We start from the raw sequence: 49,850 nt of genomic DNA, 5'->3' as shown, positions 1-49,850 counted from the left end.
CGACCGCGGCGCACGAGGCGGCCAGGGACAGCGCGCCGGCCAGCGCCGCCACGGCGAACGGCGCCACCGACGGCCCCAGTTCGGTGGCCAGCCGCCAGGAGCCGAGGAACGGTGCGGGTGACCGCGGGGGCGCGAGGTCCGAACCCACGGTGGGCACGACCCCGCCGCTCCACCCGTTGGCGATCGCCATCAGCGCGGTGCTGCCGAGGAACCAGCACACCGCGAGCGGCAGTCGCGGCGCGAACGCGAGCCCGAGATGACAGACGCCGAAGACCACCAGGGCCGGCAGGGCCACCGCGAGCCTTCCCCAGCGGTCGGTCACCACTCCGCCCGCGTAGAACAGGGAGAAGTCGAGCCCGGCGGCCAGCCCGACCACGACGGTGACGGTGACCTCGCCCAGACCGACGGCGGTCCCGACCAGCGGCACGAGGATGCGCCGGGTGGTGCGCATCGTGCTGACCACGGAGAGGGTCAGACCGAGGGTGAGCAGCACCCGGCGGCGTTCCCAGACCGTACGCAGCACGCGCGGCGCCGCCTCGTCGCCCGCGCCGTCGCCGCCCGCTTCCTGGAAGGGGGCCGACACGATGAGCACCGCCAGCGGGACGCAGGCGACGACGACGACCAGGAACCCGCCCCGGACCCCGCCGCTGAGCCGCATGGCGGCGGCGGCCAGCAGTGGCCCGGCGAACAGACCGAGCCGGGTGGCCCCGGCGAGCGCGGACAGCGAACGGCCGCGCACCGGAGCCGGCACGGCGACGGTGACCCAGGTATGGCGGGCCATGGTGAAGACGGCCGCGCCGCTGCCGATCACCAGCGCGCCCACCGCGAGCAGCCACAACGAGCGCGCCAGGTACGCCGCCGTACCGCCCACCGCCGTCACCGCTGTCGCCAGCAGCATGACGCGCCGCTCCCCGTACCGGCCGACCAGCCAGCCGGCCGGCAGGGCCAGCAGCAGCTGTCCCACGGTCAGCAGGGCCGCGACCGTCGCGGCGGTGGCCGAGGAACCGGTCAGCGACTTCGCGGTCAGCAGTGTCACGGGCATCGCGGCGCCCTGGCCGCAGCCGTGCAGCACGTTCGGGACAAGGGCGGTCGGCAGCAACTGCCGCCAGGGAACGGCCGGCTCTGACACGCGCATCGGTCTCCTTGGCTGTCGCGGGTGAGGCACGGACCGGTCCGACGGACGCGTTCGGTGACGTCAGCACCGTTCCGCACGCGCGGTGTGACGTGTACTGTCCCTGACGTCATCGCCGCTGCCGACGATATTGTCGACGATTCGCCGTAACCGACCAGTGCGCAAGAGGGCCGCCCGTGATGTGCTCCGTCCCGGCGATAAGACCAGGCTTATCGGTGGAGTAGAAACCCGACGCTTACCGGCCATGACGCACGGCCCTACTGTTTCCGAGAAGTTACGGACTTTTGCGTCTCCCCCCGAGAACAAGGAAGTTGGAGGCTGGGGCAGCATGAGAATCCGAAAGGTACTCGTCGGAATAGCGGCCGTGAGTTCGCTGTTGCTGGCTGGGTGCGGCGGTTCCGGGAGCGGCACTTCCGAGAATTTGCCGAAGAACGTCGCCGACGCGGGGGGCATGGACTCGCTGGTCAAAAAAGCCAAGGAAGAGGGCGAGGTCAGCCTGTACGCCGCCACCACGGAGAAGTCGACCACCGCCTGGATAGAGAATTTCGAGAAGAAGTACGGCATCCAGGTCAAGCTCTACCGTGACGGCAGCACCACGCTCTTCCAGAAGTGGGCGCAGGAGGTCGGCGGCGGTGTCGACAACGCGGACGTCGTCATCCAGAACGTCTACCAACTCTGGCAGGACGCCGAGGACGAGGGCTGGATCACCGACTACCGCACCCAGAACTACGACGCCTACGACTACGACAAGGTCCTGCCCGGCACCGGACTCGCCGGGAAGATCTACCCCCTGCACCAGAGCATCGGTGCCATCGCGTGGAACACCGAGGTGACCACGCCCGGGCAGCAGGAACTGCTGCGCAAGGACCCGGTGGCCGCCCTGGCCGATCCCGCGTTCAAAGGCAAGATCGCCCTGGGCGACACCGGCGGCGCCACCACGGCGGGCAACTACGCCAACGTGATCCTGCACCAGTCCGACACGTACGGCTGGGACTGGCTGGACGGGGTGGCCGACAACGACCCGGCGCTCTTCGAGAGCCAGATCCCCATCGCGGAACAGCTGGTGAAGGGCGAGTACGCCGTCACCTTCGGTACCGACACGCTCTACAACGACTACATCGACAACGGCGCCCCCATCGAGTACGCCTATCCGACGCCCACCAACGCCGCCCTGTGGATGATGGGGCTGCCGACGGCGACCCCTCATCCGTACGCCGCCCGCCTCTTCCTGGAGTGGGCCAGCTCCGACGAGGGCCACGACCTCATGGCCACCTACGGCACCGGAGCCGGCAGCCGGACCGGATGGGTGGACAAGCGGGCCATCGCCAAGGAACCGTGGTACTCCAAGCCGGAGATCTGGTACGGCATGGCCACCCAGCCCGAGCTGCAGGGCGACGGCTTCGCCGACTTCGTCAGCAAGGTCAACTCCACCCTGAAGGGGTGAGCGGCCGCCCCTGACGCCTCCCGCCCCTCCCGGGGAGGGCCTGGTACCCCAGGTCCGCCCCGGGCTCACGCCTGCCCGCCCTGCCCGCCCTGCCCGACAGGAGGAACAATGACGTTCGAGACCGGCGCCTGGCGTCACACCAGCCGCCAACGGCTGATCGCGGGGCTGACGTTCGACCAGATGTACACCTTCCAGACCCTCGTCCGCGCCGGCTCCTTCCGTGCCGCCGCCGCCGAGCTGGCCCTCACCCAGCCCGCCGTCTCCCAGCGCATCCGGCACCTCGAACGCCTGCTGGGCTGCACCCTGCTGGAACGCCGGCAGGGAGCCCGGTCCGAACTGACGGCCGCCGGCCGGGAACTGCTCGGTTTCGCCGAGGAGGTGCTGACCCGCACCGACCGGTTCCACCAGCAGTTGGAGCGGATGAAGGAGCTGCCGGAGAGCTCGACGGTGACCGTCGTCAGCGACTCCGACCACATCAAGCACCTGCTGGTCGGCGCGGTCATGGTCATGAAGGAGACGGCACCGTCCGTCCGGGTCGTCATCAAGCACGAGCCCTCCCGGCAGGCGTGCACGCGGGCCCTGGCGGAAGGCCGGGCCGACTTCGGCATCTGCCGCTACCCGGCGCCCAGCGAGTTCCCCACCCTCGGTGCGATCGAGGAACAGATGTACCTCTACGCGCGCCCCGACGACAAGATCCACACTCTGCCCGAGGCCGACCGCGTCCCCTACCTCGCGCAGGCCGACTTCGCGACGTTCGCGGACGGCATGCGCAGCCGTCAGCTGGTGGAGTGCTGGGCCGAGAAGGTCGGCGTCTCACTGCGGGTGGTACTGGAGTCCCGCGGCCTGGAGGCGATGCGCACCTACGTCACCCGGGGACTGGCTCTGGCCGTCCTCCCGGAGTTCTGCGTGCGCGAGGACCAGCGGGCCGGACTCCTACGCCGCGCCGTGGCCCCGGGACTGCCCCTGACCCGGGGCGCCGTCATCCTCGCGCCGCCCGACCGGGAGGTCTCCCGGGCCGCCCGGACCTTCCTCGGCATGCTGCCGGCCAAGATCGAGTCCTCGCTCAGCCCGGCCCAGCGCACGGCTGCGCCGGTGCCCGCGTGAGGGGCACCGGCGCGGCGCGGTGACGTCAGTTGCCGAGCACCTCGGTGCGCGCACCGACGGGCAGCTCCTCGTCCTCGTCCACGGTCGGCGCCGCGTCCGCTCCGCCGACCTCAGCAGGGAACCAGGTCACGTTGTCCGGGGTCAGCAGCAGCGTCTGGTCGGCGCCGATCTGCGGTGGCCGGGAGGTCGGGCCGGTGACGGCCTGGACGCGCAGCCGGTGCTCCCCCGCCTCGTAGGTACGCTCGAAGTGGTCGCCGAGGAACTCGCTGGCCACCAGCCGGGCCTGGAACTCGTTGGCATCCAGCCGGTCCGGCAGGGGCCCGGTCTCCCGGCCCACCCGCACCCACTCGGGGCGGAACACCACCGAGATCCGGTCGCCCCGGGAGGGGCTGACAGCGGCGGTGGCGTGGGCGATGTCGAGCACGGTGTCCGGGCCGAGCGTGGGTACCTTGACGGTGAAGGTGCGCACGCCCACGTCGACGACGACCGCGGGCACCACGTTGGCCTCGCCCACGAAGGTCGCCACGAAGCCGTTGGCGGGCCGGTGGTAGAGCGTCCAGGGGTCACCGACCTGCTGAATGACTCCCTTGTTCATCACCACCACCCGGTCGGACATCGACAGCGCCTCGGACTGGTCGTGCGTCACGTAGAGCACCGTGATGCCGGTACGGCGCTGGATCTGCCGGATCTCGTCGCGCATCCGCGCCCGCAACTGGGCGTCGAGGTTGCTCAGCGGCTCGTCCATGAGCACCAGGCTGGGCTCGGTGGCCAGCGCGCGGGCCAGCGCGACGCGCTGCTGCTGCCCGCCGCTCAGGTCGGTGGCGTTGCGGTGGGTGAACTCGCCGAGGCCGACCAGCTCCAGCATCTGCTCGGCCTGGGAGCGGGCCTTGGCCTTCGGTATCTTCTTCGCCTTCAGGCCGTACATGACGTTCTCCACGGTCGTCATGTGCGGCCACACCGCGTAGGACTGGAACACCATGTTGATGTCCCGCTTGTGCGGCGGGATGTTCGCGTGGGACGCGTACAGCGGCCGTCCGCCCAGGGTGATCTCGCCCGCGGAGGGGGTGTGCAGGCCGGCCACGCAGCGCAGCGTGGTCGTCTTCCCGCACCCGCTGGGTCCGAGCAGGGTCACGAACTCCGACCGTCCGATCTCCAGACTGAGGTCGGAGACCGCCGTCGTGCCGCCGTAGTCGGCGAAGAGTCCTTCCACCACCAGGCCGTGGTCCACTGGGTCGCGGTGCGGCTCGTCCATCGATCTGTTCACCTCGTTCACGTTTCGGGCGGCTTGGTCCGTGCGCGTCAGGCGCGCTGGTGCAGTTTTCCGGGCCGGAGCAGCAGCCGCATGACGACGATCCACGCGATCATCAGGGCGGTCTCCAGGAGACCGACGACGGCGGCGGCCGGCAGTGACGCCTGCTGGGCGTAGTTGAAGGAGAGGATGGACAGCAGCATGGTGTCCGGGGTGTAGAGCAGGATCGCGGTGTTGATCTCCCGCACCGTGAACAGGAACACCATGATGACGCCCGCGGCGATCGACGGCCGCATCAGCGGCAGCAGGATGGTCCACAGCATGCGGCCCTGGCCCGCCCCGCACATGCGGGACGCCTCCTCCAGGGACTTGTCGATCTGGGCGAAGCCGTTGCCGGTGACGCGGGTGGCGTGCGGCAGGTAGGAGGCCACGTAGGCGACCACCATGATGGCGAGCGAGCCGTACAGCGGGGTGCCGAGGTAGAGGGCGAACACCCCGGTGGCGAAGACGATGCCCGGGACGGCCAGCGGGGACATGGCGATGGCGTTGAGCAGGCCGGAGCCCCGGTGCCGGACCCGTTCGGTGACGTAGGAGGTCAGGATGCCGACGGCGACCGCGCACAGGGCCGTGGTCACGGCCACGATCACCGTGTTGCCGAGCGCGTTCTTCAGCTCGGGCGCCCGCCAGACCTGCCGGACGACGTCGAAGGTGAGGTCGATCTCGTCGAGGTTGGTGGACTTGCTGAACGCCCGCAGGCCGAGGGCCGCGTAGGGCAGCACGGTGGTGATCAGGGCGTAGAGGACCAGCAGCAGGACAAAGACGTACTTGATGCCGCCCAGGTGGATGCGCTTGCGGTTGCGGGACTTGCCGGTGACGGTGACGAACTTGGAGGACTGCCGCAGCCCGCGCTGGTACAGCCACAGTCCGATCACACTGAGCAGCACCAGCATGGTGCCGAGGGCGGCGGCGAGGGCGTAGTCGCTCGGATAGCCGTTGGTGGCCCGGTAGACCGTCACGGCCAGCGGCTGGAAGTCCATCTTGGCGCCCAGCAGCGCCGGCACGGAGAACATGCCGGTGGCACTGATGGTGACGAACATGACCGACGACAAGGTGGCGTGCCGGACGGCCGGCAGGGAGATCCGCAGCGCCGTCTGCAGGGTCCCCCGTCCGTTCATGTGGGACGCCTCCTCCAGGCTGGCGTCCATGTTCTGCAGGCTGCCGGAGACCAGCAGGTAGCCGTACGGCACGTAGTGCAGCGCCAGGATGATGATCAGCCACTGGAAGGTCATGACGTTGATCGACACCCAGCCGGGCGCTCCGATGTCCCGGGCGAGTTGGTTGAGCAGGCCGGTGCGCGGCGCTCCCAGTTCCAGGAACGCCAGCGCACCGATGAAGGGGGACAGGAACAGCGGGGCGATCACGACCAGTTCGAAGAACCGCCGCAGCGGCACGTCGGTACGGGCCAGCACCCAGGCGAGCGCGCCGCCGATGGCGGTGGCGATGACACCGCAGGCCAGCGACATGGCCATGGTCTCACCCAGTACCCGCCAGATCTCCCACGAGCCGTAGGAGTCCTTCAGGGCGTCCAGGGTGAAGGTGGACAGGGCGTCGCGCGGGTCTTCCGAGACGGCACGGACGAACACCAGCGCGGTGGGCAGGAAGACGAGGACGGCGAGGAGCAGGACGACGAGGACCATGAGGACCCCGGGGCCCCGTCGTCGGGTCCGCGCCCGCTTCCCGTCCGCCCGCGGCGGGGAGGTCGGCTGTCGGGTCAGCGTAGCCATGCGTCTCGGTACCTCCTGTTCGTGATCGTGCGGGGATCAGTCGCCGAGCCGCAGCCGGGCCACGCGTCCGTCGGTCTCCAGGGTCGTGCCGTACTCGGCGGACAACTGCCGGTAGCGCTCCAGCACCTCGGCGCCGTTGACCTGGTCCGCGACGAGGGGGCGGCCCTCGGTGACGGGGTGCTGCGCCGACTTGCCGGTACCGCGGGTGATCTTCGCCTCCTTCGACACCTCCCGGCCCAGCTCGACGGGGTGCAGGGTGATGCCGGTGAGTCGGCCGTCGGTGAGGTGCACCTCGATCACGGCTGAACTCCACCAGGTCGGGGTGGGCGTGTCCAGACCCGGGTGCAGGGGATGTGCGTCCGGGGTGAGTGTTGCCAGGGCGTCGACGTCGTGACCCCAGGTCTCGTAGCTGTCGTAGGGGACGCGTTCGAGCAGTTCGGACTGGGCGAAGAAGTTGCCGAGTCCGTAGAAGATGGGCTTGCCCTGGTAGATCTCGATGCCGAGGGTCTTGTGCCAGCCGTGGCCGACGAAGATGTCGGCGCCCTCCTCGATGGCACGGTGGGCGAACTCCCGGACGAACCGCGGCGGCCGGTCGCCGCGCGGGCCCTCGGCGATGTTGAAGTGGTGGGCGACCATGACCAGGTCGGCCATGTGGGCCGCCGACCGGATCGCGCGCAGGTTGCCTTCCAGGTCACCGGCGTGGCACTCGGTGAGGATCTGGTAGTCGTCGCCCTCGCGGAAGACCATCTCACCGGCGGCCGACTGTCCGCCGGGCAGGTTGTACTGGAACTCGTCGTCGCGCAGGACGCGGCCGGTCTTGCCCGGCTTCCAGTCCTTGCCGGTGCGCAGGATGTTCAGCCCCTCGGCGGCGGCCTTGAGGTGCTGGGCGGGTCCCTGGGGCACGACGTAGGTCGTCATGACCCGCAGCGGGTTGATGCCGGGGCGTCCCAGCATGGTCTCCTTGGGGCGGCCGGCCCACTCGTGCGGCCGGTTGCCGGAGGTGGTCGAGATCAGCGCCATCCGGCCGCGGGGCGTCTCGACGTAGGTGGGCATCCGGGCGTCGTCCAGGTCCCGGCCGGTGCCGGCGCCGGCCACTCCGGCGTCCTTGAGGGCCTGGACGGTCGAGAACAGTCCCTTGGAGCCGAAGTCCAGGCTGTGGTTGTTGGCCGTCGACATCACGTCCACGCCCAGCCACCGCAGGTCCTTGGCCACATGGGGCTCGGCCAGCATGTAACTGCCGTACCAGTCGCCACGGCCCGGGTGCAGTTCGGCGGCGTCGCCGAAGTTCATCTCCAGGTGTGCGTAGGCGACATCGGCTTTCTCGAACAGTTCCCGGATCCGCAGGAACTCCGCCTCGGCGTGCATGGAGAACGGCCTCGTCACCATGCACTCGCCGGCGATGGCGACCGACCAGTCGGCGGTAGGGGGCATACGACTCGCACTTCCTTCCGGGTTGCCGGACACAGTCGCCCGTGAACGCGGCGACACCCGAGGTGATCGGGCTGTGTTCAAGCTAGGTCGGCACGGACGTGCGCAGAAGCACAGAGTTCCTACTGCGGTCATCACCGGTGGTTATCGCCTGGCCGGCGACGGCGACGACGCCGGCTCCCGTCATCGAGGGGAGCCTTGCGGCAAGAGGGCGCGAGGCACCGTGACGGCGCCGCCCGCCAGGGCCACGCACCGCATCGGGCCGGTCATGCTGACCGGCCCGATGCGGTGCGTGGCCCTCACTTCGGGAAGGGCTCGTAGCGGTGGGGGTTCAAGGACGTCGGCAGGCGGTCGCCCTGTCCGGCGCGCCCCGCCCTCGTCGGGGTGCGGCGCGCCGTGGGGAGGCGGTTCACTTCGCCAGTCCGGCCGCCTGCCGTTCCACCGGCGCCGCTTCACTGTCGGCCGGGGCCGGCGGCCATGGGTTGTCGATCCACTCCCCTCGCTGCGCCGGATCGACGACCGGCAGCACGAGACGGGACAGGCCCGCGCCGCTGTGCAGGGTGTGGTCGGCCTTCTGCAGGTCGCTCTCAAGTGCTGTGCCCGGGTCGACGAACGACTGGGGGTTGCGTTCGAAGGCCGGGTACTTGTCCGCGGTGAACACGAGGCGGAGCCGTCCGCCCGCAGGAATTACCACGCTCATCGGCCGCAACTCGACGACGTACTCCTCCACGGCACCCGGCTCCACCGGCTCGGGTGCCGTCCGGGACCTGCGGTACCGGGCCCGCGCGGCCCCCTCGTTGACGAACATCGCCGTGCCGTCGGGGCCGACCGTGTGCAGCTCGACGTGCCAGTCGGCGTCCGTCGCCGTGGTGGACAGGTGCAGGACCACCTCGGGAACACCGGTGATCTCCAGGTCGGTGTCCAGGGCGGCGGTCTCGAACCGCAGCAGCTTGTCGCCCTCGTGCAGCTCCGTCAGGTCCACCGCGCCCACGTCCTGGAGCCGGCCGCCCCGGTAAGGGTCCGCCGGGTCGTAGGTGAAGGTCCGGGTGCCCGGCGACGGGTCGCCCTCGCGCAGCGCGCCGTCGGCGGTCAGGGCCAGGGTGCGGGCGGCGGCGCCCGGCACGGGCCACGACTGCTCCGCCCGCCACCGGTCGGCGCCCATCACATAGAGCACGACCGGGTGGTCCGGCCTGGTGAGGGAGTCGCCCCGCAGCCAGCGGCCCAGCCACTCGATGTTCATTCCGGCGTAGTCGCTGGCGCTGCCGGGGAAGACGCTGCCGAACTCGTCCCTGGTGAAGCCGCCGTGCCCCCACGGTCCCATCACGAGCCGCTGGGCGTCCCGTACGGCGGGGTCCGCGTGGTCCCTGGTGAGGCAGTACTGCCGGACCGTGTTGGTCGGGAAGTGGTCCAGCCAGCCGCCGATGTGCAGGAGCGGGACCCTGACCTGCTCGGCCTCCGGCCGGGCGAACCTGCTCTCGGCAAAGAAGTCCGGGTCGTCGCGGTGCGCGAGCACGTCGCCCCACGCGTGCGGGAAGAGCCGGACGAACGGCTGCTCGGTCAGGGGCATCGCCGCGGTGCTCTCCGGCAGCCCGGCCCGGTAGGCGTCCAGTTCCGCCCGCGCCTGCTCCTGTCGGTCGGCGGGCAGCTTGGCGACGAGGTCCTCCGCCACCATGGGGAGCGACGCCCAGAGACCGATGTTGGTCACCAGCACGCCGCCGATGAAGGCCCGGTCGACGAACTCGTCGGTGGCCGGCTGGGCCGGCGCTCCGGCCCGCAGGTGGGGCGGGGCGGGCGCCGAGGACGGTCTCCCTCAGGTAGGAGTAGCCGAACATGCCGACGGCGCCGTCGCACCACGGCTGGGCGGCCACCCACTCGACGGTGTCCGCACCGTCGCGGTGCGGGCCGGCCGCGTCGTCGCGGAGCACGCGGTACTCGCCCTCGGAGGCGAACCGTCCGCGCTTGTCCTGGACGACGACCGCGAAACCGGCCCGTGCGATCCGGACGTACTCGCCTGTTCCGTCGGTCACCGGCGCGCTCTTGTCGTAGGCGGTACGCACCAGGACGGCGGGAAGCTGCCCCGCCCCGGTGGGCAGGTAGACGTCCGATGCGAGACGGACGCCGTTCCGCATGGGAACCATCACATCGCGGTAGACCTCGACCTCGTTCATGCGGCTCCTCCGGCCGTGCGGCGCCCCTCGTCGGACACCGCGGCCGTGCTCAAGGTGACAGTTCGGATCGCCGGGCGACCAGGGTACGAACCGGCTCGATGGACGTGGGTGGCACAGCCACCCGGACGATGTCTTCGTCGCCCTCACGCGGTGGGACGACGGGCGGAGACCGTCGTCCCACCGCCGGGCTCCCACCGTCGCCGGGTACGGGTCCCGGCCGCCGATCCGGCCGGGACCGGTCACGCGCTTGCCCGACCCGGGCCACGAGTGGCGATGTCGAAGGAGTCGTCCACCAGCTCGCGTACCAGGTGTTCCGACAGGTCCGGTGCCCCGATCACCGGCGGTACCGGACGCCGGCCCCAGCCCTCGTCGGCCACCTCGTAGGACTCCGCGGTACCGAGCGCGAAGGTCGGCACCAGGTCCAGATCGACGGCGTTGGCGTGGTCGTTGTACACGATCACCGCGACGTCCGGCCGGTGCTCGGCCATCCACTGCCGCGCAGGGGCGTAGCTGTCGAACAGCGGCTTCCAGTACGGCGTCTGCGTCTTGCCGTGGTCCATCGCCGCGCCGATCGACGGCACGTGCAAGGTGCCGAAGCCCCAGATGATCTCAGCCAGGTATCCGACCTCCCGCCATCAGGGCCGCCTTGAACTCCTCGGTCGACATGCCGGTGAAGACACCGCCCAGGTCCGGCACCGAGGTTCCGTCCAGCATGGCCAGCTTGTACCTGTAGAAAATGGACGCGCCCAGCTCCTGCATGCCGATCCGGTCCCGTTCCAGGATCGCCGTCGTCCGGGTCGTGCCCCTTGGCGTGCAACGCCAGTGCGTTAAGGATGTGTGCGCCCTGTCAAGAGGGCGGGACCTCTGGTAATCCGCAAGGTGTCGAAGCCACTGCGAGTGTTCCGGAGGTCCCGTTGTTGCAGAATTCTGTCAGCGTCAGGTTCGGCACGACAGCCCTGGACGTGTACGCACCTGGCCATCTGGGCGAGTTGACCCAGATCATCGACCCCGAGTTGGTTGACGCGGTCCTGGAGGACACCGGTGTCCGACAGCAACGGCTGCGGCTGCTCCCGGCGCGCGTCATGGTGTACTTCGTACTGGCCCTCGCCTTCTTCGAGCGATCCTCCTACCAGGCGGTATGGGCCAAGCTCACGGCGGGACCGGGCAGCGTGCCCGTGGCCCGCCCGTGCGCCTCGTCGCTGGCCCGTGCCCGGCGCCGGCTGGGAAGCGGACCGCTGCGCCACCTGTTCTCGATCCTGGCCGGCCCCGTGGCCGACCATCGCCAGTCCTGCGCCTTCTACCAGGGCCTGCGCCTGGTCGCCGTGGACGGCACCACCCTGTCCGCTCCCGACGAGGAAGCGGTGACCTGGCACTTTCGCAAACACATCGGCAGGGTCCGCGCGTTCGGCTACCCGCTGGTGCGCATGGTGGCCCTCGTGGAGTGCGGCACACGGGCTCTGGTGGACGCGGTCTTCGGACCCGACGACGTCGGCGAACTCACCTACGCGCGCCGTCTGCTGGGACATCTGGATGCATCGATGCTCTTACTGGCCGACGCCTACTACGACGCGTTCGACTTCCTTCAGGCCGTGCAGGACACCGGGGCCTGTTGCGTGCTGCGCTCCACCCGCAAACGTCGGCCGACCGTGCGCCGGCCGCTGCCCGACGGCTCCTACCTCACCGCGGTCCTGCCGCGCCGCTACCGTGCCGGGGCAAGCGGGCAGCGGGTTCAGGTGCGGGTGGTCGAGGCGTGGCTCACCGTCGTCCTCGCCGACGGCACACGTCGCACCGAGCTGTGGCGGCTGCTGACCAATCTGCTGGACGCCGACAGCCACCCCGCGAACGACCTGCTGCGGCTCTACCACCGACGCTGGCAGGCGGAGACCTGCTATTTCTCGCTGAAGTCCACGATCTTGGACGGGCGAGTGCTGCGTTCACGCAGTGTCCCCGGTCTTGAGCAGGAGATCTTCGCACTGCTGACGGTCTACCAGGCGCTGGTCCGCATGGCCGGCGATGTCACGACGGCCATGCCGCCACTGTCCGTCCAGCGGGTGAGCTTCACCGTTCTCTTCCAGACCGCCGCGGACCAGATCATCGTCGCCCCGGGACCTGCCCAGGGCAGTACGGCATCGTTGATCGGGGCCATCGGCCGGGCCGTGCTGGCCAACCTCCTCCCCGGACAGCGCCGCCAGCGTCTGAAGGCCCGCTACCGCAAGACATCCAGCAAGTACCAGTTCCAGCGGGACCAGCATCCGCGCACCGTTCGCAGACGTACACACTGGACTTCAAGATGGTCAAGGACGGAGACATTGACGCCGGACCTGGCGGCTAATGCAACGGTGTTGCACGTCAAGGGACGCCATCTCGCTCCGCCGGGACGGCATCCGCTTCGTCGCCCCCGACGGCGACCGGGCCCACCGGGTGCGGGCCGAGAGTACGCTCACCTCCGGCCGGCCCTACGACCTGGTGTTGATCGCCGTCAAGGCGCCCGGGCTGGAGCAGGCGCTGGTCACGGCGGCTGACGGGATCGGTCCCGACACGGTCGTGCTTCCGTTCCTCAACGGCATGGACCACCTCGACGTGCTCCGACGGAGGTGGCCCGGACAGGTGATCGGGGGGCTGGTGAAGATCGTCGCGACGGTCGACGGCATCGGCGCCGTCGTGCAGATGACGTCGCTGTGCGGCATGACCGTGGGCACGCTGGACGGGTCGCCGCTGCCGCACCGGGTGGCCGGCGTCCTGGACGTGCCGGGCGTCGACCTCACGGTCGCCGCGGACATCGTCGGGCAGTTGTGGGAGAAGTGGGTGTTCATCGCCGCGGCGGGTGTCGTCACCTGCCTGCTGCGCAATGACGTCGGCAGCATCCTCGCCGCCGGCGGTGAGGGGCACATCCGTCAGGCCGTCGCCGAGGCCGAGGCGGTGGCCCGGGCGGCCGGCCACCCGGTCGGCGAGACGAGCCACGCCCAGAGCCTGGAACTCCTCACCGAACCGGGATCGTCCTTCACCTCCTCGCTCTACCGGGACCTGCGGCGCGGTCAGGCCCAGGAGGCGGAGCACATCCTCGGTGCGCTCGCGGCACGCGCCGGCACGCTGGGGGTTGAGACGCCCCTGCTCGACCTCACTCTGACCCAGATCCGTGCCCAGCACCTGAGCACGGCGGCCGCGGGCGCTCAGTAGCCCGCCGCGACGCGCCCCGGGCCCCGTGCGGACGTCTCCGCCGTACCGCGGGCTCGGACGCGGTACGACGCCCGTCAGCTTCGGCCCGGGCCAAGCTCCGTTGGCCCGCGGCAGCGCCGGACGGGGTTCACGCGGCGCCGTTAGCGCGCCGCAGACGAGTCGAAGAACCGCGCTACCTAAGCTTGCGCTGCTCGCACGACCGATCCGTACCGGGCTGTGGACACCTCCGGGACCGGCGGAGATCGTGGCACGGCGCCACGGTGCGCGGTGCTGCCCCTCCCGGCGGCCCGCTTTCCGTCGGCGTGTCCTCCCAGCACGCCGCAGAAAGGTTTCTCCATGTGCCGAGCCGCAGATGTCACGTCGCAGGACGCCCACGCGAACACCGCAGCAGGACCCGCCGACACCCGGCCCGCCACCCGCAGGGCGCTGCTCGCCGGCATCGCCGCGGCGGCCGCGGTCGCCGGTCCCTGGTCCAGCTCCCAGGCGGTGGCGGCAACGGCCGCCCGGCCCGCCGCCGCATCCGACGCCCCGCTGTCGCTCACCCTGCTGGGCACCAACGGGGGTCCACCGCCCCAGGCGGCGCGGTACGGCATCTCCTCCGCGCTGGTGGTCAACGGCCGGACCTACGTGGTGGACTGCGGCCGTGGAGCGGTCAGCCAGTACATGCGGGCGGGTCTTTCCATGGCCTCGCTGGCCGGCATCTTCCTGACCCACCTGCACGCCGACCACGTCGTCGACTACTACGCCTTCCCCATGCTCTGCGCCGGCGCCTCGGGCACCGGCGGTTTCCGTTTCCCGATCGAGGTTCACGGTCCTGGCCCGGCCGGCCTGGACTCCACCGTGGGCAGCGCCCCGGGCCCGGTCCCGGGCACCGTGGAGATGACGGAACTGGCCGCCCGCGCCTACGCCGCCTCGCCCTCCTTCTTCATGAGTGAGGGCACCGGCACCGACCCCACCACCCTGCTGCGCGTGCACGACGTACTGCCGCCCGCGGGCACCGGGGCGTCCGCGGCCGACACCGCACCGGAGATGTCCCCCTTCACCGTGATGGAGAACGACGACCTCAAGGTCACCGCGGTGCTCGTTCCGCACGGCGCGGTCTACCCCGCCTACGCCTATCGTTTCGACACCGACCACGGCAGTGTCGTCTTCTCCGGGGACACCGCCCCCACCCCGAACCTGATCAGACTCGCCCGGCACGCCGACGTCCTGGTCCACGAGGCACTGCACCCCGAGGGCCTGACCGGTCTCGGGCTGCCGCAGACCCTGGTCGACCACATCCTGGCCACCCACACCGACGTCGCCGACCTCGGCCGCATCGCCGCGGAGTCCGACGTGCGCACCCTGGTCGTCACCCACCTCAGCCCCGGCGAGCCGGCAGCCGTCTCCGAGGCGACCTGGCGCCGGCTGCTGAAGGACAGCGCACGGCGCGCGGCCTTCACGGGCTCGGTGGTCCTGGGTGCCGACCTGCTGCACCTTCCGGTGCGGGCCAGGAGTGGCCGGGCACGGTGAGACGGTGGCGGCCCGCTGAGCGCCGGGGGCCGCCACGGCGGCACGGCGGTGTGGCGGTGATGCCTGCCAGGTCGCCCTTGCCGTCCCCCATCGGCTCTGCGTCGTCCCCCGCGGTCCCCGGTCGGCCCGCGCCGTCCCGTCGTCTGCGCCGTCTCGTCGCCCGGTGCGTGCACCGCACCGCGGCGGCGGCGGGCACGGCGCGCAGGTGGACGGGCGCCGTGGCCCCGCTCAGAAACGGTAGGCGCTGATCTCCTTGGTCAGCTCGGCGGCGGCCGACTTGAGTCGCGCGACGATACGCGCCTCCGCGTCAGGAGCGGCGGACGCCTCCGGGCAGACGAGGCTGAGCCCGGCGAACATCTCGGGCTCCGGCAGACCGACCGCCACTCCCAGGGACAGGACCCCGGCCTCGCTCTCACTGCGGTTGACCGCGTAGCCGGCCGCGCGCACCGCCCGGATCTCCCTCACCAGACCCTCGACCGTCGCGATGGACCGCTCGGTGACAGCGGCCGGGGGCGCGTCCCGGTAGAGCTGACGCACCTGGTCGTCGGTGAGCGTGGCGAGCAGCGCCTTGCCCACTCCGGTGACATGGGCGGGCAGCGTGTCCCCCGTGCGCAGCGCGGCCCTGATGGTGCGCCGGCTCTCCACCCCGTCGACGTAGAGGACGTCCCGGCCACGCGGCAGGGCGAGGTGCGCGGTCATCTCCGTGGCGGCGGCCAGTTCGGTGAGCACCGGCCTGGCCAGGGCCCGGACGTCCAGGGCACGGACGGCGGACAACCCCGCGTCGATCAGCGCGGGGCCGGGCCGGAAAGAGCGGGAGGCGGAGTCCTGACGCACGAAGTCGTAATAGGCGAGCATGGCCATGAGGCGGTGCGCGCTGGAGCGGGCGATACCCAGTTCCGCGGCCACGTCCGCGAGGGTCAGAGCCGCGCGGTCCTGAAGCAGCAGGAGAATGCGCAGGGTGTTCTCCACCGAGGCGATCGGGTAGGCCGACGCCGCACGGTCACTCAGCGGCGGCATCTCGCCAAGGCGGTCGGGTGGAATGTCCATGCGGCCAGCTTCCCATGTCGGCGAAGCGTGACGCGCCCCTCCTGCCGCATCGGACCGTCGCCCGGCCGGGACGTGCGACGGCCGCACGAACGGCCCGGCACAGCGCCCGGCGCGACCGCACGGTACCCGGCACGTCCCGATCGGCGGTGCTGCCGTCGGACGCCCGGAACCGCGCGGCCGGCGCGCAGGAAGACGGCCCGCCAGCCGTGCCGGTCCTGCAACGTTCGACTCATCGAGCGGGGCCGGTGACACGAGCGACGCGGCGCCCGCCTCCGGGCCGCGACGGCTCGTACGGCGCGGAGGTGACCGCACAGGCCCACGCGGGCCGCTGCACGGCTACCGAGCGCGGGGGTGTCCCGCCGTGCATCCGGCTGCGACCGGTCATGCGGTTCCCCTGACTCAGGCCGCGAGAGGCGTCGACGTCGACAGGGCACGACCATATGAGCTGCGCGGACACCCGCCATCGGTCACATGTCGCGACTCGTGCACCGCGCGGTGCCATAGGAACGGCACGACGTCAGGGTGAGGACACCTACGTCAATTGTCCTGCGCGCCGGAAGTTCGCTGCCGGCACGTACCGGGGCGGGCGGGCTGCTCTCCCCCGCCGCGGGCGTTGCCTTCCGGCAGGGTGACCGCCGGCGTGAGAAGGACGGGGTACCGGGACGGTGAGCCGGCCCGCGGCCGACGCCGGCGCGAGGCGTCGCGTCCCGCGCCGTGTGGCCCGGCGGCACGCCTGTGCCGCCGAGGACGCAGGCAGGCGCTCACCGTGCCGCGCCACCGGAACTGATCAGTGTTCGTTCTCGCCCCTTAAGGGACAGGTGTGTTGACGGTACATGTGCCTTGGGGTTGAGTGAGGACACCCGGGCGAAGGGCCCGAGTGGGCCTCCACCGGTGTGCGTACGGCACGGCTGAGCGCCCTGTCGCGGTCGCGTAGAGCCGTTCGGGGGCAGGATTCCGCACGGTCCGTACCGCAGGCCAGCCGCACGGCACTCTGATCAGCGCCACATCCCTCAGCACCACATCCCTCACCGCCGTCCCTCCCGCCGGAGTGGGCCACCTGCTCGTCTCGTCGCTCGTGCACACCGAGTACGCGGCGCACTTCGCGTCGGCCCTGCGGCGTCACACCGCGGTGACCGGCCACCGCGCGGAACAGGTACGCCTGGCCACCACATGTGAGAGGACGTCGCCCGTGGACAGGAAACCGTCACGGCCGGCGGGTCCGCGCCCCCGCAACGATGCGCGGGACGCGCCCGTGAGCCAGCCGTGCGGGCTACGCCAGTGTGCCGTGACCGCGCTCACTGCCGCCCCCACAGAGAGAAGTGATCGCATGGACCGCACGCGTCGTCATGTCCTGACCGCCGCCGGCGCCACCGCGGCGAGCCTGGCAGGAGGTGCGCTGCTGAGCGGCTGCGGACACCACGACACCTCCTCAGCGCAGCAGAGCCCCCTCGCGCTCACCGTCGCGGCCAAGTCGCCGTGGATGGCCAACCAGGTCGCCCTGACCAGCGACGGCACCATGTTCCTCGGCCTGCCCCGGTTCCCCGGGCACGAGACGACCCCGTCCGTCGCCCGCCGGTCCGCCGACGGCGCGGTCGCCCCGTTCCCCGGCAACGCCTGGAACGAGTGGGCACCAGGCGACAGCGGACGGGACTCGTTCGTGTACGTCAACTCCGTGCACATCTTCGCGGACGACAGCGTCTGGTGCGTGGACCAGGGCGGGCTGCGCCCCGACGCCTCGCCGAAGGAACTGTCGACCCCGAAGCCGGGCGCGCAGAAGATCGTCCGTCTCGACGCCCGGAAGGGGACGGTTCTCGACGTGCTGCGTTTCGACGACGACATCCTGCCCACCGGGGCGCAGATGAACGACCTGCGGATACACGGCACGACGGTCTACATCACCGACTCCGGCCTGGGCGCGCTGATCATCCACGACACCGCCACGGGCAGGACCCTGCGCCGGCTCGCCGGGCGCGAGCAGATGCTGGGCACGCAGTCGCCGACGCCCACGCCCACCACCGCTTCCCCGTCGGTCGGCGGCACCGCGAACAAACACCGCACGCCGAAGAGCGACATGATCGAGGTGAGCGCGGACGGGACCTGGCTCTACTGGTCCACACCCGACGGTCCCGTCCGGCGGGTGCGCACCAGCGTGGTGCGTGACACGAGCCTGTCGGACGACGAGGTGGCGGCCCAGGTCGAGCATGTGGCGGACATCCCGCTCTGCGGTGGCTGCGCCCTCGACACCCGGGGCAACCTGTACCTGTCGGACATCGACCACCACCGCATCCTGCTGCTGTCCCCGGCGGGCAAGCGGACGGTGCTTGCCGCGGACGCCGGTCTGATCAGCCCGGACGGCTCCTTCATCGACGGCGACCGGCGGCTGTACGTACCGGCCCCGCAGACCAGGCTGACCGAACTCTTCGGCCATGCCAAGGACCTGACCAGCAAGCCCTTCCTGATCTACTCCCTGCGCCTGCCGGAGACGTTCGACGGGATACGCCTGGGCGACGCCGTCACGGGCGGTTGAGGGCGCCGCCCCGGCCGGCCAACCGACCGGACCGCACGGGCACCTCATCCGGTACCGCTACTCCTTCACAGTCACCTCAAAGGCGTGCCTTACGGTTTCCTCAGACGGCGTCCGGACAATCTTCCGCATGAACACCTCTCACCTGCCGCGACGCGGTTTCCTCGCCGCCTCGCTCGGCGCCGTCTTCCTCGGTGCCACCGCCTGCGGCACCTCCTCCGACAGCTCCGCCGCCGGCGAGTCCAGCTCCGCCGCCGCCTCCAGTGGCACCCCCACCGCCGAGGCCAGCGAAACCGCCACGGCGACGAGCGTCGAGGAACCGCCCAGTCTGGACGACCTGACCTCCCAGGTGAAGAGCTCATTCAAGCAGTTCACCTACGAGGACTCGCAGACGGGTGAGTCCCTGCCCTACAACCTGTACATCCCCGAGGACTACGACGCGTCCAAGTCCTACCCTCTGGTCCTCTACATCGCCGACTCCAGCCTGGTCGGCCAGGACGTCACCGCCCCGCTGTCCCAGTACGGCGCGCTCATCTGGGCCAGCGCCGACGAGCAGGCCAAGCACGAGAGTTTCGTCCTGGTCCCCGAATACCCGTCCGTCATCATCGACGACCACGGCAGCTTCACCACCACCGACTACGTCGAGATGACCACCCGTCTGCTCAGCTCGGTCACCGGCAAGTACAGCGTCGACGACAAGCGGATCTACGGCACCGGGCAGTCGATGGGCTGCATGACGGTGATGTACCTGACCGCCAAGCACCCCGACCTGTTCGCCGCCGAACTCTTCGTCTCCGGCCAGTGGGACATCAGCGAACTCGACAACCTCGCCAAGGAGAAGTTCTTCTACATCGCCGCCGGCGGCGACGAGAACGCCTCCGGCGGCCAGGACGACGTCAAGGCCATGCTCAAGGACGCCGGAGTCTCGTATCAGAGCGCCACCTGGGACGCCACCTGGTCCGCCGCGAAGTACGCCACCGCCGCCGAGGAGCTCTTCGCCGCCGGTGACAGCATCAACTTCGCCACGTTCAAGACGGGCACCGTGCTGGAGGCATCCGACTCCACTTCCTCCGACCCGGCCATGAACAGCGAGCACATGGCGTCCTTCGAACCGGCCTACAAGATCACCCCGCTGCGCGACTGGCTCTTCGAGCAGAAGGCGGCCTGACCGCCCGCCGGACGGGGTCCGCCCGGGTCGGCACGCCGCCGGACGGACCCCGTCCGGCGGCGTCATCCGGTCGGTGCGGAGCCCGTCCGGGCACCGGGCGGAAGGACCACGACACCGTCCAGGTCCGCGTACACGAGGTCGCCGTTACGGAAGGTGGCGTCACCGAAGGTGACCGGTTCTCCCGTACTGCCCGTCCCCTCCTTGGCACTGCGCCCCGGATGCGTGCCCAGGGCCATGACGCCGAGGTCGGTTCCGCGCAGCCGTTCCGCGTCCCGGACGGCACCGTTGACGACGATGCCCGTCCATCCGCTGGACGCGCCCAGTTCGGCCATGTTGTCGCCGAGCAGGGCACAGCCGAGGAAGCCGCCGCCGTCGACGACGAGGACACGTCCGTGCCCCGGCTGTGACAGTGCCGCCCGGAGGTGGACGTTGTCCCCGAGGCAGCGCACCATGGCGACGGGCCCCGCGAACAGCCGCCGCGCACCGAAGTGACGCAGTGGTACGGCGCAGGTGACGGCCGTGTCTCCCAGGGCATCGCACAGGTCGGCCGTCGGTTCGGGGTGGGTCATGTGTGCTCCTGACAGTGCGTGGTGGTTCCGGCCGGGCGCCGGGGAGGGCGCCCGGCCGGGGATCAGTGGTGCGCGCCGGCCGGCGTACCCTGGCGCGGGCCGGGCAGCCGCATGTGGCGGCTGAGTACGGTGCGGGCGGTCCTGATGTCGACCAGGGCCGGGCCGCTTTGGTTCAGCGCCGCCTCGGCCGTGGCCCGGGCGTCGGCGTGCTCGTCGATCGTCCAGGCCCGGGCGCCCAGCGCGCGGGCCAGCACCGCCAGGTCCGGCGGGGGCACCACGGCCAGCTCCGCGCCGTCACCGTCGCGTCGCAGCCGCTGGTACTCGGTGCCGAGCGCCTGGTCGTTGAGGACGAAGACCGTCAGGTCCACGCCCGTCCGGGCGGCCGTGTCGAGTTCCTGGGCGTGCATCATGAAGGCCGCGTCGCCCTCGAAGACGACGACCTTCTGGCCGGGCGCACCGCGGGCGGCACCGATGGCGGACGTCATCGCCTGGCCGATGGACCCGAAACCCTGGGCGGTGAGAATCCGGCCGTCGGCCGGTGCGGTGACGAAGGCGGAGACGAAGCCGGAGCAGTGGCCGTTGCTCACCACCACCACGGCGTCCCGCGGAATCACTTCGCTGATGTGCAGGAGAGCGGCGCGTGGGTCCACCGTGCCGGGCTGCAGGTCGGGGGCGTAGACGTCGAGGTCCTCCTGCCAGCAGTCCGCGGAGGTGCCGACCGGGGTGAACCAGGGGTCGCGCCGTCCGGTGGCCGCGGCGACGGCACGGGCGACCTCGGCCATGGTGGCCGTCGCCTCCCCGCGCACGACGGTACCCAGGGCGGTGGCCTCCGGGACGGCAGGCGGCTCGTCGAGGACGCGCAGGACGTCCGCCGCGGCGAACAGCTCCCGGGACTGGGTGGTGCTGCGACCCATGCCGGCTCCGACGGCGACCACGACGTCGGCCTCGGCCAGCACCCGTTCGGCCGCCGGGTGGGACAGTCCACCGGCGATGCCCAGATCCAGGAGGTGGCCGTCGAACAGGCCCTTGGCGGGCAGGGTGGTGGCCAGTCCGGCGCCCAGGTGGCCGGCGAGGACCCGCAGAGGGTCCGCGGCACCGCCGAGGGCACCCCGGCCCGCGATCAGCACGGGCCGCCGCGCCCGCACCAGGGCGGTGGTCAGCTGCCGTACCGCGGTGGCCGGAGCACCCTCTGCGGTGGGTCCGCATACGGCTCCGGCAGGGCGGTGCCGACCGCCTGGGCCGGTACTCCGGGTTCGGGACGCGCCGGTGAAGAGGTCCGCGGCGACCGCCAGGACCACCGGCCGTGAGCGGGCCTTGGCCAGGGCCATCACCTCGTCGACGACGGCATCCGGGTCCTCGTCCGCGGCCATGCGTCGGTAGGGAGCCTCGCACGCGGTGGCGAAGGACTCCTGGCCGAAGCTCTGGGCGCCCGCGTACCCGGTGGGGACCTCGGCCGTGATCAGCACGAGCGGGGAGCGGTTGCGGGCCGCGACCACCAGCGAGGTGGCCACGTGGGTGAGTCCGGGACCGTGGGTGACGGAGCAGACGCCCACGCCGCCCGACGACCAGGCGTATCCCTCGGCCATCGCGACTGCGGCACTCTCGTGCCGGACCTCGACGACCTCCACGCCGGCTGTGTCGAGGGCGAGGAAGAGCGCCATGTTGCCGTCGCCCATCAGTCCGAACACGGTGGAGCAGCCGTGCCGGGCCACCGCCTCCGCCACCGTCCGGGCCCGCGTCGTGGGCACCGTTCCGTCGGCGGAGCCGAGGCGCTTGTCGGTGCTGTTCAAAACTGGTACCTCCGCAGTCCGCCGTCGACGGGGACGACCGTGCCGGTGATGTACGAGGCGCCCGGGGAGGCCAGGAAGGCGACGAGCCGCCCGATGTCCTCGGGGTCCCCGTAGCGGCCGACGGGTATGTCCTTGATGTGCTCGGCCCGGTCGGCGTCGGAGTAGTTCCTGAGCATCTGCTCGCTGAGGATGCGGCCGGGGGCGACGGAGTTGACGGTGACGCCCTCGGGGCCCAGCTCTCGGGACAGGCCCTTGGCCCACGCGTGCGCGGCGGCCTTGGCACAGAACTCCCCGCTGACGCGCGGTGGTTCGGACTTGCCGGTGATGTTGACGACCCGGCCCCAGCGAGCCGCGCGCATGGCCGGCAGGAAGAGTTTGGTCAGCCGGCGCATCGACTCGAAGTTCAGGTTCATGGCGACGGACCACTCGTCGTCGCTCGCCGTCAGCCCGGAGGGCCGCCTGCCCCCCGCGCTGTTGGCGAGGATCGCCACGGGGCCCAGGGCCGCCTCGGCTCGTTCGAGGGCGGTTTCGCCGTCCTTCCTCCTCGGTGATGTCGGCCGATACCACGGCCGGGCGCGGCAGGCCCTCGGCCGCCACCTGGTCGGCGAGTTCGGTGAGCTTGTCGGCCCGCCTGGCGACGAGGGCCACCCGGGCTCCCTCGCGGGCCAGACAGGTGGCGATGCCACGGCCGATACCGGCGCTCGCGCCGGTGACGACCGCGGTCCGTCCCTCCAACTGGAGATCCACGGTGTTCCTCTCCTGTGCTGCGTGCTGCGTGCTGCGTGCTGCGTGCTGCGTGCTGCGTGCTGCGTGCTGCTGATTGACGCCCCGGACGGCGGCTCGGCCGACGTCACGGGCAGTCCCGTCCGGTCCGTACTGCCGTACTGCCGTGCGCGACGGTGCGGTGGCTGTTCTCCGGCCGTCCGGAGGCCGCCGTCTCAGTCGCTCCGGTGCTGCTGCCAGGCGGGCGGCGCGTCGTCCTTCCCCTCGTGCAGCCGCGCGACGACCTTGTCGCCCGGACGGAGCGTGCGGGCGGCCCGGGGGATCTCAACGATGAAGGACACCTCCGCGCTGCGGCAGGTGACCTCGGTGCGGTTGCCCAGGAACTCCACCAGTTCGACCGTGGCGTCGATGCCGCCCGAGCCGTTGTCGTCGGTGGCCGCGCCCAGGGTGAGCGCCTCCGGCCGGACCAGGATGTCGATCCGCTGCCCGACGGCCACGTCCCGGCCGTCCGTGGGCGGCGCGACGCGCAGCACCGGCCGGTTGTCCGCGCTCGTCAGCACGGCGGCGGTGTCCGCTCCGCGCTCGACGATCTCGGCGGGCAGGACGTTCACCGGGCCGAGTGCCTCGGCGACGAAGCGGTTCCTCGGTGCCGCGTACAGTTCGGCGGGCGAACCCGCCTGCTGCGCGGTGCCGTTCCGCATGACGATCACGCGGTCGGACAGGGCGAGGGCCTCGGTGCGATCGTGGGTGACGTAGAGCATGGTCAGGCCCAGCCGGCGTTGCAGGGCGTGGATCTCGGTGCGCATCCGGACACGCAGTTCGGTGTCCAGGTTGCTCAGCGGCTCGTCCAGGAGCAGCAGTTTCGACTGGGTGACCAGGCCGCGGGCCAGCACCACCCGCTGCTGCTGGCCGCCGCTGAGGCTGGTGGCGGAGCGGGAGCCGTACCCGCCCAGGCCGACGGTCTCCAGCATCTCGTTGGTGCGCTCGGTGATCTCCTCCTTCGGCAGCCGCTGGGCGCGCAGCCCGTAGGCGACGTTCTGGTAGACCGTCATGTGCGGCCACAGGGCGTAGGACTGGAAGACCATGTTCACCGAGCGCCGCTCGGGCCGCACGTGGGTACGCCGGTCGGCGACCACCCGGCCGCCGAGGGTGATGCTGCCGTCGGTGACCCGGTGCAGCCCTGCCACACAGCGCAGGGTGGTGGTCTTGCCGCAGCCGCTGGGGCCGAGCAGGGTCACGAACTCGCCCCGCCCTATACGCAGGTCGACGCCGTCGACCACGCGGTTCTTGCCGTGCTGGGCCACGATCCGCCGTGCGTCGAGCACCGCCTCCGTGCCCGCTGGTGCGACCGCGGGTGCCGTGGCCGGTCCGGTGGCCGTCATCACTTCCTCCGATCTGCGCGTTCCGCGCGGTCCGCCCGGAAGAGGGCCCGTAGGACACCCATGCCGGCGAACATCAGGACGAGTTGGAGCAGGCCGACCGCCGCGGCTTTGGTGAGCGCGCTGCTGGAGTAGTTCCAGGCGACGACGGACAGGACCTGGGTGTGGGGTGAGTAGAGCGCCACCGCGACGTTGAGTTCGCGGATGGCCAGTACGAAGATCAGGACGAACGCGCTGTACAGCGACGGCCGGATCAGCGGCAGCAGTACCGACCAGACCGTCCGCAGGCGGGAGGCGCCGGAGACCTGGGAGGCTTCCTCCAGGGACTGGTCGAGCTGGTGGACGCCGTTGGAGACCAGGCGGACGGCGTGGGTGAGGCAGACCGAGACCATGCCGATCCCGATCAGCGGCAGTGACGCGTACAGCGGTGTGCGGATCAGGAGCAGGAGCAGGCCGGTGCCCATCACCAGGCCGGGCACCGCCATCGGCGCGGTCGCCACGTAGGACAGCGCGCGGGCGGTCGGCAGCCGCAGCCGGTCGGCGAGGTAGACCACCACGACACCGAGGGCGAGGGAGACGACGGGCACTCCGATGGCCAGCAGCACGGTGTTGACGGTGGCGGTGCGGACTTCGGCGGTGTCCAGCGCGTCCCACAGCGTGGCGAACGACATGTCGACATCGCCCAGGGACACCGGCAGGAAGCTCGACATCGACATGACCACGATCGCGGCGAGCGGCAGCAGGAAGGTGACGAGCGAGTAGGCGCCGGTCAGCGTCCACACGACGGCCGCGGTGAGCCGCGAGGGCTGGGTGCGGGTGGACTGGTGTCCCCGGCCGGAGACGGAGACGAACCGCTCACCGTTGCGCAGGGTGCGCTGGTAGAGGTAGAGGCCGACCATGCAGACGATCATCAGTTCGGCGCTGACGGCCGCCGCGAGCGGCAGGTTCTGGCTGGCGCTGTACAGGGCGTTGTACACGGTCACCGACAGAGGTGTGAAGGAGCCCTGCTGGCCGAGGATGCTCGGTACCGAGAACTCGCCCACGGCGAGGATGCCGATGAACAGCACCGCCGACAGCAGGGATGCGCGCAGCACCGGCAGCATGACCCTGAGCGTCGTGTACGTGGGGCCCCGGCCGCACAGGTGGGACGCTTCCAGCATGCGGGAGTCGATCCGCCGCATGGCCGCCGAGACGAACAGGTAGGCGTAGGGCACGTACTGGACGACCATCACGAAGATCATGCCGCCGGTGGACAGCGAGTCGGGCTGGAACCAGGCCGGGACGCCGATCGAGTCCAGGAACCGGTTGATGACCCCGGTGTCCGGTGCGGCCAGCCACACCCAGGCCACCGCGGTCACGAAGGGCGAGATGAACAGCGTGCCCATGCACAGCGTCTCGCGCAGGCGTTCGGCCCGCATCTCCAGCCGGACGGTGGACCAGGCCAGGGCCGTCGCGACCGCGGTGGCGACGGCGCCGATGAGCAGGGCGAAGAGCACCGACCGGACGAGCAGCCAGAGCATCGAGCCGGTGGCGAAGACATCGCGCACGGCGGTGAGGGAGAGTCCTCCGGCGAAGGTGATCGGGTCGTTCGTCACCGCGCAGACGACGACGTAGACGGCGGGGCCCACGACGAGAGCGGCCAGGATCAGCCAGGTCAGCACGAGCAGGGCGTGGTGCTGGTGGTCCCGGCTCTCCAGGTCCCCGGGTGCCGTCTCGCCGGCCGGCCGGCCGGGACCCATGTTCTGCAGCACGCTCATGACGCTCCCCGCACGGTCTGGTCCCACCGCTCGACGAACTCGGCCAGTCCCGGGCCGGTCAGGGTGGGGTCGGTCTGCCAGTCGAGCCAGACCTTCTCGGGCCGCTGGTACCAGGGCAGTTCGGAGGCGAACCCCCGGTCTTCCGTCCAGCCCGCCATCACCGAACTGCCGCCGGTGGCCTCGGTCATGGCCTCTTGACCAGCATGGGACTGGGCCCACTCGGAGAAGAGCCGCGCGGCCGCCGGATGCGGCGCCTCGGCCGCGACGCCCTGGTAGAAGAGGGTGGCGTTCATCGGGGAGACGGACGAGAAGCGGACCGGTGATCCGGACAGCGCCAGCGGGCCGAAGATCGCGTCGTCACCGAAGATGGTCGCGCTGAAGGCGCCGGCCAAGATCTCCTGCGAGATGGTCTGAATGCTGCTCACGACGGCCGGCCTCGGGCGAGACGTTCACCCTGCCCGATGCGACCGACGTACGGTCGTTCACCAAGGAGAAGGGCCTTACCTGGGTCTCGATGTGGGCCACGTTCCGCGACCGGCAGTGCGACAGCGGTACCTCCTCGGGCAGCGCGCAGACCGACTGCAGCGGAGTGGATCAGGAGGACGGCGCGTTCGCGAAGGCATTGGCTGGCTGAGGGCCACCGGATCCCGGGTCTCAAGATGACAGCGGCGACAGGCTGAGAGGCGCGCACTGCTTTCGCCCGGATCGGAGAGTCCCGTACGGCCGTGGCGGACCAGCGGGGTGACGGACGGATGCCAAGGCATCCGACCACCCGGCTGGGAGCATTCTTGACCTCGCTGGACGCGGTAGCTTGGCGAGCTGGGCGACCAGTCCTTCGGGCATGCAAACGTGGAATACCCAGAGCTCCCCGCCGATTGGTTCTCGTGTAGAGATCACGGGAGGGGGCGCACTGGTGGCCGAGCTGATGTTGTTCCGGCGGGACGCGGACGGCCGGGACGTTGAGCTGTCCGGTTCGACGGTGGCGCTGGAAGTGGAGCTGCAGCGGCGGGTCGAGGCAGGGCTGGAGCAGATGCTCGGCATTCGGTTCCTGGCGTCGGAGTACCCGACCGGTCCGTGGCACCGTGGGCGGATCGACACCCTGGGGTTGGACGAGAACGGCAGCCCGGTCGTGATCGAGTTTACCGACCGCAGGTAGTCCTGCCCGTGATGTCCGTCTGGGACTGTGACCAGCACGTCCCCGGCTTGTTTACCGACCGTGTCCGGGACGTCTGTCATGTTCTGGAGTCGGTACGGAGGACGAGTGGCACGGCACGTGGTGGTCGGGGACCTGAGAGTCCAGCAGATCGAGCGGAAGGATGGGCGGCGGTCGTGGACGATCGTGTGGCCCGAGGGGACGGTGCACACGGAGGCGGACCGGTTCCTGCGTCTCCATGACGGTTCGGGAACGCAGAGGACGTACGCGTATCTGCTGGTGGACCACTTGCGGTGGCTGGAGCGCGAGTGCCTGACCTTCACCGCAGTCCAACTGCGGGATCTGGAACGGTACATGGGCATCATCGGTGCCGAGGTCCGCATGCCGCTCGGCGAGCCGTGGCGGGTCGGCAAGCGCCCCTACGGCCGCTCCGCGTTGTCGATCGCGGCGGCATGTCTGAAGGGCTTCTACCTGCATCAGTCCTCCCTCGGCATCAACGGCGAACTCGGCAAGAAGCTCGACAGGTCGCGGCTGCCGTCGCGGGTGGACCGGCGGCGTTCGTTCCTCGGGCATGTGAAGTCGTCGCTGCCCACCAACCCGCTGGCGCCGAAGGGACCGCACCGCCGGCATCCAAAGATGCTTCCGGACGGAGCCCGGGAGAGGCTGCTGGAGACGGTGAACGCCGCCCGGGACCGGCTGGTTGTCACCTGGCTCGCCGACGGCGGGCTTCGTATCGGCGAGCTGTGCGGGCTGCATTTGGTCGACCTGCATCTGCGTGAGAATGCGGCCTGCGGCGAGTGCCGCGCCCCTCACCTGCACGTCTGCCACCGGCCCGGCAATCCGAACCGGGCCGAAGCCAAGACCAAGCACCCCTGGCAGATCGAGCACGGCATCATGACCGGCGGGCTGATCAAACGAGTCAGCCCGGCGATGGTGCACACCTACTTCGAGTACGTCACCACCGAATACCCGCGCGGCGCCGGGCACGGCATGCTCCTGGTCCAGTTGCACGGCGCCGATACAGGACAGCCGTGGGCGCCGGTCGGAGCCCGGCGGATGCTCGGCCGGGCCGGGAAACGTGCGGGGCTCGGGGTCGTGAAACCCCATGCCTTCCGGCACTCGTTCACGTCCGCGGTTCTCGAAGCCGCCGACGGCAACGTGTTGATCGCCCGGGACGCCGGCGGCTGGGCGTCGGCGGCGATGGTGGATGAGGTCTACGGACATGTCGATGTCCACGACCCGGTGTTCGACGCCGCCCTGCGCACGGTCTGGGGTGGGACGAAGTGACGGCGCTGTCGCTGCTGCCGCAGCAGGATGCCCGCACGCGACGGGACCGGCTGGAGGTGCTCACCGCGCTGATCAACGGGCCCGAGTTCGATCCGGTGCTGCGTGGCGGGGTGCTGAGGATCCCGCCGCTGCACTCGGTCTATCCGTGGAGCTGCACGGTCATCGACTGCGCGCGTCCCCGCTGGAGGCGCTACGCGATGTGCTCGGTGCACGCCGGGCAGTGGCGGGAGGCGGAGGCGCGCGGCATGAGCCGGGCTCAGTTCCTGCGGACCGCGGAGCCGCTGCCGGTCACGGAGATGCCGGAGGCGATGATGTGCCGGATCTGCCCGCAGCGGCCGGCGTTCAGCCTGCAGTTGGTGTTGTGCTTCCGGCACCGCAACCGGTGGCTTGGCCATCTGAAGCGGCACCCCGGCGCGAGCGAGGATGAGGGGGAGTTCGACCGGTGGCTGGTCGACCAGCCGTCGCTGCCGGGCTACGGTGAGTGCCGTGCGGACGTATGTGACGAACTGGCCGCCTCGCCGCTGGGGTTGTGCGGCGCGCACGAGCGTGGCTACATCCGGGCCGGGCGGCCGGGCGGGGCGACGCTGCCGAAGAACTTCTTCGCCACCTACGAGCGCGGTGGTCGTCCTGTCCCGGTGACATGCGAGGACGAAGTCGCCTTCCGTGCCTGGTGCCGCGCGCAGCTGCCGGTTCACCGCACCGGAACGGTCAACCTGCGCGGGCTGCGGCCCTTGCTGCGGGCGGAGTTGCAGTGGGGCATGTATGTCCACGGCCTGCAGCCCGTCGCCGTGTGGCATCTGACGTGGGTGCAGTCGCTCGCGGACGAGTGCCAGCGCCGCGACGTGGACTCCCTGGCCAGCCTGGATGCGTCCGTCTTCCGCCGCGCCTACCACCAGCGCATGGTCCAGGAGATGCAACAGGCCCTGCGGAAGATCTACTTCACCCCCTCCGAGACCCGGGATGCCGGCTATATCGAGACCGAGCACTTCGGGGTGCGCTTCCCCCACCGCTCCAGCTACGTTGACCTGGCCTGCATCACCCAGCGGTGGCTGCGCGACCTCTTGTGGGAGCACATCGCCGATGTGCTGCGCTCGCCCACCTGCCCGCGCAGCGCCCAGCCGGTGGACTTCGTGCGCCGCGCCGGCGCCGAACTGTCCGCGTTCTTGGAGGCGGAGGCGCCGGGTGGCGGCCACGACCCGTCCGTTCTGCGCTGCGAGCACGTCCACCGCTTCGTCGCGGACCTGCGCAACCGCGAACGCCTCGGCCTGGCGTTCCGCGGACAGGCCCGCCTGGACGGCAAAAGGGCGAAGGTCACCGAGAACTCGCGCCGGATGGTGTTCAACTACGGCCGGGCCCTGCTGCGCGGCGCGCTGGACAGCGGCAGCGCCGAGAGAATCGGCCTGGACCGCGCCTTCATCGCCGCCATGCCGGTCGGCGGCCCGGGCACGCCCCGCAGCCGCAACCCCTTCCCCGACGAAGTCGCCCAGGCGCTTGCGGACGAGACCAACCTGCAGCAGCTCGCCTCCGGCCACGACCCGCACGACCGCGGCCTGAGGGACATGTGGGAGACCATCATCGTCACCGGCCGGCGCGCCAATGAGGTCATCCAGCTCCGTCTGGACTGCGTCGGCCGCTACGGCGGGCTGTCCCTGCTCTGGCACGACCAGACCAAGGTCGGAAACCTGAACGCGGCCGTCCGCATCCCCGACCACCTCCTTCACCGGCTCGAAGAACGCCGCAAGAAGACCCTGATCCACTACGCCGACCGGCACGCCGGCCGCCCGCCCACTGCGGCCGAGCGCGCCCAGCTGGCGCTGTTCCCCACCGACATCCTCAACCCCGACGGCCGCCGCGCCCTGTCCTACACCTGGTTCCACACCGGCTTCCGCAGCTGGATCGCCGACCTCGACCTCGGCGGTCACTACGTCGCCCACCAGGCCCGACACACGCTGGCCACCCGGCTGCTGCGGCACGGCGCGACCCTGACCCACATCCGCCGCTACCTCGGCCAGGTCTCCGACCGCATGGCCGAGCACTACGTCCACCTGACCCAGTCGGACCTGGACAACGTCCTCCAGCATGTGTGGGTTGCAGGCCCCGGCACCACGCATCCCGGCGAACTCCTCACCAGCGACACCACCCCGCTCACCCACGAGCAGGCCCAGGCCCTGGCCATCGACCTCTCCCGCCGCAGCACCCCGGCCGAGGGCGGGTTCTGCACCTTCCAGCCCGTCGTGAACGGCGGCGCCTGTCCCTTCAACCTCGACTGCCACAACTGCGACAAGCTCGTCCTCTCGGGTGCCGACCTCCTCTATTGGCGGCGCAAGCGCGAACAGTGGCGGCTGCTGGCCGAAGGCGCCCCCGACGACGCCACCGCCGACTACCTCCACCAGTACTTCGAACCCACCGCCCGTGCCATCGACGGCCTGGAGAAAGCTTTGGCCAGCCTCGGCCTCCTCGACGACGCTCTCGCCCTGGACCTGCGCAAACCCCAGGACTACTTCCACCACGTCTGGTCCACCGCCTTCCGCGCTGCCGACCTTGCCGACGCGGGCGGCGACGAGCCGGACGAGTACAGCGATACGTGCACAGCCGACAGCGACGACCCCGAACAGGAAGCCGCATGAACACCGCTACCGTTCCCGAACCCCGCACCGCGGCGGCCCTGGCCGCCCGCCGCCGCAAGACCGAAGCCGCCCTTGAGCGCGTCCACCAGGCCATCGCCCGGCTCCGACGGGAGAAAGCACAGGTCAGCGTCGCCGCTGTCGCCCGCCGAGCGGATGTCTCACGCACCTTCCTCTACGACAACACCGAGGCCAGAGCTGCGGTCGCCGCAGCGATGACGCAGATCGGTGAACGGCGGTCGGGGATCCTCGTCGAGCAGGACGACGAACGCGAGGCGACCTGGCGCGAACGCGCGCTGAACGCCGAGGACGCCCTCAAGGCCGCCCACGCCGAGGTCCTCACCCAGCGCAACCGCATCGGCGAACTCCTCGGTCAAATACGGGACTTGGAAGCCGAATGGACCGAGGAGGCCATCCAGCGGATCACCACCGAGAACACCGCCCTCAAGCAACGGGGCCGTCAACTCACCGCCGCCAACCGCACCCTCGACGAACGGCTTGAGGCCGCCCGCTCGAACCTCCGCTTCCAAGACCGCCGCGTCGCAGACCTCGAAGCCCAACTCGCGTCTCGCGACGGGTGATCATGCCCAGGCAGATGCCTCGTGGCGGATAGCCTCATCGGCCAGCCGCCCCGGCTCGAGCACGCGCACCAGGCGAGGTTGGTGATATCGGCGAGGCGGTTTGCGGACGGGGTGAAACCGCTCAGCGCTGCGGCCAGGGGGCCTGCGCGTCTGGGCGCAGCCCCCCGATGTAGTCAGCTGAAGAACGGGTCGTCCACGACGTGGGCCCAGCCGCCGTCCGGCTGACGTCGGAGGATCTCGGTGGTGGTGGAGATCACCGGTACCGGTCCGGCTCCGGTGAGTGTGGCGTTGTTCGACACCAGGGCGATGTCGTCAACCTGTCGGATGTCTCGCAGTTCGAGGTTGAGGTGGGATTGGCTGTCGACCATCTGCTGCATGGCCGCGCGGATGGCGTCGGTGCCCGTCAAGTGAGTCCCGGGGGCAGGAACGAAGTGGGCGTTCGGCTCGTAGAGCGACACCAGACCCTCGACGTCCCCTGTCTCCAGGTACTCCATGAACAAGGTCCCCACCTGCTGAGGCGTCTCAGCGCGGCGCCGGGCGGTGAGACCGACCGGCTTGTCGCCCCAGCCGGCCGAGGCCAGTAGGTCGTACCAGGAGGGATAGGCGCCATACGGCAGGTGACGGCGCAGCAGCTCGCCCGGGAAGGTGATCGGGGATGCCTTGTGCGGCTTGGCCGTGGCCTGGGTGAGGATGGCGTCGCTGAGCGCGTAGGCCAGGTCCAGGCGCGGGAGCAGGACGTGCACATCGTCGGCGAGGCCGGATGGCAGACTCTCACGCTGGACTCCGAGGATGTCGGTGCCGATACCGGCCTGGGCCAGCGCGACCTCCGTGCCCTTCCGCGCGGCGATGCCGTCCGAGGTGTGCAGGGCGATGGCGTCCCAGGCGATGGCGATACGCCGTTCCTCGACGCCGTGCTCGCGCAGGAATGCCGCTGCGGCGTCAGCGCCGTCGACTTCGAAGCGCTGGTCGCCGTTGCCCTCCTCGGTCAGGCCGATGTCGTGCAGAACACAGCTGAGGAACAGCAACTCGTCGTCGTAGTCGCTACCGGCGCGCAGACCCTGGTTCTGAGCATGAGCGCGAGCGAAAACATAGCTACGGACGCTGTGATGGAGAACGAATGCGGGCGAGATCCGGTCCAGATAGGCATAGGTGTCCCGGGCGAGGCTCGTGTCGGGCAGGTCGAGCTGCTCGAAGACGGACAAGCCTGCATCTGAGGTCATGATGTGTGTCTTTCGTCCGGATGCCCCGGTACGGGGACGATTGGTTCGGTGTCTCGGCGACGCGCTGACGCGTGCCGGGTCTTGGAGGTGCTGCGCACGGCACGTGGAGCGACGGCGGATCGCCCTGCCAGGGATGTGCGGTTGCCGTCGGTGCGGCTGGTGGAGTTGTGCGGTTTGCTGGAGGGGATGAAGGGGGGCGTGCGCGGCCCCCCCGGCGGGTCAGACGCGCTTTGTGAAGTCCTTGGTGGCGCGCTCGACGAAGTCCGCGACGCGCTTTGGATGTGAGACGAAGGCCGTGTGGGAGGCGTCGATGTCCTCGGTGTGTGCGTGCATCCGGTCGGCCATGTCCCGCTGCAGCTGAGGCGGGATGGCGTTGTCGTCGTTGGAGACGAGGTACCAGGTCGGCTTCCGGTCCCATCCCCGGACGGTGGCGGCCTCGGTGAACGCGAATGCGGACAGCGGCCGCTGCGTCGCGTACATCGCGCGGGCCAGCTCGTCGGAGGAGTCACCGCAGAACACCTCGCGGAACCGGCCGGGGTTGATGTAGAGGTCGGGCCCGCCCGGGGCGCCGGGGGCGTCATACGGGGTCGGCGCGTTCTCGGTGGCGAGCAGCGACGGCGCGTACCCGTCCTGTGCGCTGAGGCAGCTCTCGCCGACATCGAGGCCGAAAGCGGCCAGGTAGACCAGCCCGATCACGTTGTCGAGGCCGACGGCGGCGTGGCTGATGACGGCGCCGGCGTAGGAGTGGCCGACGAGCACGACGGGGCCGTCGACGGCCGCGACGCGGGTCCGGATCGAGGCGGCGTCGGACGCGAGAGCGCGCAGCGGGTTCGGCGGAGCGACGACGGTGAAGCCGTCGGCTTCGAGGCCGGAGATCAGTCCGCTGTAGCCGGACGCGTCCGCGAAGGCGCCATGGACGAGGACGATGGTGGGTTTGGCATCGGTCGTGGCCATGGTGGTGGTCGTGTCGGTCATGTCGTGCCCTGCTTTCTTGTCGGATGGAACGGTGGCCGCTGCGCGAAGCGCAACTTCTCTGGTGCGGAACGTTTTGGGGCAGATTGCCGGTCAGGCGGACGGTGCGAACGCTGTGATCGCGTCGACGAGTTCGTCGGGGGCTTCGAGCGGGATGAGGTGGCCGGTGTGTGCGATCACCGCGAACTGCGCTCCGGAGAGGTAGGGAAGGAGGTTGCGGCGCAGCACGTCGACGGGTTCGACGCGGTCGTGCTCGCCGGCGATGACGAGGGCTGGGACGCTGATCATGCGGGCGTGTTCGGTGATGTCCTCGGCGATGCCGCGCAGCGGCCATTCCGTGCGCGCCGCCTCGGCGCCGGCCCGGGAGTCCGCGCCGATCTGGGCCTTGACCCGTGCCGGCAGGTCGGTGGCGGTCAGGACGGTATCCCTCGCGCCGGCGACGGACTCTTCGGTGTCGTAGGCGTGGGAGAGGAACTCGCGGTACTCGGCGGTGATCTCCGCGGCCGGCCTGGCCGGTCCGGATCCGACGAGGACTACCCCCCGCAGACCGGCGGGTCGCGTCGCAGCGACGAGTTGCGCCACCTTGCCGCCCATGGAGTGCCCGACGAGGACGTAGTCGTCGATTCCGGCGTCGGCGAGGACGGCGACGGTGTCATCGGCGAGTTGGCGGAGCGTGTAGGGCCCAGGGAGCGTGTTCGAACGACTCCACCCGCGGAAGTCGACCGCGAGCGTGTCGCGGCCCGGCAGACGGTCCACGACCAGGTCCCAGGTGCGGGCGGAGCCGCCCCAGTAATGCAGGAAGACCAGGGTCGGACCCGTGCCTCTACGGTGGTCGTATGCGGGCAGGGAAAGGTGCTGTGTGCTGGTCATGCGGGGATCCTTCGGTCTCGCTTTGCGGCTGGTTCTGCCGTGGTTCCATTGGACCGCCGGGCGCGGAACGAGACATCGGCACGACTGGACGGCCGATGGTGAAAACTGGACTCGTGGCAACGATCCGGCACATGACCTATCAGCCCGCCGAGCGCGGGGCCTCGAGGGTCGAGGTAATGACGTTCCAACGGCTCCGGGACATCAATGACCGCGGCACGCAACGAGCCGATTTCCACGTCCTCGCTCTCGTCGACGAAGGGGAGGGCACGGTCACGGTCGACTTCGTCTCCCACCCGCTCTCGGCGCGGACCGCGGTGTGGATCCCGCCCGGCGCGGTGCACCGCTGGGACGACATCAACCGCGTCGCGGGGCACCTGGTGCTCTTCGTCCCGACCGCGCCGGTGACGCACCGCACGCGTGAGCTGGTCGCCTCTCCCGATCTCGCCGCCCGGTGGCCGGTGCCCGCCGAGTCCTGGCCGTTTGCCGACGCGGCACGCAGGCACCTTGTCCTCGAGGCGGCAGCCCTGGCCGAGGACCCGTCGACGGAGCTGCCCGAGATCCTGCTGTCCGCACTGATCACCCGCCTCGAGCCCCCACATTCCGAGGCGCGCTCGGCGAACCCGACGTTCCAGCTGTTCCGCGCGAGCGTCGAGGCGCATTTCCGGACCCACCACGACGCCGGTTACTACGCCGCGACGCTCGGGTTCGCCCCGCGCACCCTGAACCGGGCAGTGCAGCAGGTCACCGGGCGTACCGCGAAGGCGTACATCGTGGAACGGATCGTGCTCGAGGCGAAGCGCCTGCTGGCCCACGAACGCGTCACCGCGGCGCGATGTGCGAGCGAACTCAGGTTCCCGGACCCGTCGAACTTCTCCCTCTTGTTCCTGAAGGCGACGGGCCTGCGCCCAGGCGCCTGGCAGGCGGCGACGATCCTCGACTGACCCGTCGGCGCTCGCCTCCCGCTCGGCTACCTGCTGGCCGGCGCAACGGGTTCGGCGGCGGTCTCAACGACGTGTTCGACGACGGTCTCGACGAGCCCGGTCTCCAGCCGCAGCACGTATCCCGACACGGACGCGAGGACCTCGCTGGTCATCAGTGGGTCGCCGAGGAGCTTCTCGACGTCGCGCTGCACGGTCGCGGCCGGGTCCGTGACCGCACGCTCGGCGAGCACGGTGTCGTCGCCTCCGGTGCGCTCTGCGAAGGAGTGGCGGAACGCCGGGTCGGCGAGCAGACCGGTGCCGCACTGCGTGTGATGCACGATCGCGACGTCCATCCTGACCCCGAGCCGCACCGCCAGATATGCGATGTCCTCGGTCACCCGGCCGTCTACGCGTCCGCCCGTGTTCCGCAGCACTCCCGCTTCCCCGGGTCCGAGCCCGAGGAAGCCCGCCGGCTCGACTCGCGGATCGGCACAGACCAGTACCAGCGGCAGCCGCTCCGGCATCGATTCCGGCATCGCCAGCCGGGCGAGGTCGACGTTCGCCGCGAAAGCCTGGTTGCGCTTCAAGAACTCGTCGAAGTCCGACACGATTCCTCCATGTGGTGTATCTGCAACAGTGAGCGTGTCGGCTACACTACATACGAGGAGGTGCATATGCAACACCAGGGATCGGAAGAGGTACGACGGCAGGCTCTGTGGATGGCTGACCGGTGTCTCGGCAGGCGCATCGCGCGGTTGCAACGGCTCGTCTCGCGGCGCTTCGAGGCGGAGTTGCGGGAGTCGGGACTCACTCTGCCGCAGGTCGAAGTGCTCTCCGAGATGGCCGTCTCCGGCGAGCCCGTCCGCCCGTCGGAGATCGCCGGCTGGCTCGGCATCGAACGCTCCACGATCAGCCGGAACCTCGACCTGCTCGCCCAACTCGGTTACGTCCGTGCCGCAGAGACCTCGGCGACCGGGCGAACGACCCGTGTCGTCGTGACCGACGCCGGCCACCAGGCACTGGCGGACGCCCAGCCCGCCTGGGAACGGGCGCAGGCATGGATCAGCGGCGCGGTCGACGAGGACGCCGTCGACGCACTCGACCGCTGGCTCACCGCCCTCGAACTCGCCCCACGGCCCCGCTGACCACGAACGTCCTACCCGGAGGCTGCGGCGACCACGGTGCCCGCCTGCTCAAATTCCGGATTTTTTGGTGCCCGACCCACTGAACGACACCGGCCGGTGCGCTCAGCGTCACGGACATGTAGTCTACGAATCATCGCAGTTCAGAGCCGGTATCCGGGCTCCTGCGGTCGGTAATGTCGAGTTCAAGAAGGGCTCCGACAGCGGCATGCTGTCGCAAGCGGTCTCGTATCTCTCCTGGTTGGAGTCGGCACACCACGAGTTCGAGGCGCTCGTGCGCAAGGTGCTGGGCGCGGAGGCCGCCGAGTCGATCGACTGGCGTCGTCCGCGGATGGTCTGCATCGCGGACGGCTTCTCTCACCACGATCGCGTGGCCGTGCAGCGGCTGCCCGAGTCGATCGACCTGGTGCGCTACCGCCTCTTCGAGGGCGGCCTGCTGAGCCTGACCCTCGTCGACTCCTCGCCCAGCTTCCCAACCGCCGCTACGTCTCGGCGGAGACGGCGGCGGGACACGACCGTCAGCAGCGCGCCGGCGGCACCAGTGACTCCTTCACTGGTGGGTGTCGGTCTTGTCCCGGAGTGCCTGCGGGACCTGTACGCGGAGCTGGACGACGTTCTCACGGCGTGGGGCGAAGTCGAGGTTGCTCCGCTGCGGCACTACATCGCCTACCGGCGGTTGGTGAACGTGGCGTCGGTGCTCTTCCGTCCGAAGCACAAGGCGATCCTGGTCTATCTCAGACTCGACCCGGATTCGGTCGAGCTGGTGGAGGGCTTCACTCGGGACATGCGCAATATCGGGCACCTGGGGACCGGGGACCTGGAGGTGCGGCTTACCTCGGCGGCCGACCTGGAGACGGCGGCGCCGTTGATCCGGCGGACGTTCAAGGCGGCCTGACGCAACGAGGAGGGCGGCTGGTGCATCGGTTACTCGATGCGCCAGCCGCCCATCGGCATCTGCGTCCCGCAGGCCCCGGGTGTTCCGCTCTCATGGTCATGCCTCCGGCCCGGCCAGGTCGAAGTCGTCCTGCGTCAGCTCGGCGCGGAGCCGCTGCTCGGCCACGTCGGCGTAGTGGGAGGACAGCTCGACGCCCACAAAACTACGTCCCTCCCGCAGTGCCGCGATGCCCGTGGAGCCGCTGCCGGTGAACGGGTCGAGGACGACGCCGTCTTCGGGGCAGACCTGGACGAGCTGCTGCATGATCTCGACCGGCTTCTGGGTGATGTGGACGCGGCCCTTGCGGGGCTGGGAGGCGATGTAGTGGCCAGGCAGGTAGAGGTCGCGGGTGTGGTCGAGGGAGCCCTTCACGCCCCAGACGATGAACTCGGCATCCTGCTTCGGCCCGCCCTTCCGGGGCCGGCTCGCCGGCTTGATCCAGGGAATCGTCCCTGACCACGTCCAGCCCGCCATCTGCAGGGCATCCGTGGTGGTCGGCTCCTGGCGCCAGTCGGTGAAGACCATGGCGACCGAATGCTCGGTGGCCGCCCGGTACGCCTCGGTGAGCAGTTCGGTGAGCCAGGAGCGGTAGGAGCGCTGGTCGCGGTTCTCGCCGGGGAAGTTGGCGAGGTCGTGGGCCGAGTTGCTGGTGACGTACTTGGCTCGCGCGGTGCGGCCGGTGCGGTCCGCGCTGGTGCGTCCGCCGGAGTTGTACGGGGGGTCGGTGATCACGGCGTTGACGCTCTCGTCCGGGAGGGACTTCAGCACGGTGAGGGCGTCGCCTCGGTGCAGCGTGTAGCTCATGGGTAGGGCCTCTTTCAGGGCACAGCGGGGTCTGGGCCCGCTCCGGACAGCACTCAACGGTGTGCGTCTGGGGCGGGGTTGTGCCGGAGGTTAGCGGTGATCTCCGGCCGGTCCTAACGAGGTGGACCGCGCTACGAGTCCGGTTCCGGAAGACGTTTGGTGCGGCCGGAATCCCGGTCTACTGTCTCGCCGTGTCACCGGGCGGGGCCCCTCTCCCACCCCCGTTGATCTGTGCTTATCCGCGCTGCCTCGTCCAATCGAGCAGTAGTGGGAGCACGTTGCCCCATGCGTCTGCGAGCGCCTTCTGGAGGTCCGTTGTACTGCCTGAGATTACGAGCGCGGCCGGCTGCCGCGCGTGACCTGAAACCGGCGTCCGGGAGCTACCGACTCCCGTGACCCGGGCCCGCCCGAGCGGCGGATGCACATCAGCGCGGTGCCGACGGCTTTGCACGAGAAGTCGGCACCGCGTCTCCTACGAACGCCGAGGAGCCGCTGCGATGCAGCACGCCCTGATACATCCGCGCCCTGATCCTCCGCCGTCACCGGGCGAGCGCCGCCGCCTCGGTGGACGGCGGCGACGATGAAGAAGACCACCGGAGCCCTCCTGGGTCTGTGCGCGTCCGGTCCGCTGCTGCTGGCCGTTCCGGTTCTCGCCATCGGGGCCGGAACCGCCTCGGCCTCCTGCTCGGCCGGCGGCACACAGGCTGTGGATGCCGCCGCCGTCGCCACCCAGGTGGAGGCCATCCTGGACGGCGGCGACACGGGCTCGGTCTCCGTGCCGGGCCTCGGCGACCCGGCCGAGCAGGTGCCCAACGCCAAGACGATCCAGGCCACCGGCGTCGCGATGAACGTCCCTGCCCGGGGGCAGGTCGTGGCCCTGGCGACTGCCCTGCAGGAGAGTGGCCTGCGGAACCTGACCTACGGCGACCGCGACAGTCTGGGCCTGTTCCAGCAGCGGCCCTCGCAGGGCTGGGGAACGGCGGAACAGATCCTCGACCCTGTGCACGCCTCGACCAAGTTCTACGAAGGGCTTCAGAAGGTTTCGGGCTGGCAGTCGCTGTCCATCACCCAGGCCGCCCAGGCTGTGCAGAAGTCGGGGTACCCCGAGGCATACGCGAAGTGGGAGCCGTTGGCCACCGCCCTGCAGAAGGCCATCGAGCCGCTGCTGTCGAAGACCGACGACGGGTCGCCGAGTCCTTCATCGTCCGGCTCGTCCGGCACCGAGGAGGCGTCGCTCAGTACCGCGGGCGGCTGTTCGGCGGACGGGGACGGGACCGACTTCGGCACCATCCCGGCCGGCGCGGTGCCGGACGAGTACGAGATCCCGGCCGACGCTCCCGCGAAGGTGCGGACGGCGATCCGGTGGGCGCTCGGCCAGCTCGGCACGCCGTACCAGTGGGGCGGGACCTGCACGGACTCCCACGGTACGGCCGCGATGGGCCGGTGCGACTGCTCGTCCTTGATGCAGCAGGCATACAAGGCCAGCGGGGTCACGCTGACGCGGACGACGTACACGCAGGTCCAGGAGGGCAAGGCGGTTTCAATCGACGCCCTTGAGCCGGGTGACCTGCTCTTCACGGAGGGGACGGCCGCCGTGCCCGAGCACGTCGGCATGTTCATCGGGCAGGGCCTGATCGTGCACGCCCCGCACACCGGTGACGTGGTCCGCATCACGACCCTCGCGTCCTGGAAATCACAGATTCTCGCGGCCCGCCGAGTCGTCTGACCGGCGCTTCGCCCTTCTCCCCTTTTCCACGCATCGCCGCTTCGCCTCAGCGGACTTTGGCGTGCGCTTAATCGAACTGGAGTGCGTAATGTATCTAACTGACCAGGTCATCCAGCTCGCCTACGATCCCGGGATCAAGCCGAACGAGGGTGGTTTGCCGGGTCTGTCCGTCCTCAAGCAGGTGATGGGCTCGATCAATCTGTTCGGCCTCGTCGCCGTGGTCGGCGCCCTCGCCGTCAGTGCGGGTGTGTGGGCCTGGGGCCACCATTCGGGCGGTCACCAGGCGGAGGCCAACGGGAAGAAGGGCGTGCTGGTGAGTGCCGGCGCGGCCCTTCTGATCGGCGCGGCGAACGGCACGGTGGCGTTCTTCAGCACGCTGGGTTCGCAGGTCCACTGATGCCGTCACACTCCTCGAACTCCGGCGGCGCATCTCGCGTGCGCCGCCGGGCGTTGCTCGGCACCGTCGTCCTGGTGGTGCTCGTCTCCGTGGCCGGCCTGGCCGCCTACCTCACCCGCGGCGGACGGGCCTCCGATACCCCCGCTTCCCCCTCGACTTCGCCCTCGGTTGTTTCCCCGTCCGCGTCGCCGTCCGGGTCAGCCGCGCCGCACACCGGTTCTCGTGCCCTGCCGGTCCCGCCGAAGACCAGCGATCCGATCACGTTCGGGAAGGCGGCTGCAGCGGCGCTGTGGTCGTACGACACCCGCGCGTACTCGCGGACCGAGCTGCGGCAGGCTCTGCGCGGGTGGCTGACCACGGAGGCGAAGTATGCCGATGCGGACTCGGTCGAGGAGGTCGTCCCTTCGGCCGTGCTGTGGAAGGAGATGGCCGCCAACGGTCAGTTCGCCACCGCCAAGGTGAACGAGGGGCACTTCCCGGACGCGTTCACCCAGGCCCTTCAGGAAGACCCCGGCGCGATCACTCAGGCGTACGTCTACGCCGTCACGGTCTCCGGCAAGCAGTCGATCGCCTGGAAGGGCTCGCCCGCCGGCGGTGCGGAGAGCCGCACCACCACCCTCGCCGTCCAGTGCCGGCCCGACCATCCCTGCGCCCTGGTCGGCGTCATGCCGTCCGTCTCCCCCTGACCCCTCACATAAGGAAGGAGGTACCACCATGGCAGTCTGCGACCTTCCCCTGATGGACAAGGTGTGCGGCGCCGTCGACTTCGCCACCAACCCCGCCGGCACCGTCACCGACGGCATCGGCGCGTGGATCGCAAAGTCGGCGGGCGAACTCGCCGCCAGCGCGGCAGATCTCGCCGCCAAGGCCGTCAACGCGACGACCGCCATCGACCTCAACGCCGGATGGTTCCGGGACAACTACGAGCTGCTGCTGCCCATCGGGCTCGCGCTGACCGTCGGCACTTTCTGCATCCAGCTCATGTCCGCCGCCTGGCGGCGCGACGAGCGTGCCCTGGCCCAGGCCGCGATCGGCACCATGACCGGTGTCCTGTTCAGCTTCTGCGCCATCGCCTTCACCACCGTCGCCATCACCGTGGTCGACGCCCTGTCCGACGGCCTCTTCCAAGCGGCGAACACCTCCATCGACGACGCGATCCGCCGCGTGGTGAAGGTCAACCAGCTGGGGATGATGTACGGCCTGGGCTGGACCGTCCCGGCCCTGGTCGCCGTGGGCTGCGCGCTCGGCGCCTTCCTGTACTGGGGCGTCATGGTCGCCCGCAAAGTCGGTGTCCTGGTCATGGTCGCCCTCGCCGTGTTCGCCGGGGCCGGAGGCGGCTGGGAGGTCGCCAAGCGGTGGCGGCGCGGCTGGATCGAGGCCACCGCCACCCTGGTGGTCTCCAAGCTGCTGATGACCGTGGTCTTCCTGATCGGTGTCTCCGCCATGGGCAAGAGTGACGCCAGCGACGGCATGTCGGCCCTGTCCGACGCGATGGCCGGCATCGTCGTCATGGTCCTGGTCCTGCTGTGCCCGTATGCGACATACAAGTTCGTGCACTGGGCCAGCGACGGTGGCGGTCACGACGACCTGCACCGCACCGGCGTCGCCGGCCTGGCGGTCGCCGCCGGGGCGGCGAAGACTGCGGGCAGCCTGGCAATGCAGGCCGGCACCAGGACACCCGCCCCGCAGGGTCCCAGCCAGGTCCCCGGTGCGGGCACCGACGGTGTCGCCTCCGGCATCACCCCCTCCGGCGGCAACCTAAGCAAGGAGGGTATCGACGCCGGTACGCCCGCACCACAGACCCGCTTCCGTTACGGCGAGGACTCCAACGCCACCGGCGACAAGGGCCGGGCCCTGATCCAGCGCCCCGGCATCCCGCCGCTCATCACGCGTCCCGACGAGGATGAAACGGAAGGTTCGGATACGACCGTCCAGGGCGTCACCAGTAGCTCCGGTCATCCCGCCGGTGTGGCGGGGGTGGGCGGCAGCGTGGCCTCGGTGCCGCCGGTCGGCCCGGTGCCTTCGGCCGCCGGTGCTGAGACGCCGGCGAAGTGGGTGTACCCCGCTCAGCCGCCGTCGGATTCCTGACCCGCCACAACCAGGGGCGGGCCGTACTCCACGGCCCGCCCCCATCCCGCCCGACCAACAGAAAGGCCCTGCCATGCCTGCCAGAAGAACGTCGCGCGCCCCATCCTCCGTCCGCTCCCACCGACTGGAACCACCATGTCCGGCAAGCACCAGGCCCCCACGGCCACCGTGAAGTTCCCCCACCGCAGCAGGCGCGGCATCCTGCTCGGTCTGACCGCCCCGCAACTGATCGTCGCCGGCCTCGCCGGTCTGCTCCTTCTCGCCGTGGTTCTCACCCGCGGTGCGGTCGGCGCTCTGCAGCTCATCCCGCTGTGGGCCGTCATCGCCCTTCTCGTCTTCGTCCGTCACCGGGGCCGTGCCCTGGCGGACTGGGCGCCGATCGTCACCCGGTACGTCCTGCGCCGGATGCGCGGCCAGCTCATCTGGCTCACCCGGCCCTCCCGCCGACCGACCCGCGAAGGACTCCTTCACCTTCCCGGCACCGCGGCCAGTCTGCGTGTGGTCACTGCCCCCGACAGCCGGTACGGTGCGGTCCACGATCCCCACAACGGCACGCTGACCGCCGTGGTCAAGGTCTCCTCCCGCGCCTACGCGCTGCTCGACCCGGGCACCCAGCAGGCCAACGTGGGCGGCTGGGGACGCGCACTGGCCGCGCTCGCCCGCACCGGGCAGATCGCCCGCATCCAGGTCATCGAGCGCACCGTCCCGGACTCCGGTGACGCGCTGCGCCGCTACTGGGAAGAGCACGGCCGGCCAGATGCCCCCACGGCCGGCGCGATCTACAGCGAGCTGATCCAGAGCGCGGGCCCGGCGGCGGCCCCGCACGAGGCGTATGTCGCGGTGGCACTGGACACCAAGGCGGCGAGGCGCCTGATCAACCAGGCCGGCGGCGGCCTGACCGGGTCCTTCAGCGTGCTGGCGCAGCTGACCTCCACCTTCGACCAGGCCGCGCGGACCGCCGGTCTCAACCCCGCCGGCTGGCTCACCGCCCGCGAGATCGCCGCCGTCGTGCGCACCGCCTACGACCCCAAGGCCCTGGCGACGCTGGACCGGTGGTCCACCGCCGGCCGTCCCGAGGCCGAGCCCGCCGCCGCCGGCCCCGTCGTGGTCGTCGAGAAGGCGGACCACATCGCGACCGACTCGGCTGTCCACGCCACGTACTGGGTGGAGAACTGGCCCCGGACCGAAACCAGCGCGGGCTTCCTGCACCAGCTCCTGTTCACCGGCGGGGTCCGGCGCACCCTGTCACTCTCGTACGAGCCGAAGGGACTGGACGCCGCCCTGCGCGACGTCCAGCGCAAGAAGGCCAGCGTGATCGCCGATGCCGCCGAGCGGGCCCGGCGCGGCCAGGTCGACTCCGAGGCGGACTCGATCGAGTACCAGGACATCAAATCCCGTGAGCGCCAGCTCATCGCGGGCCACGCCGATGTCGCCCTGACCGGGCTGCTGACCGTCTCGGCCGACTCCGAGGACGAACTCAGCACCGCCTGCGCGGTCGTGGAGACCGCCGCCGTCGGCGCCCAGCTCGATCTCCGTCCGCTGACCTGGCAGCAGGCCGAAGCGTTCACCGCCGCCGCCGTGCCGCTCGCGCTCCCCGCTTGAGCCCCCTTCGAAAGAGCACTCCCATGTCCCGCACTGCCAGCCCGACCGCGCAGGACTTCGTGCCCTTCGCCACCGCCGCGCTGGACTTCCACCGCGCGATCAACCTCCCCGGTGGCCCGCTCGTCACCACCCGCGCCGAGCTGGACGCCCTGCACGCCCACCTCGTTTCGCTGTACGGGCTGCTCGACGCCCATGCCGCCCGCACCGGCCGGCTCGTGCCGGCCGAGGGCGACCGGCTCCGCACCGCGCGCACCCGGATCTGGCAGGCCGCCGACCAGGTCCACGCCGCCTACCACGCCGCCCCCCGGCCGGACTCCGGCGAGGTGCCGGAACCCGAGGCGTGCCGGATCGGCCTGCCCGAAGGGGCGCCGGAGCTGACCATTTGCCAGCGCCATCAGCGCACCGCCCATCTGGTGCGTCGCCGCACGACCCCGGCGGACCTGCACGCGCCGTTCACCGGCCTCGTCCGTCGCTGACCCACCCCTGCCTGGAGAACCGTTCATGTCCCGTACCCGCGCCACCGCCTCCCCCGTGTTCGTCCCCCGCAAGGCGTCGCGTGCCGAGCAGCGGGCCGCCCGAGCGGGTTTCGCCGAGGCCCGCCGCCAGGCCCGCCTCGCCGGAACACCGCCCAAGCACCGAGCCGAAGCAACCGTCGACCCGCAACTGCGGCCGGCCTACCCGGCGGCCGGCCGTCCCGGTCCGGCCTCGGCCCGGGGCGGCAAGCTCAAGCTGCCCGCCCACCGGATGACCACCGCCACCGCTTCGGGTGCCTACCCCTTCGTGGCCGAGGGCGGCCTGGGGGCGGAAGGCGTCTTCATCGGCCGGGACGTCCACGCCGAAGCAGCCTTCTGCTTCGACCCCTTCTCGCTGTACAACAGCGGCCGGATCGAGGGCTTCACCAACCCCAACGCGGTCCTCGCCGGAATCATCGGCATGGGCAAGTCGGCGCTCGCCAAGTCCATCGCCACCCGGTCGATCGCCCACGGCTACCGGATCTACATCCCCTGCGACCCCAAGGGCGAGTGGACATCCGTCGCTCAAGCTCTCGGTGGCTACAGCATCGCGCTGGGCCCAGGGCTGCCCGGCAGGCTCAACCCGCTGGACGCCCCGGCCCGGCCCGCATCCGTCAGCCAGGACGACTGGACCACCGAGGTCCGAAAGCGCCGCCTGCTGCTCCTGGCCGGCCTGGCCCGCACCGTACTCAAGCGCGACCTGATGCCGATGGAGCACACCGCCCTGGACCTGGCCCTCGACCTGGTCGTCGCCGAGGCAGCCGCCCGTGGCACGGTGCCTCTGCTCGGCGAGATCGCCCAGGTCCTCGGCTCGTCCGAGCGCCTCGACCGGGCCCTCGGCCATCAGGCCGGGCACCTCGGATCCGCCGCTCAGGACCTCGCGCACGCCCTGCGCCGCCTGGTGCACGGCGACCTCAGCGGCATGTTCGACGCCCCGTCCACCGTGGCCTTCGACCCGACCACGCCGATGCTGTCCATCGACCTCTCCCGCCTCGGCGGCTCCGGCGACGACACCGCGCTGGTCCTCGCGATGACCTGCGCGAGCGCGTGGATGGAGTCCGCCCTCGCCGACCCCGACGGCGGCCGACGCTGGGTGATCTACGACGAAGCCTGGCGCCTGATGCGCCATGTCGGCCTGCTCGAACGCATGCAGTCACAGTGGAAGCTCAGCCGCGGTCTCGGCATCGCGAACCTCATGGTCATCCACCGGCTGTCGGACCTGCTCTCGGCGGGTGACGCCGGCTCACGCGGACGGGTGCTGGCCGAGGGACTCCTGGCCGACTGCTCCACCCGCATCATCTACCGCCAGGAACCCGACCAGCTCGCCGCCGCCGCATCCCTGCTCGGCCTGACCGGCGTCGAAACCCAGGCGGTGTCCGCCCTGACCAAGGGCCGCGGCCTGTGGAAAGTCGCCGGCCGCTCCTTCATCACCCAGCACATCCTGCACCCGACCGAACGTGAACTGTTCGACACCGACGCCCGCATGTCGGCCTAGCTCAACCACCCTTATGCCTCCGGGAGTTATCCGTTGTCTTCGACCCTGTCGCAGGCGGACTACCGAGCGACCGGAAACGTCATCAGCCCAGCCGCGCGCTCCCGCGCCGACGCACCGGCCGCCGGCGGGTGCGACCGTCTCGCCGCCGCCCGGCCCGAGAAATTCGAGGAGCTGTTCTCCACGGCCATCACGGGCGACTTCGGCACAGTGGCCCGGTTGCACCAGGCGCTCGAAACCGCCTCCGAGTGGTGTCGCACCCACAGTGTCCGCGGCAGCGCCGCCGAACTGGACGTGCTCGCCGAGCGCCTGGCCGATCTCGGTGAGGAGCTGCACCTCGTGCGGGAGGGCATCGGCCACGAACTCCGGGCGCATCGAGCGGCAGTGGCGGCTCGTACCTACCCGGCCGCCTCGGCACGAAAGGCCCCCGTCGGCCCGCCGCCCGAGTCCGCTCCTCCGCTGCCGGCCCCCGCTCACTCACTGCCGTACTCACGGTGACATCAGCACAAGAACAAGGATCGATCATGACTACGTCTCCCACTTCCCCCGAACCGGCCGAGGACCGGCCGTCGGCGAACCCCGATCACCTGGCGTGGCGCCAGCACCTCCCGGCTTTGGCCTCCGCTGCCGTCGGCATCAACCAGGCGTCGGACGCCTGGGACGCGGTCTCGGACTCGCTGTGCGACGTGAACGGCTGGCCTCTCGACGAGGACGCCTACGCGGACGGCCAGGTCAAGCGTGATGCCGAGGCATGGGCGCACACCGAGGTCTTCCTTGACCACGGCCCCGAGGTGCTGGCCGGGGTACGCGCCGCTGCCAACGGTTCCGACTACGTCGAGGGGCCGATCAGCGACGACCTCCGTCGGCTGCGCGGAATCGACACCACCCTCGAACGAGCAGGTCAGCTCCGGCACGAGTGGGATCAGGTCATGGCCCTGATGGACGCCTCGCAACCGGGCTCACGCAAGCTCTATCAGAAGCGCGCGGAGGAGACCCGCAACACCGAGGGCTGGCATTACGCCCACGAGCTGTCCTACCAGGGACCGGCGCTCGTCCGGGCCGCCGAGTACCTGGCCAACCGGGCGGATGCTGAACAGCCTTCGCTGACCGAACGTGCGCGGGTGGCCCTCACCCGGTCCGCTCCCGACGCCCGCGGCGACCTGCCCGCTGCGCCCCCCGCGCCTACGACGCCGAATCCGCCGGCCCCAGGTCGTTCCCGTTGACGCTCTTAGCACTAAGTCGCGGCAGCACCAAACCCGCCGATGGCCAGATCCTCATGGAACACCGCCCCCTCCAGCCCCGCACGCCTGCGGCTCACGCCGCCGGCCCGGGGCGTCCGGCAACGGAGAAAGTCCATGCACCCCGACAACGCCCTCGTCACCTTCGAGTACGAAGGATCACGCGCCGTCGCCCGGATCAGCGGATCGTCCTTCCCGCGCGTGAACCACGCTTCCGGACAGGACCGCCGCTATGGCCACCTCACTGCTCGCCTCCGCCAGCGCGGCCTGGAGTGCACCGTCGAGTACGGCCTCAGCGACTACATCGTCCACGCCGAGCTTCCCGACGGCAGTTCGCTGATCATCTCGCCACCGCAGGAACTGCCCTCCGAGCACCCCGACTCCCCCGAGAGCTGGACGGTGACCCGCCACCGGTCCGCCGAGCCCGCGGTGCACGAAGTGATCTACGACTCGGACCCCGACGGTCCTCACGCCCAGTACGGCGGCAGCGTCCCGCATCTGCTCGCCGCCATAGACGCACGCCTGGACCGACTCGGCGTGCCTGCGCGAGCCGGGCAGAAACGATCCGCCGGGGAGCAAGCCGCCGGAGCGGTGCTCTACCGCGCCGGCTTCGTTCCCGCTGTGGCGTTCGGCGGGGAGCACTACTACCGCCTGCCCTCCGCCCTGACCGATCCGGCCGAGCAGCAACTGATGGTGACGCGGGCCTTCAGCATGCTGCAGGCCGAGGGCTTCCACCTCGCCGCCGACCCCGCCCTCCTGGTCCCCAGCTATCGTCTCGGCCGGAGCCACGAGGTGAGCCTCGGTGACCGTCTCGGGCGCCTGGCCGAGTCCGTCCTGGGGGCGACACACACGAGCGAGGTCGTCGCCTCGCTGAGCGCACTGACCGCCCCCGGCGACGGCGTCCTCCGGCGGGTCGTCGAGGTCCTGGACACCACGGCCGACTGGGGGGAGGGGCTCGGTGACACCGCCGATCACCGCTACGCGGACCGCCTGCGCCTCATCGCCGCAAACCTGGACTCCTACGCCATCGAGCTACGGGCGATACGCGATGACCTGGCCGACCGCCACACCACCCACCCCGATAAGGCCGGGGCACAGGCGAGCCGGACCGCCCCGTCGGTCTCCGCCTCCCCACGGATCAGCGCTGCTCTCGCACCCTCGCCGTCACTCGGACAGCGCACGGTCCCGATCCGCCCGCCGACGGACCCGTCCGCGCGCACCGCGCCGCCGTCCACGCGCCCCTCGCCCGCCCCCGGTCGCTGACCAACCACCCCCATGGAGACCTCCGTTGTACCGCACCGGCAGAAGCGACTCGGCCCCCGACCATCACTGCGACCGAGCCCACCCCGGATGGATCCACCATGCCCAGCCACCACGACGACGCGTTGCCCGATCTCGCCTTCGGCCACCACCCCGTCCACGGCATCGTCGCCGCGAACCCCAAGAACCTCGCAGCCAGCACGTGGATGCTGCAGGGCTTCGACTTCCACCCCGTTCCGAACCAACCGGACCTGTACGCACTGGCCGATCAGGAACGTGACGGACCGGGCCGTACGGCCCGAGCAGTCGCGCTGCTGCGCCAGTCCGGCTACCGAGTCGACGTCGACATCGCGTTCGGGCCCGCGCCTGCTTCCGATGAGGCGCCCGTCCGCGACCGGGTCCCGCTCAGTGAACCCGATGTCGCCTTCGCCGAGCATCCGCAGCTCGGCATCGTCGCGGCCATCGACGACCGTGCCTCCCGGCTCACCGAACTCGCCCTGACCGCCCACGGCTGGCGGCACAACCCAAGCCTGGACATCTACACGCTGCCCGCCACCACCGACCGGGACGAGGCCCTGGGAAGGGTCGCCGACACCACACAGTCGCTGCACCGGTCCGGTGCCCTGGTCGCAGTGCAACCCCGCCTCGCCCAGGACGTCGCCGCGCGCCCCCGGCCTGCCGCCACAACGATCGCATCGCCTGAACGCGGCCAGGGTTCTGCCCGCCCATCTCCGCTCAGCGCCACCGCGCTCGCCACCAGCCCGACCCGAGCCGGCCTCCCGGGCAAAGCACCGGCCCCCGCCTCCCCCACTGCGGCGGCTCAGCCAGTCGACCCCCGCATCACGTTCTCCCGCTTCCGCTGACCCAACTCTCGTAAGGAGCGTATTTCATGGCCCTTGCTGGTAAGCCCAGCTGTCGGAACCGGCGGAATAGGCAGGTCTCGCTCGCTCAATGCCAGCCCCGGCAAGTCAACGGCCTCTTAGACGTCATTTCATTTGGTGAGTCTGCGGTGGCATATGAGGGTCGCGGCGATGGCGGTGAAGGCGAGGAAGTGTTCGGGCTTGCGTTCGTAG

Annotated in this window: 40 protein-coding genes and 6 pseudogenes; 26 read left to right on the top strand and 20 right to left on the bottom strand. The window is 70.6% G+C overall.

Going from position 1 to position 49,850, the window contains the following annotated elements; all coding sequences use genetic code 11:
- Positions 1–1,129, bottom strand: a 1,129-nt coding sequence (locus AB0G32_RS33565; protein ID WP_361172157.1) for an MFS transporter, incomplete at its 3' end; no start/stop codon positions are given.
- 424 nt (positions 1,130–1,553) lie between these two features.
- Between AB0G32_RS33565 and AB0G32_RS33560 the strand changes: the two genes are divergently transcribed.
- Both AB0G32_RS33560 and AB0G32_RS33555 read left to right on the top strand, forming a co-directional pair.
- On the top strand, positions 1,554–2,576 hold the full coding sequence (locus AB0G32_RS33560) for an extracellular solute-binding protein (protein WP_361172154.1): 1,023 nt from the start codon (positions 1,554–1,556) through the stop codon (positions 2,574–2,576).
- A 108-nt stretch (positions 2,577–2,684) separates the two neighbouring features.
- Positions 2,685–3,680: a LysR family transcriptional regulator gene (locus AB0G32_RS33555; RefSeq protein WP_361172151.1), complete on the top strand. Its 996-nt coding sequence runs from the start codon at positions 2,685–2,687 to the stop codon at positions 3,678–3,680.
- Between the two features lie 25 nt (positions 3,681–3,705).
- Here AB0G32_RS33555 and AB0G32_RS33550 read toward each other — a convergent pair whose 3' ends face one another.
- From AB0G32_RS33550 to AB0G32_RS33525, 6 genes and pseudogenes are all read right to left on the bottom strand, one after another.
- Entirely contained in the window at positions 3,706–4,932 is a 1,227-nt protein-coding gene (locus tag AB0G32_RS33550; protein ID WP_361172148.1) for an ABC transporter ATP-binding protein, read from the bottom strand.
- Positions 4,933–4,979: 47 nt separating this feature from the next.
- Positions 4,980–6,713: an iron ABC transporter permease gene (locus AB0G32_RS33545; RefSeq protein ID WP_361172145.1), complete on the bottom strand. Its 1,734-nt coding sequence runs from the start codon at positions 6,711–6,713 to the stop codon at positions 4,980–4,982.
- Between the two features lie 36 nt (positions 6,714–6,749).
- Complete coding sequence (locus AB0G32_RS33540) at positions 6,750–8,144, bottom strand: CapA family protein (protein WP_361172143.1); 1,395 nt, start codon at positions 8,142–8,144, stop codon at positions 6,750–6,752.
- Positions 8,145–8,550: 406 nt separating this feature from the next.
- Positions 8,551–10,264 (bottom strand): annotated as a pseudogene (locus AB0G32_RS33535) (CocE/NonD family hydrolase); the annotation flags it as partial.
- A 284-nt stretch (positions 10,265–10,548) separates the two neighbouring features.
- Positions 10,549–10,890: a hypothetical protein gene (locus tag AB0G32_RS33530; RefSeq protein ID WP_361172170.1), complete on the bottom strand. Its 342-nt coding sequence runs from the start codon at positions 10,888–10,890 to the stop codon at positions 10,549–10,551.
- A 28-nt stretch (positions 10,891–10,918) separates the two neighbouring features.
- Complete coding sequence (locus AB0G32_RS33525) at positions 10,919–11,092, bottom strand: hypothetical protein (protein ID WP_361172167.1); 174 nt, start codon at positions 11,090–11,092, stop codon at positions 10,919–10,921.
- A 50-nt stretch (positions 11,093–11,142) separates the two neighbouring features.
- Between AB0G32_RS33525 and AB0G32_RS33520 the strand changes: the two are divergent.
- From AB0G32_RS33520 to AB0G32_RS33510, 3 genes and pseudogenes are all read left to right on the top strand, one after another.
- Positions 11,143–12,294, top strand: a pseudogene (locus AB0G32_RS33520) (IS4 family transposase); the annotation flags it as partial.
- A 346-nt stretch (positions 12,295–12,640) separates the two neighbouring features.
- Positions 12,641–13,486 (top strand): 2-dehydropantoate 2-reductase, encoded by an 846-nt coding sequence (locus AB0G32_RS33515; RefSeq protein WP_361172140.1) that lies wholly within the window; start codon positions 12,641–12,643, stop codon positions 13,484–13,486.
- Between the two features lie 336 nt (positions 13,487–13,822).
- Entirely contained in the window at positions 13,823–14,998 is a 1,176-nt protein-coding gene (locus tag AB0G32_RS33510) for an MBL fold metallo-hydrolase (RefSeq protein WP_361172137.1), read from the top strand.
- A 228-nt stretch (positions 14,999–15,226) separates the two neighbouring features.
- On the opposite strand, the gene AB0G32_RS33505 is transcribed toward AB0G32_RS33510, so the two are convergent.
- Positions 15,227–16,045, bottom strand: coding sequence for an IclR family transcriptional regulator (locus tag AB0G32_RS33505; protein WP_361172134.1), 819 nt, complete (start codon positions 16,043–16,045; stop codon positions 15,227–15,229).
- A gap of 1,327 nt (positions 16,046–17,372) precedes the next feature.
- Between AB0G32_RS33505 and AB0G32_RS33500 the strand changes: the two genes are divergently transcribed.
- The gene (locus AB0G32_RS33500) at positions 17,373–18,572 is read left to right on the top strand and encodes a hypothetical protein (protein ID WP_361172131.1); all 1,200 of its coding nucleotides are present in this window, start codon (positions 17,373–17,375) and stop codon (positions 18,570–18,572) included.
- A 127-nt stretch (positions 18,573–18,699) separates the two neighbouring features.
- Positions 18,700–19,737, top strand: a complete 1,038-nt coding sequence (locus AB0G32_RS33495; RefSeq protein WP_361172127.1) for an alpha/beta hydrolase-fold protein — start codon at positions 18,700–18,702, stop codon at positions 19,735–19,737.
- A gap of 62 nt (positions 19,738–19,799) precedes the next feature.
- Here AB0G32_RS33495 and rraA read toward each other — a convergent pair whose 3' ends face one another.
- From rraA to AB0G32_RS33460, 7 genes and pseudogenes are all read right to left on the bottom strand, one after another.
- A complete protein-coding gene (gene rraA, locus AB0G32_RS33490) occupies positions 19,800–20,306 on the bottom strand; it encodes a ribonuclease E activity regulator RraA (protein ID WP_361172124.1) in 507 nt (168 codons plus the stop codon).
- A 62-nt stretch (positions 20,307–20,368) separates the two neighbouring features.
- Positions 20,369–22,096 (bottom strand): thiamine pyrophosphate-dependent enzyme, encoded by a 1,728-nt coding sequence (locus AB0G32_RS33485; protein WP_361172164.1) that lies wholly within the window; start codon positions 22,094–22,096, stop codon positions 20,369–20,371.
- Positions 22,093–22,623 (bottom strand): annotated as a pseudogene (locus AB0G32_RS33480) (SDR family oxidoreductase); the annotation flags it as partial. The gene AB0G32_RS33485 and the pseudogene AB0G32_RS33480, both read right to left, overlap by 4 nt.
- Positions 22,624–22,648: 25 nt before the next feature.
- A pseudogene (locus AB0G32_RS33475) lies at positions 22,649–22,843 on the bottom strand (SDR family NAD(P)-dependent oxidoreductase); the annotation flags it as partial.
- A gap of 191 nt (positions 22,844–23,034) precedes the next feature.
- A complete protein-coding gene (locus tag AB0G32_RS33470; RefSeq protein ID WP_361172121.1) occupies positions 23,035–24,201 on the bottom strand; it encodes an ABC transporter ATP-binding protein in 1,167 nt (388 codons plus the stop codon).
- A complete protein-coding gene (locus tag AB0G32_RS33465) occupies positions 24,201–25,955 on the bottom strand; it encodes an iron ABC transporter permease (RefSeq protein ID WP_361172118.1) in 1,755 nt (584 codons plus the stop codon). Before AB0G32_RS33465 ends, AB0G32_RS33470 begins: the two co-directional genes overlap by 1 nt.
- Positions 25,952–26,380: a hypothetical protein gene (locus tag AB0G32_RS33460; RefSeq protein WP_361172116.1), complete on the bottom strand. Its 429-nt coding sequence runs from the start codon at positions 26,378–26,380 to the stop codon at positions 25,952–25,954. The genes AB0G32_RS33465 and AB0G32_RS33460 overlap by 4 nt, the downstream gene beginning before the upstream one ends.
- Before the next feature lie 11 nt (positions 26,381–26,391).
- On the opposite strand from AB0G32_RS33460, the pseudogene AB0G32_RS33455 reads away from it, so the two are divergent.
- The 5 genes and pseudogenes from AB0G32_RS33455 to AB0G32_RS33435 form a co-directional block, all read left to right on the top strand.
- Positions 26,392–26,589, top strand: a pseudogene (locus AB0G32_RS33455) (hydrolase); the annotation flags it as partial.
- 279 nt (positions 26,590–26,868) lie between these two features.
- Positions 26,869–27,096: pseudogene (locus AB0G32_RS33450) on the top strand (hypothetical protein); the annotation flags it as partial.
- A gap of 120 nt (positions 27,097–27,216) precedes the next feature.
- Positions 27,217–28,395, top strand: a complete 1,179-nt coding sequence (locus AB0G32_RS33445; protein WP_361172113.1) for a tyrosine-type recombinase/integrase — start codon at positions 27,217–27,219, stop codon at positions 28,393–28,395.
- Positions 28,392–31,022 (top strand): site-specific integrase, encoded by a 2,631-nt coding sequence (locus AB0G32_RS33440; protein WP_361172110.1) that lies wholly within the window; start codon positions 28,392–28,394, stop codon positions 31,020–31,022. Before AB0G32_RS33445 ends, AB0G32_RS33440 begins: the two co-directional genes overlap by 4 nt.
- Positions 31,019–31,600, top strand: coding sequence for a DUF6262 family protein (locus AB0G32_RS33435; protein WP_361172107.1), 582 nt, complete (start codon positions 31,019–31,021; stop codon positions 31,598–31,600). The genes AB0G32_RS33440 and AB0G32_RS33435 overlap by 4 nt, the downstream gene beginning before the upstream one ends.
- 173 nt (positions 31,601–31,773) lie before the next feature.
- On the opposite strand, the gene AB0G32_RS33430 is transcribed toward AB0G32_RS33435, so the two are convergent.
- From AB0G32_RS33430 to AB0G32_RS33420, 3 genes are all read right to left on the bottom strand, one after another.
- Complete coding sequence (locus AB0G32_RS33430; RefSeq protein ID WP_361172104.1) at positions 31,774–32,802, bottom strand: nuclear transport factor 2 family protein; 1,029 nt, start codon at positions 32,800–32,802, stop codon at positions 31,774–31,776.
- Between the two features lie 237 nt (positions 32,803–33,039).
- Entirely contained in the window at positions 33,040–33,795 is a 756-nt protein-coding gene (locus tag AB0G32_RS33425; protein WP_361172101.1) for an alpha/beta hydrolase, read from the bottom strand.
- Positions 33,796–33,885: 90 nt separating this feature from the next.
- Positions 33,886–34,662, bottom strand: coding sequence for an alpha/beta hydrolase (locus AB0G32_RS33420; RefSeq protein WP_361172098.1), 777 nt, complete (start codon positions 34,660–34,662; stop codon positions 33,886–33,888).
- A gap of 131 nt (positions 34,663–34,793) precedes the next feature.
- On the opposite strand from AB0G32_RS33420, the gene AB0G32_RS33415 reads away from it, so the two are divergent.
- Positions 34,794–35,603: a helix-turn-helix transcriptional regulator gene (locus tag AB0G32_RS33415; protein WP_361172095.1), complete on the top strand. Its 810-nt coding sequence runs from the start codon at positions 34,794–34,796 to the stop codon at positions 35,601–35,603.
- 26 nt (positions 35,604–35,629) lie between these two features.
- Here AB0G32_RS33415 and AB0G32_RS33410 read toward each other — a convergent pair whose 3' ends face one another.
- The gene (locus AB0G32_RS33410) at positions 35,630–36,190 is read right to left on the bottom strand and encodes a carbonic anhydrase (RefSeq protein ID WP_253827921.1); all 561 of its coding nucleotides are present in this window, start codon (positions 36,188–36,190) and stop codon (positions 35,630–35,632) included.
- A 111-nt stretch (positions 36,191–36,301) separates the two neighbouring features.
- On the opposite strand from AB0G32_RS33410, the gene AB0G32_RS33405 reads away from it, so the two are divergent.
- Positions 36,302–36,727 carry a MarR family winged helix-turn-helix transcriptional regulator gene (locus AB0G32_RS33405; protein ID WP_361172091.1) on the top strand — a complete coding sequence of 142 codons (426 nt, stop codon included), beginning with the start codon at positions 36,302–36,304 and terminating at the stop codon, positions 36,725–36,727.
- A gap of 67 nt (positions 36,728–36,794) precedes the next feature.
- On the top strand, positions 36,795–37,619 hold the full coding sequence (locus tag AB0G32_RS33400) for a DUF5655 domain-containing protein (RefSeq protein WP_361172088.1): 825 nt from the start codon (positions 36,795–36,797) through the stop codon (positions 37,617–37,619).
- Positions 37,620–37,715: 96 nt separating this feature from the next.
- Here the strand turns inward: AB0G32_RS33400 and AB0G32_RS33395 are convergent, their stop codons facing one another.
- On the bottom strand, positions 37,716–38,462 hold the full coding sequence (locus AB0G32_RS33395) for a site-specific DNA-methyltransferase (RefSeq protein WP_361172085.1): 747 nt from the start codon (positions 38,460–38,462) through the stop codon (positions 37,716–37,718).
- A 580-nt stretch (positions 38,463–39,042) separates the two neighbouring features.
- Between AB0G32_RS33395 and AB0G32_RS33390 the strand changes: the two genes are divergently transcribed.
- The 11 genes from AB0G32_RS33390 to AB0G32_RS33340 all read left to right on the top strand — a co-directional run bounded on the left by AB0G32_RS33390 (position 39,043) and on the right by AB0G32_RS33340 (position 49,640).
- Positions 39,043–40,188 (top strand): NlpC/P60 family protein, encoded by a 1,146-nt coding sequence (locus AB0G32_RS33390; protein WP_361172082.1) that lies wholly within the window; start codon positions 39,043–39,045, stop codon positions 40,186–40,188.
- A gap of 88 nt (positions 40,189–40,276) precedes the next feature.
- On the top strand, positions 40,277–40,585 hold the full coding sequence (locus AB0G32_RS33385; RefSeq protein ID WP_361172161.1) for a DUF6112 family protein: 309 nt from the start codon (positions 40,277–40,279) through the stop codon (positions 40,583–40,585).
- Positions 40,585–41,271 (top strand): hypothetical protein, encoded by a 687-nt coding sequence (locus AB0G32_RS33380; RefSeq protein ID WP_361172079.1) that lies wholly within the window; start codon positions 40,585–40,587, stop codon positions 41,269–41,271. The genes AB0G32_RS33385 and AB0G32_RS33380 overlap by 1 nt, the downstream gene beginning before the upstream one ends.
- 28 nt (positions 41,272–41,299) lie before the next feature.
- A complete protein-coding gene (locus AB0G32_RS33375) occupies positions 41,300–42,673 on the top strand; it encodes an ATP-binding protein (RefSeq protein ID WP_361172076.1) in 1,374 nt (457 codons plus the stop codon).
- A 135-nt stretch (positions 42,674–42,808) separates the two neighbouring features.
- Entirely contained in the window at positions 42,809–44,275 is a 1,467-nt protein-coding gene (locus tag AB0G32_RS33370) for an SCO6880 family protein (RefSeq protein ID WP_361172073.1), read from the top strand.
- Between the two features lie 23 nt (positions 44,276–44,298).
- Positions 44,299–44,751: a DUF6238 family protein gene (locus tag AB0G32_RS33365; protein ID WP_361172070.1), complete on the top strand. Its 453-nt coding sequence runs from the start codon at positions 44,299–44,301 to the stop codon at positions 44,749–44,751.
- A 25-nt stretch (positions 44,752–44,776) separates the two neighbouring features.
- The gene (locus AB0G32_RS33360) at positions 44,777–46,282 is read left to right on the top strand and encodes an ATP-binding protein (RefSeq protein ID WP_361172067.1); all 1,506 of its coding nucleotides are present in this window, start codon (positions 44,777–44,779) and stop codon (positions 46,280–46,282) included.
- Between the two features lie 33 nt (positions 46,283–46,315).
- Positions 46,316–46,777 carry a hypothetical protein gene (locus AB0G32_RS33355; RefSeq protein ID WP_361172064.1) on the top strand — a complete coding sequence of 154 codons (462 nt, stop codon included), beginning with the start codon at positions 46,316–46,318 and terminating at the stop codon, positions 46,775–46,777.
- An 89-nt stretch (positions 46,778–46,866) separates the two neighbouring features.
- Positions 46,867–47,502: a hypothetical protein gene (locus AB0G32_RS33350; RefSeq protein WP_361172159.1), complete on the top strand. Its 636-nt coding sequence runs from the start codon at positions 46,867–46,869 to the stop codon at positions 47,500–47,502.
- 132 nt (positions 47,503–47,634) lie between these two features.
- Entirely contained in the window at positions 47,635–48,780 is a 1,146-nt protein-coding gene (locus AB0G32_RS33345; RefSeq protein ID WP_361172060.1) for a hypothetical protein, read from the top strand.
- 98 nt (positions 48,781–48,878) lie between these two features.
- Positions 48,879–49,640: a hypothetical protein gene (locus tag AB0G32_RS33340; protein ID WP_361172057.1), complete on the top strand. Its 762-nt coding sequence runs from the start codon at positions 48,879–48,881 to the stop codon at positions 49,638–49,640.
- Positions 49,641–49,850: the final 210 nt, after the last annotated feature.

Origin of the sequence: Streptomyces sp. NPDC023723, assembly GCF_040639815.1 — a bacterium.
GTDB lineage: Bacteria > Actinomycetota > Actinomycetes > Streptomycetales > Streptomycetaceae > Streptomyces.
The sequence above is the reverse complement of the archived record's forward strand: the minus strand, read 5'-3'. Positions and strand labels throughout refer to the sequence as shown.

Excerpts from the sequence above, each read along its gene's own strand:
- AB0G32_RS33555 (WP_361172151.1), top strand. The coding sequence starts at position 2,685 with ATGACGTTCGAGACCGGCGCCTGGCGTCACACCAGCCGCCAACGGCTG.
- AB0G32_RS33550 (WP_361172148.1), bottom strand. The coding sequence starts at position 4,932 with ATGGACGAGCCGCACCGCGACCCAGTGGACCACGGCCTGGTGGTGGAA.
- AB0G32_RS33545 (WP_361172145.1), bottom strand. The coding sequence starts at position 6,713 with ATGGCTACGCTGACCCGACAGCCGACCTCCCCGCCGCGGGCGGACGGG.
- AB0G32_RS33540 (WP_361172143.1), bottom strand. The coding sequence starts at position 8,144 with ATGCCCCCTACCGCCGACTGGTCGGTCGCCATCGCCGGCGAGTGCATG.
- AB0G32_RS33515 (WP_361172140.1), top strand. The coding sequence starts at position 12,641 with ATGCAACGGTGTTGCACGTCAAGGGACGCCATCTCGCTCCGCCGGGAC.
- AB0G32_RS33510 (WP_361172137.1), top strand. The coding sequence starts at position 13,823 with ATGTGCCGAGCCGCAGATGTCACGTCGCAGGACGCCCACGCGAACACC.
- AB0G32_RS33505 (WP_361172134.1), bottom strand. The coding sequence starts at position 16,045 with ATGGACATTCCACCCGACCGCCTTGGCGAGATGCCGCCGCTGAGTGAC.
- AB0G32_RS33500 (WP_361172131.1), top strand. The coding sequence starts at position 17,373 with ATGGACCGCACGCGTCGTCATGTCCTGACCGCCGCCGGCGCCACCGCG.
- AB0G32_RS33495 (WP_361172127.1), top strand. The coding sequence starts at position 18,700 with ATGAACACCTCTCACCTGCCGCGACGCGGTTTCCTCGCCGCCTCGCTC.
- rraA (WP_361172124.1), bottom strand. The coding sequence starts at position 20,306 with ATGACCCACCCCGAACCGACGGCCGACCTGTGCGATGCCCTGGGAGAC.
- AB0G32_RS33470 (WP_361172121.1), bottom strand. The coding sequence starts at position 24,201 with ATGACGGCCACCGGACCGGCCACGGCACCCGCGGTCGCACCAGCGGGC.
- AB0G32_RS33465 (WP_361172118.1), bottom strand. The coding sequence starts at position 25,955 with ATGAGCGTGCTGCAGAACATGGGTCCCGGCCGGCCGGCCGGCGAGACG.
- AB0G32_RS33435 (WP_361172107.1), top strand. The coding sequence starts at position 31,019 with ATGAACACCGCTACCGTTCCCGAACCCCGCACCGCGGCGGCCCTGGCC.
- AB0G32_RS33425 (WP_361172101.1), bottom strand. The coding sequence starts at position 33,795 with ATGACCGACACGACCACCACCATGGCCACGACCGATGCCAAACCCACC.
- AB0G32_RS33420 (WP_361172098.1), bottom strand. The coding sequence starts at position 34,662 with ATGACCAGCACACAGCACCTTTCCCTGCCCGCATACGACCACCGTAGA.
- AB0G32_RS33415 (WP_361172095.1), top strand. The coding sequence starts at position 34,794 with ATGACCTATCAGCCCGCCGAGCGCGGGGCCTCGAGGGTCGAGGTAATG.
- AB0G32_RS33405 (WP_361172091.1), top strand. The coding sequence starts at position 36,302 with ATGGCTGACCGGTGTCTCGGCAGGCGCATCGCGCGGTTGCAACGGCTC.
- AB0G32_RS33395 (WP_361172085.1), bottom strand. The coding sequence starts at position 38,462 with ATGAGCTACACGCTGCACCGAGGCGACGCCCTCACCGTGCTGAAGTCC.
- AB0G32_RS33390 (WP_361172082.1), top strand. The coding sequence starts at position 39,043 with ATGAAGAAGACCACCGGAGCCCTCCTGGGTCTGTGCGCGTCCGGTCCG.
- AB0G32_RS33385 (WP_361172161.1), top strand. The coding sequence starts at position 40,277 with ATGTATCTAACTGACCAGGTCATCCAGCTCGCCTACGATCCCGGGATC.
- AB0G32_RS33380 (WP_361172079.1), top strand. The coding sequence starts at position 40,585 with ATGCCGTCACACTCCTCGAACTCCGGCGGCGCATCTCGCGTGCGCCGC.
- AB0G32_RS33375 (WP_361172076.1), top strand. The coding sequence starts at position 41,300 with ATGGCAGTCTGCGACCTTCCCCTGATGGACAAGGTGTGCGGCGCCGTC.
- AB0G32_RS33370 (WP_361172073.1), top strand. The coding sequence starts at position 42,809 with ATGTCCGGCAAGCACCAGGCCCCCACGGCCACCGTGAAGTTCCCCCAC.
- AB0G32_RS33365 (WP_361172070.1), top strand. The coding sequence starts at position 44,299 with ATGTCCCGCACTGCCAGCCCGACCGCGCAGGACTTCGTGCCCTTCGCC.
- AB0G32_RS33360 (WP_361172067.1), top strand. The coding sequence starts at position 44,777 with ATGTCCCGTACCCGCGCCACCGCCTCCCCCGTGTTCGTCCCCCGCAAG.
- AB0G32_RS33345 (WP_361172060.1), top strand. The coding sequence starts at position 47,635 with ATGCACCCCGACAACGCCCTCGTCACCTTCGAGTACGAAGGATCACGC.
- AB0G32_RS33340 (WP_361172057.1), top strand. The coding sequence starts at position 48,879 with ATGCCCAGCCACCACGACGACGCGTTGCCCGATCTCGCCTTCGGCCAC.